The organism is Thalassolituus sp. ST750PaO-4, assembly GCF_020320405.1.
GTDB classification, from domain to species: domain Bacteria; phylum Pseudomonadota; class Gammaproteobacteria; order Pseudomonadales; family Oceanobacteraceae; genus Venatoribacter; species Venatoribacter alkanivorans.
On sequence record NZ_JABVCB010000005.1, the window covers coordinates 315,732 to 372,816 of the forward strand.

Genomic DNA, 57,085 nt, shown 5'->3' on the forward strand with positions numbered 1-57,085 from the left:
TGGTAAAGGCCGGATTTTTATGCGCCTTACGCTTGCTGCGTACGCTGTTGTCGGCAACGACATAGTGACGGACGATACCGCCATCTTCGGTCTGCAGCTGAAACGCAAAATCTTTGCCTTCCAGTTGCTTACGGAAATCAGGATTTTTACGCGCCGCTTTTTTCATCAGCAGGCCCAGGGCCCACAGCAGCAGTTGGAACTTGATCATGACACGTCCTCGGAATGGTAGAGAAAAAGAGTCTCTCAGGATTCCGCATGTTCGGTGATGTCGCCTGCATCCTGAAAGAGGCGCGATTGTGCCAGAGCCGGCATACATTGCAAAAGACCTTCTTTGCCTAAGCGGCGCATATGCTGGCGATTACGCTCAGGAATACGTTCCGGACGGCTGACACTGGCCAGCGCCTGCTCAATATCCGCCTCGCGGATAATATGCAGCATCGGGTAGGGGGAGCGGTTGGTAAAGTGGCTCATATCGTCTTCATTCTCACCTTCAAACAGGTAATGCGGATGAAAACTGGCCAGTTGCAGTACGCCTTCATAACCCATCTGAGCCAGCAGATTGTCGCAGATCAGCAGCCAGTTCCAATACAGGTCAAAGTCGTCAAAGCAGGAAGGTACAACGAATAACGCAGTGGGTAATTCCGCCGCATCGGCCTCGGCAACCTCACGCAGCAGTTCCATAAACTGCAGGGTGGCCTGCTCCGGGTCGGAGCTGTCACAGACATCGATACGCAGGGAATCAAAAACAGGAGCGGCAAAGGGGCAGAGCCCCTCGCCGATAACCAGCTGCTTAACCCATTCCCGGGTCAGCAGCTTTGCAGTGCTTATTGCACGGCCTCTTTCAGACCTTTACCAGGCTTGAATGCCGGTACTTTGGCTGCAGCGATGGTGATTGGAGCACCAGTCTGAGGGTTTTTACCCTGACGTTCAGCGCGCTGACGCACTTCGAAAGTACCGAAACCGATCAGGCTGACAGAGTCGCCTTCACTCAACGCTTTAGCAATCTGATCGGTGATCACGGTGATCACTTCTGCTGCTTTTTCTTTGCTCAGATCTGCTTTTTCAGCGATGGCCGCAGCCAGTTCTGGTTTACGCATGGATGATTATCCTTATTGGGCTGTAGTGGTCCCCGATTCCCCGGGGAGAACGTTATCCCCTGCCAATAGCAGGGGAGCGTGAAGTAACGAGAGGTCAGGGCAGAATAGCCGGCAGCTCTTTGTTGAGTGCTACTTTATTCATAACCCTGGCTCCGGTCAAAGCATAGCCGAGCAATTCGCCGTTTTCGTTGCGGAACTCGGCCTGAACGTCGGCTCCGTCACACTCTGTCTGCCACATGCCGGAAACGCCCGGTGCCGGTGGCGAAACCACCACAGGCACGACCGGGGTTTTCACCGTGACCGGCATCACGCCATAGCTCACATCCGTTGCTTCGCCGGCCAGGGTTTTGGCCAGCGCACGGGCGGATGCCATCAGCGGCAGCACATACAGCAGCACACGGCCTTCGACCTCGGCACAGTCGCCCAGCGCGTAGATATCCGCTTCGCTGGTCTGCAGCTGACGGTTAACCACGATACCGTGATTCACCTGCAGGCCGGCTTTAATGGCCAGATCCAGACGCGGACGCAGACCAATAGCAGACACCACAACGTCGGTTTTCAGGGTTTCACCGTTGCTCAGGGTCGCGCTCAGCTCATCGCCATCGTGCACGATACGGCTGACCAGCGGGCCAAGATGGAAGCGCACACCCATGCCTTCCAGACCTTGCTGAACGGCATTGGCGGCTTCCGTTGGCAACAGTGACGGCAGCAGCTGCTCACATGGCGCAACCACGTCGATATCAAAACCACCGTTGGCCATATCGTTGGCGTATTCACAGCCAATCAGGCCGGCACCCATGATCAATACGCGCTTTTTGCCATCGGCAGCGGCACGGAAACGGGCGTAATCTTCGAGATCGTTGATGGAGTAAATACGATCACCGGCATCACCTTCCACCCGCGGACGGATCACTTCCGCACCCCAGGCCAGCACCAGTTTGCTGTATTCAACCGGCTCTTCGCCGATAAACACCTTATGCGCCGCCGCATCGATATGGGTAACGCGGGTATTAGGGCGGATAACAATATTCAGCTGTTCGGCCATCGCCGCCGCACTGGCCATCGCCAGCTCATCGGCGGTTTTGTTCTTGCCGAAGCCTGTGGATAACATCGGCTTGGAGTAATTACGCCCGTCGTCGGCGGTAATCATCAGAATATTCTGCTGCGGCGCCAGCTTACGCAGTTCTTTGACCAGGTTATAACCGGCCAGCCCGGTTCCGATCACTACAATCGGGGCAGTATTCTCATTCATAGACTTTTATCCGGATGGAGACAGGTGAGAAAAGGACAGGAAGTGCGGAAGCACTTCCCGGATATTGAGCGGGGAGGTATCAGATTTCTACCATCTCGAAGTCTTCTTTACCGACACCGCAATCAGGACAAATAAAGTCTGCGGGTACGTCTTCCCAGCGGGTTCCCGGTGCCAGACCTTCTTCCGGAGCGCCCAGCTCTTCATCATAAATCCATCCGCAAACAACACATTGCCACTTTTTCATACTATTACCTTAAAAAATACCGATTTTCAGAAAGGCGCTAAAACTACTCAGCCGCCGGGGGAAAATCAACGGTCAATTCCGGGCATTTGCCAGCCGCGCTTGGCCAGCCAGGCCCGCCCGGACTTGCCTGACGCCCCGATTTAGCGCATCCTGCGCGCCTGAAATGATCCCCGGTTTACCGGATGTCTGCGTCTCCACCGAGCCCGTTCATGAAGGCATTGTCCTCCCTGCATACGCCGGCGATTCCGTCTCTGGCACCTGTGCTGCATCCATCTGCTCCGTCATGGTCCAGCCGTAACCGGCGCCGGGCGTTCTCTCTACCACCCGTCTGGCGCGACTGGTTGTTGAACGAACAATCGCTGACGGCACGCCTCAGCGCCCTGCGCCCGGGCACCTTCAATGTACAGGTACTGGCGCAGTATTACGGCGAACCGACTACGGTCGAGCGTCAGGCCCTGAAACTGTATGGCAATCAGCGGTTATGGATCAGGGAAGTGATTTTGCATCTCGGCGATGTGCCTCTGGTGTACGCCCGCACGGCGGTTCCCCTGAGCACCCTGACCGGCAGCGAACGGCGCCTGCAGGCACTGGGCTCGCGTTCACTGGGCAGTTATCTGTTCAGCCAGCCGTCGCTGCGCCGCACGCCACTGCAGGTCAGCCACTGCAAAGCCAATGCACTGGGGTTAGAATGGTCACGGCGTTCGGTATTTACCCTGCACGGTAAGCCACTCATGGTGTCGGAAGCGTTTTCCCGGCGCCTGACCGAATTTCTCTGAAGGGCAGACCGGCCCCCGGCAAGAAGAAGAACTGTTATGTCCGCATTAACCCAACTGCTTGATCGTCACTGGCCATCCCGCTGGGCACGCTGGCAGGACTGGATTTCCATTACCCGTCTCGACCGCCCGATCGGTTCTTACCTGCTGCTCGGACCAACGCTGTGGGCTTTATGGATTGCCGCAGCTGGCGTACCCGACCTGAATCTGTTGCTGATTTTCACCGCCGGTGTGTTTCTGATGCGCTCCGCTGGCTGCATCATCAATGACTTTGCCGACCGCAAAGTCGACGGCCATGTTAAACGCACCGCTGACCGGCCGCTGGCCACCGGCCGCATGACCAGCAAACAGGCGCTGACCGGCTTCGCTGTGCTGATTTTACTGGCCTTCCTGCTGGTGCTGCTGACCAATACCTTCACCATTATGCTGTCGTTTGCCGCCCTTGGGCTGGCGTCGCTCTACCCTTTTATGAAGCGTTACACCCACCTGCCGCAGGTGTTTCTTGGTGCCGCTTATTCCTGCGCCATTCCGATGGCCTTCGCCGCGCAGAGCAACGACATTCCGGCCGTTGCCTGGCTGCTGTATATCGCCAACCTGTGCTGGACCGTGGCTTACGACACTATGTATGCCATGGTCGACCGCGATGACGACCTGAAGATCGGCATCAAATCCACCGCGGTGCTGTTCGCCGAACTGGATCTGGCGATGATTGCTCTGCTGCAGGGCATGACACTGTTCTGCCTGCTGGCTGCAGGTAACCAGCTGGCGCTGAGCTGGCCGTTTTATGTTGGTCTGCTGTGCGGAGCGCTATTTTTTGCTTCGCAGTTATGGCAGATCCGCTCACGCGGCCGCGAAGTCTGTTTTGCGGCTTTCCGCCAGAGTTACTGGTTTGGCCTGATTATCTGGGCCGGCCTCGCAGGCCATTACCTGCTCGCCTGAAGCGCGTTCTCCGAGCACCTCCGCACAGAATGTGCAGAAAGTTCCGCCAATCAGTCGTTACTGAGTCAGTTGTCACATCCCTGTAACATTGCACCAGTGTAATACCAGCGCAATACGGGATTGTGACACTTGCGTGACGACAACTATGACTAAAGCAGGCAAGACGGTATTAATCGTCGATGATGAAGCGCCAATCCGCGAGATGATCGCGGTCGCCCTGGAAATGGCAGGCTACGAGTGTATGGAAGCCGCCAGCGTTCAGGAGGCCCATGCTCATATCGTCGATAATAAACCAGATATGATTTTGCTCGACTGGATGCTGCCCGGCACCAGCGGCGTGGAGTTTGCGCGCCGTCTGAAACGGGATGATCTGACCGCCGAGCTGCCAATTATTATGCTCACAGCCAAAGGCGAAGAAGACAACAAAGTACAGGGGCTGGAAGCCGGTGCGGATGATTACATCACCAAACCCTTCTCCCCGCGTGAACTGGTTGCACGCCTGAAAGCCGTGCTGCGCCGCGCCACACCACAGGGTATTGAAGAGCCTATCGACGTCGGTGGCCTGATGCTGGACCCGGTCTGCCACCGCGTGACCTCACACAGCAGCCCGATTGATATCGGCCCGACCGAATACCGTCTGCTGCAGTTCTTTATGACCCATCAGGAGCGTGCTTATTCTCGCGCTCAGCTGCTGGATCAGGTGTGGGGAGGCAATGTGTATGTCGAGGAGCGTACTGTTGATGTACATATCCGCCGCCTGCGCAAAGCATTGGGAGAAACCCACGAGCATCTGATTCAGACCGTTCGCGGCACCGGCTACCGCTTCTCGACCAAAGCGTCCTGAAACCGATGAGCCCGGTCTGGCGCAGGGAATTGCGCCGCCTGTGCTATCTGCTGCTGCTCGCACTAAGTATCGGCTTCAGCTTTCACCAACCTGGTACAGCGTTAGCACTGGCACTGGCTGGTTATACCGCCTGGCAATGGCTGCAACTGTCGCGCCTGCAGCACTGGTTGCAACAGGGCCAGAGCACACCGCTGCCACGCACCGTCGGCGTCTGGGGCGCGGTTTTCAGCGAAACCCAGAGGCTGCAACAACGCAGCAGCAAGCATCAGCAGAAACTGCAGGCCATCATCAACCGCATTCAGGATTCCACTGCCGCCCTGCAGGATGCCGTACTGATGGTCGACAGCCACGGCAATCTGGAATGGTGGAATCATGCCGCCAGCAAATTTCTCGGACTGCGGGCGCCGGTCGATGTCGGCCAGCCCATTACCAACCTGATCCGCAACCCGGCTTTTAACGACTACTTTAATCACGGCGAGTATGACGAGCCGCTGGAGATAAAGTCACCGGTTAACAGCCGCATTCATCTGCAATTCAACATTACCCAGTTTGGCCGTAAAGACCGGCTGCTGGTCGTACATGACATTACCCGTCTGAAGCAACTGGAGCAGATGCGCAAAGACTTTGTTGCCAACGTCAGCCACGAATTACGTACGCCACTGACCGTGGTATCCGGTTACGTCGAAACCATGGCCAGTGTCAGCGATCAGCTGCCGCCACGCTGGGGACGTATGCTGGCGCAGATGAGCGAGCAGAGCGCGCGTATGGAAGCGTTAATCAAAGATCTGCTGATGCTGTCACGGCTGGAAACCACCCAGCAGGAACAGCCACAGGCGGTGGCGATTGAACCGCTGCTGGCCAGCATTGCCGCTGATGCCCGGGCACTGAGTCACGAGCGCGGCCACGACATCCGTCTCAGCATCGACTGCCCGGCACAGTTACTGGGCTACGCCGACGAGCTGCGCAGCGCTTTCTCTAATCTGGTGTTCAACGCGGTAAAATACACGCCGGATGGCGGCAAAGTGGAGTTAAGCTGGTACTGCAACGATGACGGCGCTTTTTTTGCGGTGCGCGATAATGGCAGCGGCATTGAGGCGCATCATTTACCACGCCTGACCGAACGTTTTTATCGCGCGGACCCAAGCCGCAACAAAGCCACCGGCGGTACCGGACTGGGCCTGGCCATCGTCAAACATGTGCTGTTACGCCATGAAGGGGAGTTGCTGATCGAAAGCGAACCGGGCAAAGGCAGCTGTTTTACCTGCCATTTCAAACCGCAGAAGCTGGTTGGCTGTATGCCTGAACATAAAAAAGCGGGCACCGAAGTAAACCCGGTGGAAGCGCTGACTGCTCAGCGCACCTTAGCGATAAAACGTGACAGCGTTGCCAGCTTTTCCGGGTCGTCATCAACGTAGCGGATCAGCATCTGAATGGTCTGTGCATCAGGATGGGGTTCCTGTGCCTGCATCATGCGTACATAACCGTTAATACGGGCGACATCGCCGCTGTCCTGATCAACAATATCCAGCACGACCTGCTCCAGCAAAGCCGGTAACGGCCCCTCGCGACGGAAGACGCCGATCAGCTCCTGCAGGCTGATATCTTTAATTACCAGCTTGGCGCTGCCACCCGAGCCAAAACGCACGCTGGCCAGGCCGCGGGCCTTGGCGGCACTTTTGCGGGCCGGAGCGGCCTGCTCACCCATTAATACGGATGCGCCGCCCAGGTCAGCAGCAGCAACGGTTTTCGGTTCAGCCATGGCTTTAGGCGTTGCGCCCATCAGCACGGATGCGCCGCCCAGATCTCCGCCGGCCACCTTGGCTGCTCCGCCAACGCTGGCAGCGCCCAGCACATCAGCAGAACCATTGCCGGCAGCCGTTTTACTCTCGCCCTGATTGGGGCGGATTTTCAGATGTTTGTAGACCAGTTTGGCCAGCTTACCCACGAAATTTTCGCGCGTGAAAGGCTTGCCGATATATTCCGAGACGCCCGCCTCCACTGCTTTCAGCACGTGATCGCGTTCGCCACGGCTGGTGATCATCATAAAAGGGACTTTTTTGTAGCGCTCATCGGCCCGCATCCACTGCAAAACCTCAATGCCTGAAACTTCCGGCATTTCCCAGTCGCACAACACCAGATTGATGCTCTTGCCATTCATGATGCTGATGGCCTTACGGCCATCGACAGCTTCATGTAATTCGCAGCCCGGGTAAGTGTCACGGACTGCTTTTTTTACCAGATCGCGGATAAATGCTGCGTCATCAACGACCAGAATGTTCAGTGCTGCCATCGGCTAACCTTTGCCTGTGGGTATCCCCTTCAGCATAGCCGAATCCGCCGACATTGCCCGGCTGCCCCAACCGCTCAAGACGCAGGCGGGTTGCACCGATCACCGCCGCCGGCATAACAAACCAGTTCACCAGCGGAATCATCATCAGAAAGGCCACCACCGCGCCAAAACTCAGCACGGTGAGGTTGTCGCCAGCCATCGCTTTACGCATCTCGGCAAAACTGCGGCCATGGTTATCAAAGGAATAATCGATGTACTGCAGCGCCACCACCCAGCTGCCGAACCAGAACCACAGTAACGGGCTGGCCAGATTCAGGCCGGGAATAAAACTCAGCACCAGCAACAGCAGGTAACGCGGCAACAGATAACCAAGCTTGGTCAGCTCGCGGCCAAAGGTGCGGCGGATCATCTTCAGCACAGGCTCTTCCGGCAGCACGATACCCGCACGGCGTTCGACCTGTTCGCTCAGCAAACCATTAAGGGGACTGCCCAGCGTTACCAGCAGGGTACTGAAGAAATACGCCATCACCAGCAGCATGGTCAGCAGTGCCAGTGGCATCAGTAACCAGTACAACCATTCCAGCCAGCCCGGCAGCCAGGCCACCAGGGATTCAATCCAGCCATTCAGCTTGCTTCCGCCCCACCAGCTGGCGGCACTCATCACGACGATATTCAGCAGTAATGGCAAAGCAACAAAGCGGCGCAGGCCCGGCTCGCGTAACGAGAGGAAGCCCTGCCATAAGTAATGCCAGCCAAGAAATGGGTTGCCGTTCATAGATAGCTCCGTGCATCAATCCGGGCGCTTTTATACAATGCATCCCTTTGAATAACCACCCAACAACCCGTGCTGCTGACAGTTAAAAGCGGCCAATCTGAACCGGAGAACCGTGCCCGTGACGCCGCAACGTCTGGAGAGAATTCATCAAACCCTGAGCCTGCGCCAACCCGATTTAACCGTACTGACCGACGAAGTGCATAAAGACCGCAACCTGTCGGCCATCGTCCGTACCTGCGATGCCTTTGCTGTGCCCGAAGTCCACTGTGTCTGGCCCGGAGATCAGTACCGCCTGCGCCGCAACCAGACCGCCGGAGCGGGCACCTGGGTTGATGTACAAACCCACCCTTCTATTGATACCGCCATAGAACACCTGCAGGAGCAGGGCTTTACCGTCTGCGCCGCCCACTTCAGCGACCGCGCAGTCGACTTCCGCGATTATGATTTCACCCGCCCAACCGCACTGATGCTCGGTAATGAGAAAGAAGGTATCAGTGCCCAGGCCGCCGAGCTGGCCGACGAGCATCTGATCATCCCGATGCAGGGCATGGTGCAATCCTTTAACGTATCGGTTGCTGCAGCGATCATTCTCAGTGAGGCCCAACGCCAGCGTGAGGCCGCCGGGTTGTTTGACGAAAACCGCCTGGATGAAGAAACCTACCAGCGCTTACTGTTTGAATGGTGCCAGCCCACCATTACCAAACTCTGCCACAAATATAAGCTGCCTTACCCGGAGCTGGGAGAGGACGGAGAACTGGTGGACCCTCAGGGATTTTCTGCTCTGGTCAACGGCCGCAGCTGATATTCCCAGCTCAGGTCACGGTTATTGAACCGCATCTGTGCCAAAGGAATGCGCTGATAGCGGAAATCCTGCTGCCAGAACTGCAACAGGCCCTGTTCAAAGCGGCGCGGAATCTGTGCACCCAGTAAAACCACGCGCAACGCTTTCGGTGGCAGCCGCAACAGCCACTGGCGCTGCTGACCAACCTGAATGGATTTATCCACAGACGCCAGTGCGCAGATAAGGCGCTGCTCCGCCAGAGGCGCCTGAGCCGCCGGGTCACAGCACAGACTATCGGGCAGCCGTGACGCTCTTGATGTCTGATAACTGACGGGCTGAAACTGCGCATCCGGCCACTGTTGGGGATCAATCCCTAACCAGATACCGTGAAAACCACCCGTCTGCTGCCAGGCTAACGGACAATAGGGGTCGCTGAAAAAACGTTGCAGCAACCAGTCCTCAGGCTTGCCGATATCCTCTTCTGCCCGCGCTTTACGCTGTGCAACCAATGCTGCTTCTATATCTGCACGCTTGCTCTCCGCCTGACGCAGAAAATCATCGCGGCTGATCAGGCTGCGCAGGTTATCCGGCAGGCGTTCGTATTCGGCATGCATATGTGTCAGATAATCTTCCGCAGCAATGCGTAGCGGCGCTGCCTGAGCAGGAGGCGGCAATAACCAGGGCAGTCCACTGGCGGTTGCCGGTAATAATGGAATAAATCCACGCTTCAGCAGTGGAATGGCCTCTTCTCCTAAAGGCAGATAAACCAATTCCGGCGGCAGACTGAGGGTATTACTCATAAAAACGCATGACTCCTGAAGAACCGTCGACAGATAAACGCCCGCCCCTTTGTGCGATATATCTCACAAGACAGTGCGACATCTGGGTAAAAAGCACTGGATGCGATGGAAGAAACGCCACAGAAAAAATGTAAGACATTGATTTATAAGAATTTTATAAAAACACGCTATCTCTGATTAACCACAGTATAGAAAACCTGGGCTATCCCAGAAGGTCGATTCTGCTATCTTTAATTCCACAAGGACGAACGCACTGCCGGGATGGCAGTGATCAGGAAGATAGCGCTAAGGATTGCAGTCACGGATAGAGTAGTCGGCGAAGGATCGCTGGTCAGGGATGAGCAACCGCGAAGGATAGCGGCAAGGATGAACGAAGACTAGGACGCCAGGATGGTGCTAGGGTGCTGTGGCGGTCAGGACAGGATGTCCTGACCGCCCGATTTTTTTGGGGCACGCGAAATTTTTGCTGTACCCACTTCACTCCCTCAATCCCCGGCAACAGCCCAATCGCAGACTTCTTCTGCATTATTAGTCAGCGGCTGTGATAACGCTCTGCCAGTAAACCAACACCGACAAAAGCCCCCACTACCACACTCAGAAACATCCCCGATGACAGCGTGCGTAAATAGCTGTCGAGTACCGGCGTCAGCCACACCGACAAGGCACCATAGCCAAACGTACACAACGCAATAAAGACCCCGACACGCACCCAGATAGGATGTGGACGCACTAACCGGCGTACCAGATCGTTAATCGTATCGCCAAAAATAACCAACAGGGTTGCTACCAGCGCCAGCGCTATATCATCGGTATGTGGCCGGACATGGCTGGCGAGGGTCTGAATCAGGGTCATGCAGGTTCTCCGTCAGGTGAATAAATCTGTCCGCTGAAAGCAAAGCAGACAGGCATCACATTAGTCCGAAAGAACAGCCTGTTCCATTTCTGTTACGAATAAAAACTGAACGTTAACTAAACAGCGTGGTGTTCCATCACCGCTGTGCCATTCTGGAGATGTGCAGTAAAGGACATAATAAGGAACTGCGGACATGAATGAACTTCCTCACCGCCTGGGACAGCTGCTGTTGCAGCAGCAGAGTATTACAGAAGAGCAATTACAACAGGCGTTGAGCTATCAGGCGCAGAACCCCTGTCAGCTCGGGCAGGCATTGATTCAGCTGGGGTTTATCGATGAGCGTGCCCTGCGAGGCGTGTTGCGCCGCCAGCGCTGGCTTAAGCCTTGTGCAGCCTGCTTTGCCCTTATCGCTCCCTTCTCAATGACCTGGGCGGATGAAGACAAAGAAGCCGCTTTCAGCAGTGACTGGCTGGAAGCCAGCCACTGGGATCTGGTTGATGATGAGCGTGTAACAGAACATTCGTCATCGATTGACCTGATGAAGTTTGTTGCGCTGACCGCCTGGGATATTTATCAGGGCGAACCAGTGCCCGGCGAAGTGCGTTATAACGTCAGCCAGACCAACAATAAAGGCTACAGCCTGGAATTATCGATGCGTTTCTGAATACCACCACGCCCGAAAAGCATAAAAAAAGCCCGTCCAATGGACGGGCTTTTTAATTTGGTGCCGGCACCAAGAGTCGAACTCGGGACCTACTGATTACAAGTCAGTTGCTCTACCGACTGAGCTATACCGGCTAAGTGGGCGGGGATATTACTGACCTGCCTCTGCCCCGTCAACCGCTTTTTTGGCTAAGCCTATGAAAATTATCGCTTTATCGTGTTTTCAGTCAAAACAGCTATATTCCGGCCACAATCCGACGGATTAACACGCCTGATGGGCAGTTTGCTCTGTGCATTGGCAGACATAACCGCCTGCCCGGCCGATTAAATTTAGGGTGAACAGTGCTTAATAAAACTGTCACAATCAGCATCGGAAATTTGCCGTAGAATCGAGGACCCTTATGAGCGGTGGCTATATTCTCGTTGTCGATGACGAGCCTGCAATTTGCGATATGATCCGAACCTGCCTTGAACTCGCAGGCTTCCGTGTGAAGCTATCTGCCAATGGCCATCTGGCCCATCAGATGATCGTCAATGAACGTCCGGATCTGGTAATCGCCGACTGGATGATGCCAATGCTTTCTGGAATTGAGCTGACCCGCCGGCTGAAGCGTGATGAGCTTACCGCCGATATCCCGGTCATTATGCTGACTGCCCGGGCCGACGAAGACGACCGTATCAGCGGCCTCGACAGTGGCGCCGATGACTATATTCTCAAGCCGTTCTCCACCCGTGAGCTGATAGCCCGAATCCGCGCCGTACTACGCCGCACCAATGCGCTGATTGATGACATACCGGTGAAGGCCGGTAAGCTCAGCCTTGACCGTTCTTCCCAGAACGCCAGTATCAGTGGTCAGCCTGTTACTCTTGGCCCGCTGGAATTCCGTTTGCTGGAATTTTTCATGCTCCACCCCAATCGCGTATACTCCCGCGCCCAATTGCTGGACCGCGTCTGGGGCGGCAATGTCTACATTGATGACCGCACGGTGGATGTGCATATCCGGCGTCTGCGCAAAGCGTTGTCGATCGATGATCAGGAACAGATGATTCAGACCGTACGCGGTGCCGGTTACCGTTTTTCTCCGTCCGATGAAGTAAAGAGCTAAGGGGAAGTGTGTGCAACAGGTTGCCTGGCAACGTGAGTTTTTCCGCATTCTGGTCGTGGTTGGACTAGGTTTTGCGCTTGGCTGGTCATCGGGCCATGCCATCTGGGGGCTTATCCTCGGCCTGTTAACGGCGCAGGTTATGGCCTTCCGCGCGATGGCCAGCCTGTACCGCTGGAGTTACCGCCAGGGTCCCCCGCCACAGGACAGCGGCCTGATTGGTTACAGCGTGGATAAACTGATCCGCCGCGAAAAGAACCTGAAAAACAAACTGGCACAGCAGGCCGTGCAACTGCAGCGTTATAACCAGGGTATTGAGTCCCTGCATGATGGTGTTGTGATCATCGGTCAGGAAGGCTACATCACCAACTTCAACGGTTCGGCTTCCCGCCTGCTCGGTCTGCGCAAAGAAGACAGCGGCCAGCACATCACCAACTTAATCCGTAATCCACGTTTCACCCGTTATTTTAACGAAGGCGATTACAGCTCCTCGCTGCAGTTTGATGTCAGTCATCGTAAGCAATTCAGCCTGCAGATTCAGATCACCCAGTTTGGCCTCGACCAGAAAGTCATGCTGGTGAAAGACATCACCGAGCGTAAGCGGGTGGAAACCATGCGGCAGAATTTTATTGCCGACGTCTCGCACGAGCTGCGCACTCCCTTAACCGTCATTAATGGTTATCTGGAAATGCTCGGTGATATGGAGTTACCACCCAGCCTGCAAAAAGCTATCTCGCAAATGAATGGCCAGGGTCAGCGTATGAAGAGTCTGGTAAACGACCTGATTGAGCTGTCCAAGCTGGAAAGCGCCAATACAGAACAGCTGGGTGACTGGTTTAACCTGCAGCAGCTGGGCTACTCGGTGGTTGACCAACTGCAGGCTTACAGCGAAAACCGCATCGTCTTTAAATGCACGCAGCAGATTGAGATTCAGGGCTTCAGTGATGAAATGAGTTCGATACTGACCAACCTGCTGACCAATGCCATTAAATACGGCGGCGAAGGCAAAATTGAATTTGCCATCCGTTCAGGCTTCGACGGCGTAAAAGTAAGTATCAGCGACAGTGGCCCCGGCATCCCGGCACAGCATATCAGCCGGCTGACCGAACGCTTTTATCGTGTTGACGATTCTCGTGAATCCACCGTCGGTGGTTCCGGTCTGGGACTGGCCATCGTTAAACACGCGCTGGAGCATCACGATACCGTGCTGGATATCGAATCAACGCTGGGCAAAGGCAGCACGTTCAGTTTTATTATCTCTTCCGACCGCAGCCGGGTTGTGGAAAAAGACTGAGTATTTAACGCCTTAACGCAGACATAAAAAAAGCGCCTTAAAGGCGCTTTTTTGTTTCTGCTTTCGGCATCAATACATGCCGCTATCAGAATTTGTATTCCAGGCCCGCACCGTAGTACTGAGCGTTTACGCTTTCGTCATCAGACTCTTCGCTGGTTGCATAAACAAAGGTCTTGGCATTTTTAGCCAGCTTGTAATCAGCACCCAGACTGTAGCTCACGCCACCTTCTTTCTTAATATCAGATGCGCCGTACTGAGCCTTCAGCGTTACGTCAGACGTTGCTTTGAATGCCGCAGAGGCCATCCAGCCTTCTTCAGAGTTGCCATCGGTGTCCAGAGTTTCCCACAGCGCGCCCAGCTGCACCGCGCCCACTTTGTACTGACCAACGAAACGCTGAGCGTCAACTTTCTCTCCGTTTACTTCGTTGTCATAGGCATAGGCTACATAAATATCGCCACGGGTATACGCCAGAGACGCTGACAGGCCGTTGTTTGTGTCTTCATCTTCGGAGTTCAGATGATCGACGGTTGCAACCAGACCGGCAAAAGACGGGGAGGTATACTGCACACTGTTCTTTGAGCGGTTTTCGCTTTTGGAAATGATGTTTTTAATATCACCCTGCAGATCGTTAAACAGATCCACTTTGTTCTGTGCATTTTTAAACGGTGTATCAAACATACCGGCCTGCACACGGCCAAAACCACCTTCGATACCGATAAAGGTATTACGCTGACTGAAAGTCTGACCAGCGGCTTTTTCACCATCATCCTGGAAGGTTTCATACTCAGCCTGGTAGATCCCTTTCAGGCCATGCTCCAGAGCAATCTTACCTTTCACACCCAGACGTGACGCATTGGAGTTCAGCTGGGAAAAGTTACCGGCATCTTCCGGCTGCACAAATTCCTGGGTGACATTGAGCTTGCCGTAGAATTCCGGCTTTTCAATTTCAAGATTAATGGTTTCAGCCTGAACCAGAACCGGAGAGGCGATAGCGAGAGATAAGGCGATTTTTTTCATAATGAGTCCTGAATAATGTCGTGCAGTGTTATGGCCCATTACCGGTAAGTGCCGTATCAGGCAACAGGCTGGCCGATAGGTGACAATTCTGTTTCAGTTACATTACAGAATTATGACATCGACAACGTTTATTGCAGCCAGATGACAATTCCGTGAACGTTTTATGAATATACCTCCCGGCTATCTGTCTAAGTTAAGCCCAGATACGCCACTTTGCTTTATTCCGGTGCGTACAATCCTGACTTGTATCCACAAAAAAGCCCGCACTGAGGCGGGCTTTGGTATTCAGTCAGCGTACAAAAATCACTCTTTGTTGGCCTGTTCTTCTATTTCAGTCAGTGAGCTGTGGCGAACGTCGGTTCCTTTCACCAGATAAATCACCTGCTCCGAAATGTTACGGGCGTGATCACCAATACGTTCGATAGCACGCAGAATCCACAGGATATTGATCGCCTGACCGATAGAGCGCGGATCTTCCATCATATAAGTGATCAGTTCACGCAGGGCCGAAGCGTACTGCTGGTCGACCAGTTTATCGTTGCGCACAACGTCAATGGCGCCATCCACATCGTGACGGGCGAAAGCATCCAGTGCACCGGAAATCATTTTCACAACTTCAGCGCCCATATAACGCATCGCCTGCTGACACAGCTGGTTGCTGCTGTTATCGGCAACTTCCAGAGTGTGAATGGCAATCTTACTGGCTTCGTCACCAATACGCTCAAGATCGCGCACAACGCGGGATACTGCCAGTACCATGCGCAGGTCAGAAGCAGCCGGCTGGCGACGCACCAGAATCTGCGTGCACTCGTGGTCGATGTTCACTTCCATCTTATCCACTTCGTCTTCACGGCGGATAACATCATCGGCCACACGGGTATCACCGCTGCAGATTGCTTCGATGGCGTTGGCTACCTGACGCTCGACCAGACCACCCATACCCATCATATGGTTGCGGATCGCTTCCAGATCAGCGTTGAACTGTCCGGAAATATGCTGGTTAAAATTCATTTCCATTGTCGCGTCCCCTTACCCGAAACGGCCGGTGATATAGGCTTCTGTTAATGTGTGCTGAGGCGTCGTAAACACCTGATCGGTCGGGTTTACTTCAATCAGCTGACCAAGGTGGAAATACGCCGTACGCTGTGACACCCGCGCAGCCTGCTGCATAGAGTGGGTTACGATGGCGATCGTGTAATTCTCACGCAGTTCGTCGATCAGTTCTTCAATCTTAGCCGTTGCAATCGGATCCAGCGCTGAACAGGGTTCATCCATCAGAATCACTTCCGGATCGACCGCAATAGTGCGGGCGATACACAGACGCTGCTGCTGACCACCGGACAAACCTGTGCCGGGTGAGTGCAGACGATCTTTTACTTCATTCCATAAGCCGGCACGCTGCAGACTTTTTTCCACAATTTCGTCCAGATCAACACGCGAATGCGCCAGACCATGAATACGTGGGCCGTAAGCAACGTTGTCATAAATCGACTTAGGAAATGGGTTTGGCTTCTGGAACACCATACCAACCCGCGCACGTAAAGGCACGACATCCACTTTCGGATCGTAAATATTTTCACCGTCGAGCAGAATTTCACCACTGATACGGCAGATATCGATGGTGTCATTCATGCGGTTCAGACAACGCAGAAACGTCGATTTACCACAACCGGACGGGCCGATCAGGGCGATCACTTCGTTGGCACCGATATCCAGGCTGACATCAAAAATGGCCTGTTTTTCACCGTAAAAAACGCCAACATCACGGGCCTTTAATTTCGGATTTTCACAAAAAGCGGCGCCATTGGTTTTGTGGTTTTCGATGATGCTCATAATCTCTTTAATCCAATCAAATCGTTAATGTGTCAGACCACTTACCAGCGGCGTTCCAGACGACGGCGCAGCATCACCGCGGCGGTATTCATCGTCACCAGGAAGCCCAGCAGCACCATAATGGCACCGGACGTACGCTCCATAAAGGCACGCTCAGGACTGTCTGACCAAAGGAAAATCTGTACCGGCAATACGGTTGACGGGTCATTCACAAAACCCGGCACGTCGACCACAAAGGCCACCATACCAATCATCAGCAGCGGTGCCGTTTCACCCAATGCCTGAGCCATACCAATAATGGTACCGGTCAGCATGCCCGGTAATGCCAGCGGCAATACATGGTGAAAGACCACCTGCATTTTCGAAGCACCCAGACCAAAGGCCGCTTCGCGGATGGATGGTGGTACGGCTTTAATCGCTGCACGACCGGAAATAATAATGGTCGGCAAAGTCATCAGCGTCAGCACCAGGCCACCGACCAGTGGGGTGGAACGTGCCACACCGAAAATATTAATAAAAATAGCCAGACCGAGCAGACCAAAAGTAATGGATGGCACTGCCGCAAGGTTATTGATATTAATTTCAACAAACTCGGTAATTTTGTTACGCGGAGCAAATTCTTCCAGATAAATAGCCGCCGCCACACCAATCGGGAACGACAGCAGGAAGGTAACCAGCAAGGTCAGGAAGGTACCGGTAATAGCACCACGGATACCGGCCAGTTCAGGTTCGCGCGAATCACCATTCACAAAAAACAGTTTATTAAACTGCGTGCTCAGAATGCCCTGTTCAATCCACTGTTCCAGCCATTTAACCTGAGTTTCGCTCATGCGGTTATGATGTGATTCGGTACCGCGGTCATGCTTAAACCACTGATCGACATCGTCATCGGCAATCAGGCTGATGCTCAGTTTTTTACCCAACAGTGATGGATCAGCCATCACCGCTTCCTGCAACTGCCAGGCAGCACCGGCGCTGATCATGCTGTACAGCTGGCGGCGCTCACCGCGCCCCTGTGGCTGCACCATTTCTTTGAAGTGCTGTTTAATCAGACCTTCAAAATCGGCGTTGCGGATTTCCTGATCGTCGGCCTTTTTATTAATACCCAGATAATCTGCATCGATCATAATTTCGGTGTTAATCACCGTCTGACGAAATGCAGAAGCTCCTTTATTAATAATGTCGCCGAACAGGCCGACCAGACAGAGCAGACCAAACAACACCGATGCCATGCCATAAACACGGAAACGCTTTTCCGCAGCACGGCGGCGCACCATGCTTTTTTCAACTTTTTCGCGGGTACTCATAGAGGTATTAGTCATATTGTTCCCGATATTTCTGTACGACTTTCAGGGCGACAAAATTGAGCGCCAGCGTCACCAGGAACAGCACCAGTCCCAGCGCAAAGGCCGCCAATGTTTTCGGTGAATCGAATTCCTGGTCACCCACCAGCAGGGTTACGATCTGTACGGTTACGGTGGTCACCGAATCCAGCGGGTTGGCCGTCAGATTCGCAGCCAGACCGGCCGCCATAGCAACGATCATGGTCTCACCAATGGCACGCGATACTGCCAGCATAATGGCACCAACAATACCGGGCAGAGCTGCCGGAATAACCACTTCTTTAACGGTTTCGCTCTTGGTGGCGCCCAGACCGTAACTGCCATCGCGCAGCGATTGTGGCACGGCGTTGATCACGTCATCCGACAATGATGAAACGAACGGAATAATCATAATCCCCATCACCAGACCGGCGGCCAGCGCACTTTCCGACGATACCGTCAGCCCCATCGACTCACCCAGCTCACGGATCACCGGAGCCACCGTTAACGCGGCAAAGAAGCCGTACACAACGGTTGGAATACCAGCCAGAATTTCCAGCGCCGGTTTGGCGTACTGGCGGATAGTCGGCGTGGCGTATTCCGATAAATAAATCGCCGCCATCAGACCAACAGGCACCGCGATAAACATCGCGATTAAAGAAATAAGCAAGGTACCGGCAAACAGTGGTACCGCACCAAAACTGCCGGAGGAACCGGATTGGTCGGCACGCAGAGCCACCTGAGGAGACCAGGTGGTGCCAAACAGGAATTCAAACGGGCTGACTTTACCGAAGAACTGCCAGGCCTCGTACAGCACAGAGGCCAGAATACCGAGGGTGGTCAGTACCGCCACACCGGAGCTGGCAAACAGCAGACGGCGGACAATGCTTTCAACCTCGGTACGGGCACGCATATCAGCTTTAATGCGGCGCCAGGTTAACGCAATACCCAACAGCGCCAGCGACAACACCATGCCACTGTGTAGGATCAGTGTGCGTTCCTGCAGATCAATCAGATGACGCACCGCCGGCTCAAGCTCAGGTGCTGCACTGATACCTGATCCAATAGCCAGGTTATGCACTTTGCTGATGGCCAGCTGAATATCAGACGAGCTGCCCTGCTGAATGGCTTCCGGCAGCTGGGCGATCAGCAGATGATCAATGACCGGCGCTTCGGCCAGCCCCCAGATTAGCAGTAATAACAGTGGCGGCAGGCCCGTCCACAGGGCCATCAACGCACCGTAGTGAGTTGGCAGTGAATGCAGGCGCATGCCTTGGCTGGCAATTGCCCGGGCCCGGTTCCGTCCCAGCAGATAAGCTCCGCCGAGAAGAATCAGAACCGCAATGATCAAGCTACTGTAATTCATGGGTCATTGATCTTTAAGTGGTTGTGACATGCAAAAGCCGAGGCGATTGCCTCGGCTTTTACCGCGGGTCTTCAGACCGCGCTCGCTGCTTACTTAGCGGCCAGCGGTGTCAGATTTTTCACAGTTTTCAGTACGCGGACACGTTCTTCATCCGTCATCGGGATCATGCCCTTATCTGCCAGGTAACCGTCTTCACCCATCGCACGCTCAGAGGTGAATTCAGCCAGATATTCTTCAATACCAGGGATTACGCCAACGTGTGCCTTCTTAACATAGAAGAACAGAGAGCGGCTGACCGGGTAAGAACCATCGGAGATCGCGTCAAAGGTCGGCAGTTTACCGTCAACGGTTGAACCCTGCACTTTATCCTCGTTCTGCTCCAGGAAGCTGAAGCCGAAGATACCGAATGCATCCGGGTTAGCGACCAGTTTCTGTACGATCAGGTTATCGTTTTCACCGGCCTCAACATAAGCGCCGTCTTCACGCAGACCATGACATACCGCTTTGTATTTGTTCTTGTCGCTGTCTTTCATCGTTTTGATGAATGGGAAAGCCTTACAACCACCTTCCATTGCCAGTTCTACGAAGGCATCACGGGTACCGGATGTTGGTGGTGGTCCCAGAACTTCGATTTTCTTCGCTGGCAGAACAGGGTTTACGTCTTTCCAGGTTTTGTACGGGTTTTCGACCAGTGTGTCGGAACCATCTTTAGCCGGAACCATTTTTGCCAGCGCCAGGAAGATATCCTTACGGGTCAGTTCCATATGTGGAGCCGCTGCTGTGTTGGCAAATACGATACCGTCATAGCCAACCATCACTTCAACGATCTCAGTTACACCATTTTTGGCGCACAGTTCGATTTCAGAAGATTTGATCGCACGGGAAGAGTTGGTGATATCCGGTGTCGCATCACCCACGCCTGAACAGAACAGCTTCAGGCCGCCACCGGAACCGGTAGATTCAACTTTCGGAGTACGGAAGTTTGTTGCTTTGCCGAAACGCTCAGCCACAACGGTAGAGAACGGGTAAACAGTGGAGGAACCCACAATGCTGATGTAATCACGTTCAGCGTGAGCCGTAACACTTACGACAGAGGCCAGCAGTGCGGCGCCGGCTAACAGAGCTTTTTTCATCTTTGCTTCCTTTTGTATTCCGGTTGTTACCAATCCAGGAACAGCGTTGGCTATTGGATGAACGTGATTATTGGAGCGCAATGTTACAGAAATATGACAGGCAGGCAATTTATTACAACGCCATGACAGTTGTGTGACACAGGAATCGGGCTGCAAGCCGCATATTCTGTGGGTATAATGCGCCGCCCGGGTCATCTCGACCCGTGTTCCGCCGCCAATAATAAGAGCCCCTGATGACTCAAATTTTGCTGAATTCCCTGTTGCAGCTGAACCGGTTAACCCGGCTTATCGGCGAATCCGTACGCTGGCTGTCGCTACTGATGGTTATCTTTTCCTGTCTGGTGGTGGTTCTGCGCTACAGCTTCAGCATTCCGTCTATAGCCCTGCAGGAAGCGGTGATGTATCTGCATGCATCGCTGTTTATGCTCGGCGCCGCCTATACCTGGCAGCAGGGCGGCCATGTGCGGGTGGACGTGTTTTACCGCAACTGGAGCGCACAGCGTCAGGCCTGGGTCGACCGCCTTGGCATTGTGTTGCTGGTGCTGCCGGTCTGTCTGTTTATGCTCTGGGTCAGCTGGGATTACGTGGCCAACGCCTGGGCTATTGGCGAGAAGTCACCTGAAGCCGGTGGCCTGCCCTTTGTTTACCTGCTCAAGAGCCTGATTGTTGCCCTGCCGCTGCTGATTATTCTGCAGGCGCTGGCGGAGCTGGCCAACACCTTCGTGCCGCACACCGATGCACATGAAAGCGCGGAGGTGGAAAAACACTATGGCTGAGTTAATGCCGCTGCTGTTATTCGCGCTGGTCTGTATCGTGCTGATGTGTGGCTTCCCCGTTGCCTTTACCCTGGCCGGCACCTCGCTGCTGTTTGCCGGCATTGGTGTATTAACCGGTACGCTGGATGATGCCTTCCTGCACGCTCTGCCGAACCGCATGTTCGGCATTCTCAGCAACCAGATTCTGATCGCCGTGCCGCTGTTTGTGTTTATGGGCGTGATGCTGGAGAAATCACGTATCGCCGAACGTCTGCTGCGCAATATGGGCCTGTTGTTCGGCCCGGTACGCGGCGGCCTGGGATTCTCGGTGGTGATTGTTGGCATGCTGATGGCGGCCAGCACCGGCATTATCGGTGCCACCGTAGTGACCATGGGCCTGATCTCACTGCCGACCATGTTGCGGCAGGGCTACAGCCCGGCACTGGCAACCGGCAACATCTGCGCCACCGGCACCCTCGGGCAGATTATTCCGCCATCCACGGCACTGATCATTCTGGGCGATGTGCTGTCCAGCTCATACCAGCAGGCACAGCTGAAAATGGGGATTTTCAGCCCGGAAACCATTTCTGTGGCCGATCTGTTTGTTGGTGCGCTGATTCCCGGACTGATGCTGGTTGCCGCTTACCTGCTGTATATCGGTCTGGTGGCTCTGTTCCGCCCACAGGCCGCACCGGCCGTGAGTGACCGGCCGCCGCTGAATGGCGCTTTTGTGCTCGAATTACTCAAGGGCCTGCTGCCACCACTGGCACTGATTATCGCTGTGCTCGGCTCGATTCTGACCGGTATTGCCACGCCTACCGAAGCCGCCGGTATCGGTGCCGGTGGCGCCCTGCTGCTGGCCATTGCCTACCGCGAGTTTGATATTGCGCGCTTAAAAGAAGTGATGGATGCCACCCTGCAGGTCACCAGCATGGTGTTCCTGATTTTTATTGGCGCTGCGCTGTTCTCTCTGGTATTCCGCGGTTTTGGTGGCGAAGAGCTGGTGCATTCGGCCTTTACCAGCCTGCCCGGCGGCGTGTTCAGCGCCATGCTGATTGTGATGCTGGTGATCTTCCTGCTCGGCTTTATTCTCGACTTTATCGAGATCACCTTTGTCGTGGTGCCTATTGTTGCACCGGTACTGCTGATGATGGGGGTCGATCCTGTCTGGCTGGGCATTATGATTGCCATTAACCTGCAGACCTCATTCCTCACACCACCCTTTGGTTTCGCCCTGTTTTATCTGCGCGGTGTGGCACCGAAGGAAATTGCCACCCGCACCATTTATCGCGGTGTAATGCCTTTTATTGCTATCCAGCTGTTGATTCTGCTGTTGCTGGCAATCTTCCCGCAATTGGCCACTTGGTTGCCGGAACAGCTCTATGGCTGATCCGGCCTGCCGCTAAAGTCGTATTGGCAGCGGATGTGCTGGAGGCAGAAAACCAGTACACTCCGCACAAAATAATTCCAACCAGGTAGAACCCCATGGACCCGAAAGAGGACGCCGTCGATCATCCACGCGGAGATTCCCTCGAAGAAGCACGCGAAGATTGTGAGCCAACCCCGGAAGGCGAGCTGACCCTGCGCCTGATTCCAACCCGCAGTGAAACCAATGTGCACGGCGATATCAGCGGTGGCTGGGTAGTCGCGCAGATGGACCACGCCGCGGAAAGTGTTGCCAGCCGTCTGGCTCAGGGCCGCATTGCCAATGTGGCACTGGAATCGGTGGTATTTATGTCGCCCATCCGCGTGGGTGCGGCCGTATGCTTCTACACCCGTTTGCTGGATATCGGCACCTCATCCATCCGCATCGCTATCGAGGTGTGGACGCAAAACCCAAACGAAGTTGAGCGCCGTAAAGTCGTTGATGCTGTGTTTGTGTATGTTGCGATCGACGAAACCGGGCGTATCCGCCGCGTTCCGCGCTGAGAAAAGCTGAAAGAGCAGGAGCCGGACGGCTCCTGCGGGCTGTACTTACTGCTTAACCGGACGCGCCCAGCCCGTCACGTTGCGCTGTTTACCCCGCGCCACGGCCAGTTCGCCCTCAGCCACTTCTTTGGTGATCACCGAACCGGCGGCGACCGTTGCGCCTGCGCCAATTTTTGCCGGTGCCACCAGCGACGAGTTAGAGCCGATAAAGGCATTGTCGCCGATTTCAGTTTTAAACTTGTTTACGCCGTCATAATTGCAGGTGATGGTGCCCGCACCAACGTTCACATCTTTACCAATCTCAGCATCGCCGATGTAGGTCAGGTGGTTCACCTTGGAACCTTCGCCGATCACCGATTTTTTCACCTCACAGAAGTTACCGACCTTGGCGCCGTTATGCAGATCGGCGCCCGGACGCAAACGCGCGTATGGGCCAACATGGCAGTCAGCAGCCAGCTGTGCCTGATCGATCATGGAATAACATTCAATCTCGCTGCCGGCACCGATGCGGCTGTTTTTGATCACACAGTACGGGCCGATCTGTACGCCGTCTTCCAGTACCACATCACCTTCAAACACACAGCCAACATCAATTACCACATCCGCACCCACGGTCAGGGTACCGCGTACGTCGATGCGTGCCGGATCGGCCAGAGAGACACCATCACGCAACAGCTGATCCGCCTGCTGGCGCTGATAAACGCGTTCCAGACCGGCCAGTTGCAGGCGGTCGTTCACACCCTGCACTTCGTATTCGTCCTGCGGATGAATCGCCCGCACCGCCACGCCCTGTTCAACCGCCATGGCGATCACGTCGGTCAGATAATATTCACCCTGAGCATTATTGGCGGACAGCTTTGGCAACCACTCATTCAGCAAAGCCGCTGAGACTGCCAGAATGCCGGTGTTCACCTCACAGATTTTACGCTGCAGATCGCTGGCATCTTTGTGTTCAACAATGGAGAGAATATTGCCGGCATCGTCACGCACAATACGGCCATAACCGGTCGGGTCCGCCAGCTCAACGGTGAGCAGGGCCAGAGCATGGCCATCATGGGTTTCGTCGAGCAGTTTCTGCAGGGTTTCTGTGCGGATTAATGGCACATCGCCGTACAGCACCAGCACGGTCGCTGCCGGATCAACCTCAGGCATCGCCATCGCCACGGCATGGCCGGTACCTTTCTGCTCACTTTGCAGCGCCCAGGTCACCGGAAAATCAGTGATCTGTTCTTTTACCGCGTCAGCCCCGTGTCCGATCACCACATGCTGCTTCGCCTTTGGCAGCGCCGCAGCACTGTTGAGTACATGCGCCAGCATCGGCTTGCCAGCCAGACGATGCAGTACCTTTGGCAGGTCCGATTTCATACGCGAGCCTTTGCCCGCAGCCAGGGTAACGACGGCCAGTGTCATAACAGCAATATCCACAGAAAATAGTGGCGGCTATTCTAACGGGCCTGCGCTACCTGTCCAGCTGCAGTGCGGCGGACAGGCACCCGCTTTGCTGTGCATTTACACGCCCTGCAGCAACACCAGAGCAAAGTAATTTTGCGCATCAGTCCATATCTGACGGGTTTCAAACCCGGCACTGCGGGCCATGCTTTGCAGCCCATCGGGGCGGTATTTGCAGGAATTTTCGGTGTGAATACTTTCGCCTTTACGCAGTGCTATCTGCTGACCGGCAACATTAATCATCTGATCAACCTCGCTGATCAGGTGCATTTCGATGCGCGACTGCTCTGCGTTGTAACGCGCTTCATGGCGGAAACGCTGTTCATCAAATCCGGCGCTTAAGGTCTGGTTCAGGTGACGCAGAATGTTTTTATTAAAGGCGGCGGTTACGCCCTGCTGATCGTTATAGGCAGCCTCAAGTACACCGGCATCTTTTTCCAGATCCACACCGAGCAGAAAATAGCTGCCACGCCCCAGTGTCTGGCGTACGCGCTGTAAAAACTGCCGGGCTTCCGGCGGCGTGAAATTCCCCAGGCTGGAGCCGGGGAAAAATCCCAGTTTGCGTTCCGCCTGCTCAATCTGGCGCGGCAGGCTGAGCGGCTGGCTGTAATCCACACAGGCGGCATAAATGCTCAGCCAGTCGTAGTCGTCCAGCAGACGCTGCGCGGCGGCCAATAAAAACCCGCGGCTGATATCCATCGGCACGTAACCGTCCGGGCGCAGCGCTTCGAGCAGCAAACGGATTTTAAGACTGGCCCCGGCACCGTATTCCAGCAGTACACTGCCGGCCCCGACGATACGTGCGATCTCATCACTATGCTGACGCAGCAGGCCAATTTCGGTACGGGTCAGATAGTATTCCGGCAATGCAGTAATCGCCTCGAACAGCTGTGAACCGCGTTCGTCGTAAAACAGTTTGGCCGGCAGGGTTTTCTGCCGTTGCGTCAGCCCTTTCAGTACTTCTTCGCGCAGATCCAGCGGTGCAGGCAAGTGATCAAAAACCTGCAGAGCCTGTCGTTTCATACCTTATCTCCCGTTAATTGCGGTGAGTGTTCCGGATTGATCAGGGTTAGTGAGTGTCGCGGGCCAGACGCAGGCCGGTGAACTGCCAGCGTTCGTGGGGGTAGAAAAAATTGCGGTAAGTAATACGGCTGTGACCTTCGGGTGTGGCGCAGGAGCTGCCGCGCAATACCATCTGATTGCACATAAATTTGCCGTTGTATTCGCCCACTGCGCCTGCAGCAGGACGATACCCCGGATAAGCCTGATAAGAGCTGGCAGTCCACTGCCAGCGGCAACCAAACAGCTGCTGCAACTGTTGCGCATACAACCGTGCAGCGCTCTCCCATTCCGCTTCGGTCGGCAGGCGCGCACCGGCCCAGCGGGCGTAGGCATCGGCTTCGTAAAAACTGATATGGCAAAGTGGCGCATGCGGGTCGAGCGGCTGGCGTCCGGCCAGACCGTAGGCATTCCATTCGTTATTGTGCCGGCGCCAGTACAGCGGCTGCCGCTCCTGTGGCAGCAGACTGCTGATCCAGCTCCAGCCATCGGCCAGCCACCATTGCGGCTGCTGATAACCGCCCTGTTCAATAAACTGCAGGTATTCCGCATTGGTGACTAAGCGGCTGGCGATTTCTCCGCCCTGCAGCCACTGGCGGTGACGCGGGGTTTCGTTATCAAAGGCAAAGGCCGGGCCGCTGTGACCGACCTCGGTAACGCCTTCTGTCAGTGGCAGCCAATTCAGCGCTGTCTGTTCTGCAGAATGCTGTATGGCCTGCTGATACACAGGTTCCAGCGGATTCTTTGCCCAGCAATACAGCAGGTCGGTGAGCATCAGCTCCTGATGCTGCTGTTCATGATTCAGCCCAAGTTCAATCAGTGGCTGCAGGCGAGCATCATTCAGCAAGGGCTGCATGGCCTGATCAATATGAGCGCGATAGGCCAGCACCTCATCCAGCGTGGGGCGGGATAACAGACCGCGCTGCGCACGCGGATAAGGCTGGCCAATGCCGTTGTAATAGCTGTTAAACAGATGGCCGAACAGCGGGTGAAATTCCTGATAATCAGGACGGTGGGGTTTAAGCAGAAAGGTTTCGAAGAACCAGCTGGTGTGGGCCAGATGCCACTTCAGCGGACTGGTGAATTCAGCGGCCTGCAACTCGTGGTCGGCGGTATTCAGCGGCTGGCACAGAGCGAGTGTCTGTGTCCGGACCTGCTGGTAAAGCTCCATTTACTTTCCTCCATGACGCGCACTGGTCAGACCTTAACCTGACCGAAAGCGCCCGCCATGGCAAGTCCGCATCATGGATTGGCCTGATCAGGACACAGGCCGGTCTGGATCAATCCGGACTTAAACAGGTGGCAAAACGCTGGGCCAGATCCTGAATAAAGTCAGGGTAGCCACTCTTTGTCACAGAAATATGACTGGCCACCGGGTCCAGCTCGCCCTGTTTAACATCCAGACCACGCACCACTGACTGCACCAGCGCCGGTGAGAATTCCGGTTCACTGAACACGCACACCACTTCGCCGGAGGTCAGCTGGTCGCGCATGCGTTGCAGGGTTTTCATACCGGGCTTCTGCTCCGGTGACAGGGTAAAGGCACCAACCTGATTGAGCTGCATGGCCTGCACCCAGTGATCATAGGCACGGTGAAAAACAAAGAAACCACGACTGCGCAACGGCGCCAGTAACTGCTCGGCGCGCTGTAAAGCAGCATCAACATCCGCTGCGAAGTTACCGGCAGGCAGCTCCAGCGCACCGGCCAGCTGCTGCTGGGCGCGCACCATCATGGCCGGCGAAAACCACCAGTGACCATCGTTCGGCTGGCCTTCTTCACGCAGTTTTGCAACATCAATCCAGATTTTGTCCGGCCAGCGACGGGCAAAACCGCTGAGATAAGGCTCAGCATCGGCGCCGGCCCAGATAATGACATCGGCACTCTGGATAACATCAATATCGGATGGGCGCAGGGAGAAGTCGTGTGGCGTCATCCCCGGTGGCAGCAATACGCTGAGTTGTTCAGCTTCCACCAGAGAGGCGGCCATCAGCGCCAGCGGATGAACACTGGCCAACACTTTGTATGGCGGTTCATGGCTGATAGGGGCAGCCTGACCGCTCAGACTGAGACTCAGCAACAGTGAAATCAGCAGCAGCGGCAAATTCTTCATTGTATCGGGGCGTTCCTGTCGTAGAATTGCAACATTATAACCTAATCTCCGAGGCGCGACGATGGCTCAAAACGTCTATAAAGCCCATGACCACCACGCCTGCATCGACAGTGCCGTTTCCCGCGCCCGCACTCTGTGCGAAGAACAGGGCGCACGCCTGACCCCGGTACGCCAGCGTGTGCTGGAACTGGTCTGGGCCAACCATAAACCGGTTGGCGCTTACGATCTGCTGCCGAAACTGGCGGAAGAAGGTTTTAACTCCGCACCGCCGACCGTTTACCGCGCCCTCGATTTTCTGCTCGATCTGGGTCTGGTGCACCGCATCAGCTCCCTGAATGCCTTTATTGGCTGCACCCATCCGGGCGAAGCGCATCCCAGCTGCTTTTTTGTCTGCCGCGAATGTGGTGAAGCGCAGGAGCTGGATGCCGAGCAGGTGAATAAAATCGCCCGCCAGGCCGAACAGATGCTGGGGGTGAAAGTCGAGCAGCAAATGACCGAACTGATGGGCCTGTGCCCAAGATGCCAGGATGCCGTATGAGCAGCGCCAGTGCCGCAACGATTCTCAGCGCCAGCCAGCTGCAGCTGGTACGCCAGCATAAAACCGTGCTCAACGATATCAGCCTTAACCTTAAAGCCGGCCAGATCATTACCCTGATCGGCCCTAACGGCTGCGGTAAGTCGACGCTGATTAAAGTGCTGCTGGGGCTGGAAACAGCCGATTCCGGCAAGGTCACGCGCCGCCCCGGACTGCGTATCGGCTATATGCCGCAGCGCCTGAGTCTGGATCAGCGCATGCCGTTAACCGTCACCGGCTTTCTGCAGCTGGCGCGCGGCGCCGGTAACGAGCGTATCAGCTACTGGCTCGACCGCCTGAGCATAGGTGCGCTGGCGCAACAGTCGGTGCATGATTTGTCCGGCGGCGAATGGCAGCGGGTCTTACTGGCCCGCGCGCTGCTGATCAAACCCGATCTGCTGGTGCTCGACGAACCTGTACAGGGTGTCGATGTACAGGGCCAGCTGGAGCTGTACAGCCTGATACCGCAACTGCGGGACGAGCTCGGCTGCGCGGTACTGATGGTGTCCCACGACCTGCATCTGGTCATGGCCGCCACCGACGAAGTGATCTGCCTGAATGGCCATGTCTGCTGCTCCGGACATCCGGATACGGTTTCTATTGATCCGGCGTATATCCGCTTATTCGGCGCCCGCCCACAGGGACAACAACAGGCCCCAATCGCTCACTACACCCATCATCACGATCATCAGCACTGTGCCGACGGCCATGTTGAGCACCACGCACCCGGCAAGGAGATTCTGTGAATCTGTTCGATTACTGGTGGCTGATGCCATTAATGGCGGGAGTTCTGCTGGCCCTGGTGGCCGGCCCGCTGGGCAGCTTTGTAGTGTGGCGACGCATGGCCTTTTTTGGTGACACCCTGGCCCACGGCGCTCTGCTGGGCATTACCTTTGGTGTACTCACCGATATCAATCTGACGCTGGCTCTGGTGCTCGGCTCGGTACTGCTGGCGCTGCTGTTACTGCCGCTGCAGAACCGCTCGCGCTTATCGTCCGACACCCTGCTGGGCATTGTCTCGCACAGCACGCTGGCGATTGGTCTGGTGACACTGAGCCTTGCCCAGGGCATCCGCGTCGATCTGATGGGTTATCTGTTTGGTGATCTGCTGGCGGTAGAACGTATCGATGTGCTCTGGATTCTGCTGGCGGCCATTCTCATTGCTGTGCTGCTGTTCTGGCAGTGGCGCGCCTTGCTTGCCATTACCGTCAGTCAGGAACTGGCTGCGATCGATGGCCATCCGGTGCAGCGTCTGAACCTGATGCTGATTCTGCTGCTGGCGTTACTGGTTGCGCTGGCAATGAAGGTGGTGGGGATTTTACTGGTCAGCGCCCTGCTGATTATTCCGCCAGCGGCGGCGCGCAGTCTGGCGCGCACACCGGAGCAGATGGTCTTTCTGGCCAGCGCAACCGGCGTTATCTCAGTGCTGTTAGGATTGTGGGCATCGTTCCGTTTCGATACGCCGGCCGGCCCCAGCGTGGTGGTTGCGGCTACCGCCCTGTTTGCATTCAGTCTGGTGCTGCAAAGTCTGCGTGACGCCAGACGCCCTGCCTGACCGCAGCACCAAACATAAACCAAACATAAATAACGGACAAAAAAAGACCCGGTCGCCATTGGGGGCAAACGACCGGGTCAACTTCGGATCATTGGGGAAGTACCGAAGAAAAAGAACTACCTGAAAAAGCATCCAGAGAGAAGTCATGCGTCTGGTCATCAATTCCCGAAGGAATGATTAAACTATAGCCACGGATTCGTAATTTGCTGGCTGCAGAGACGAATTTCAGTTGTATTTTCTTATGACGAATAGCTGCGCAATAAATATCAGCAATGACAGTAGGACCGGATGATCTGTAGCTCTGCGGCCGCCGTAAACGGCCTCAGAAAAAGGCAGGAGGCCGGCATGGCGCCGGCCAGAGTCAGGCTTCTGGTGTTTCTTCTGTTTCCGCAGCCACATCTTCGGGCGGCAGCAACCAGCTGTTCAGACGCTTTTGCAGTTCGTCGGTGCCTTCACCATTCAGCGATGAGTAAGTCTGCACACTGACCAGCTTACCCAGCGACGATACCGCCTTGCGCACCTGCAGTAAGGCGCTCTGCGCCGGGCCGCGTTTCAGCTTGTCGGCCTTGGTCAGCAGAATATGCAGCGGCATTTCAGAGCGCTTCGCCCACTGAATCATAGCGTTGTCGAATTCTTTCAGCGGATGGCGGATATCCATCAGCAGCACCAGACCAATCAATGCATCGCGGTTCTGCAGATAATTATCCAGCTCGCGCTGCCATTCGTTTTTCACCGCCAGCGGCACTTTGGCAAAGCCGTAACCGGGCAGATCGACCAGTGCCAGCGGCAATTCGCCAATCTGGAAATAGTTAATTAACTGCGTACGGCCTGGAGTTTTACTCGTACGCGCCAGTTTTTTGTGACCTGTTAACCTGTTCAGTGCACTGGATTTTCCCGCGTTGGAACGGCCGGCAAAGGCTACTTCCCGCAAAATATCCATCGGACACTGGCTCAGCTTCGCGGCGCTCTTAACGAAGTGAGTGTTGGTATAGGTCAAGGATTCCTGTTCTATCATGGGGTAAACGTAATGACCGTCCGGAAATTAATGTTATATAATGCTTGGCCTTTGGATGACGCACCCATTCTATCACAGGGCGATGAGTCCGGGGCTAAGCTGTTTTAACCATCTAAAACATGCAATCAGAGAGAGACTCCTATGATTAAAAAATTAGCTGTGATGGCTGCTGTAACCGCAGCGATGAGTGCAAATGTTCAGGCCTTCGACGTAGCGGCTAAATACCAGCAAACCTGCAACGCATGCCACTCAATGGGAGTTGCCGGTGCACCGAAATCCTTTGATAAGGCCGCCTGGGAGCCTCGTATGGCTAAAGGTATGGATGCTCTGATAACCAGCGTCACCAACGGCTTGAATGCCATGCCGCCACGCGGCCTGTGCATGGACTGTACTGCTGACCAGTACAAACAACTGATCAACTACATGGCAGCGCCCAAGTAAGCGCGCCCCTGAGTAGTAGACGAATTCACATACAACCTGGACCTGATGATGAAAAACCTGTTGATTAGCCTGATCGTTTCTGCCGGACTGATGTCCGTTGCTCACGCCGGTGATGCTGAAGCCGGTAAAGCAAAATCTGCTACCTGTGCGGCCTGCCACGGTGCCGACGGTAACAGTCTTGCACCAACTTTCCCGAAAATTGCAGGCCAGGGTGAGCGTTATCTGATCAAACAGATCAAAGATATCCGCGATGGTAATCGTCAGGTTCCGTCAATGGCTCCTTTCGTTACCGGCCTGAGCGATACCGATATTGCTGATCTGGCTGCTTACTTCAGTGCTCAGGTGCCAACTACTGGTGGCGCAAAAGAAGAACTGGTTGAACTGGGCCAGCGTATCTACCGCGCCGGTATCGAAAGCAAAGGCGTTCCGGCTTGTCTGGCATGCCACGGTCCTGACGGTAAAGGTATCGAAGCCGCTGGTTTCCCACGCCTTGCTGGTCAGCATGATGCCTACACCCAGACTCAGCTGACTGCCTTCAGCATGAACCAGCGCACCAATGATGGTGATACCCGTATGATGCGCGATATCGCTTATCGCCTGCATACCACTGAAATCGAAGCCGTGTCTTCGTACATTCAGGGTCTGCGTTAATCCGCAGATAAAAAAGAAGGTGGCCTCGGCCACCTTTTTTTATGCCTGCAGCGCACGGCCCCTTGACCCGTCTTTGCATTTTGACGGTGGGCGATACCGAACCTTTATGCAAAAATGCGTCTAACAAAATCTGATTAATAAGAATGGAGTAACCCATGTTGTCACAGGTAACCAAATGGATGGCAGCCGCTGTATTGCTGATCAGCGCCAGCGCTCAGGCTGCAGAATACGAAGCCGGTAAAGAATATAAAGTGCTGGCCGAGCCGGTACCTGTGCTGGCCGATGGCAAAGTGCATGTCGAAGAAGCTTTCTGGTATGGCTGCCCGCACTGTTTCCACCTCGAAGACATCATCACTCCATGGAAGAAAAACCTGCCGGCCGACGTTGCCTTTGAAGGCGTTCCTGCCATGTTTGGCCGCGCCTGGGTGTCCCACGCACAGTTCTATTATGTAGCCGATGTTCTGGGCGTACTGGATCAGGTACACGGCGATATTTTCAAAGCCATCCATGTTGAGCGTCAGCGTCTGCTGGACCGTGATGATCAACGCGATTTTCTGGTCGCCAAAGCCGGCGTAAAAGCGGCTGATTTCGATAAAGCGTATGAGTCTTTCACCGTGAAAAGCCGTATGAAGCAGGGTGATCAGCGTATCCGCGCGTTCCAGATCTCCGGCGTACCGGCACTGATCGTACAGGGCAAATACATAATCGACGCCACCTCAGCCGGCGGCCAGGACAAAATGCTCAACGTTGCTGACTACCTGATCGCCAAAGAGCGCGCAGCACTGTCCGGCAAGTAACATGACCCATTTCTGCACTCTGCAGGAATTCACAGCGGCACCCCGTGCCGCTGACACCCTTCGTTTACTCTCCTTCAATATGCAGGTCGGCATTCAGACCGGCGGCTATCACCACTACCTGCTGCGCAGCTGGCAGCATTTATTACCCTGCCGTGAACGCGACTGGGCCTTAAGCCAGATTGCCCAGTTAATCAGCCCCTTCGATATTGTTGCCCTGCAGGAAGCCGATGGTGGCAGCTGGCGCAGCAGCCAGGAAAATCAGGTCGAACGTCTGGCACGGGAAGCCTGCTTCCCGCACTGGTATCAGCAGATAAACCGCAATCTGGGCAAGCTGGCGCAACACAGCAATGGTTTACTGACACGACTGCCGGCGGCACGGGTGGAGCAACATGCACTGCCCGGTCTGCTACCCGGACGCGGCGTAATGCTGTTGCGTTTCGGTGAAGGCGAGCAGGAACTGGTGGTTGCCATCACGCATCTGGCACTGGGCAAACGCACACAGTTCAGCCAGCTCGATTTTCTCTGCGATCTGGTGGCCGATGCTCGGCGGCTGGTGATCATGGGCGACCTTAATCAGGAGAGTGAAATCCTGCTGCATCAGAGTCCGCTGAAACGGCTGGCACTGCACCGTCTGGAACAACACCTGCCGACCTACCCCAGCTGGCAGCCCAGCCGCGGGCTCGATCACATACTGTTAAGCGACAATATTGAGCTGAAGCGCATCGCCGTTATTGATCATCCGCAGTCAGACCATTTGCCCGTTGCCGCCGAGATTGTCCTGCCCGGATAAGCTGACGCCGGTCATGATTTTTCCGCCATCCGGCGCGGCAACTTCGGTTGCCTTACCTATACTTAGCCTGACTATTTTCAAAGCCCACCAATAGAAGTAACCCGAGGACGCAACATGGCAGAGGGAACAGGGTCGGATTCCGCCCGGCGCTGGCGCGACAAATATCTCGACCTGTTAGACAGCCACGAGAAACTCAAAAACTCTTCAGAACAACAGCACGACCAGATGCGCCGTGGCCTGGTCATGGTTTCCCTGCTGGCCGAAGGCCAGGCTGCCGGTGTCGACAAATCACTGAACGATCTGCGCGAAGCCCTGAAACCCGGCGCCAATGGCATGAACCGGGTAATGGATGAGCTGGAGCGGGCCGTCAAACGTTTTGAAGAACAGAACACCGCCCAGGCCGAAGTGCTGCTGGGACAACTGGCAGACACCGCCGAAAAGCTGAGCCTGTGCCCACTGCCCAAACCACTGCTGAAACGCATCAGAGAAATCCGCAAGGGTGCTGCAAACGAGCTGCTGAGCTGGTCCGGCTACATCAACCAGCTGCAGAGCTGGATTCAGATTCTGGGGGAAATTGCCACCCTCGAAGGCTTTGAAGAACAGCGCAGCAGCAAGTGGTGGCAGCGCTGGTTTAAGCCCAGCGACAGCAGCAGCGATGAAGGTGACGATAACAATATCGTTTCTGACAGCGATGCAGAACATGACGACCATCCGGAATCTGAACCGGGTTTTTCTCATATCGCTCAGGAAGTCTCTGAAACCCTGCTCAACCTGCTGTCACAACTGGTAATTCCTGACCGCCTGAACCATACGGCCCTGAATCTGCAAAACCGTCTGCAGGAAGGTCTGAACTGGTATGAGCTGGTGCCTCTGCTGGAAGACACCACCGAATTCCTGCTTGAGTGTCTGGGTAACAGCCAGACCGAGCTGGAGCAGTTTCTGCAAAGCCTTGATCAGCGCCTGAAAGCCATTCAGATACTGGTCAGTGAAGCCAGCCAGGGACAACTGGAGCGCAAGCGCGCCCGCCTTGATCTCGACAGCATGGTGCGCGACCAGATTGCCGATATCCGCTCGGTGGTCACCGGCTCCGGCGATCTGGGCGAGCTGGGCGTCAGTGTGCGTGATCACCTGACCATGATCGTGCAGGCGATGGAGAAATATCAGAAGGAAGAAGAAGAGCGCGAAGAACGCCTCGCCGCCCGGCTGGAAATGCTGCAGGCGCGGCTGAGCGAAATGGAAAAAGAAGTCACCGAAAGCCGGGTTGCCATCGAAGAACAGAAGCGCCGCGCCACCCACGACAACCTCACCGGCCTGCCCAACCGTGATGCCTATCAGGCGCGTCTGGCGGAAGAGCTGCTGCGCCGCAACCGCTATGGGGGTTCGCTGGCTTTGGTGGTGGGTGATGTCGATCACTTCAAACGCATCAACGATAATTATGGCCACCTGGCCGGTGATAAAGTGCTGCAACTGATCGCCCGCTCATTGCGCAAAAACCTGCGCGATGTCGATTTTATCGCCCGCTACGGCGGTGAAGAATTTGTCATCCTGATGCCGGAAACCAATACCGCCGATGCGATGATTGCCGCCGAGAAGCTGCGTGCCAAAATCGAAAACAGCCCGTTCAACTTCAAGAAAGAACGGGTTCCTATCACCATGTCCTTTGGTGTCAGTGAGTTTCATGCACTGGAATCACCGGACGCCGTTTTCGATCGCGCCGACAAAGCCCTGTATCAGGCCAAAAACGAAGGCCGTAACCGTATCTGTCAGGGCTGATAGCCCTGACAGATAGCGCCACAATGGCAGAAATCTGGCTATTACTATTGATCTTTTCTTTCGCTCTGATAAATTCCCGCGTCAAATCTTTCGATTCGAAACATAACGATGCCCAAACGCAATACGGTACAACGCCGCCACGGCATTCTCAGCCAGCTGAGCAAGCACGGTCAGGTACAGGTTGAAGAACTGGCGCGGCGTTTTGATACCTCAGAAGTCACCATCCGCAAAGACCTTGCGACCCTCGAGCAAAGCGGCCTGCTGCTGCGCCGCTACGGTGGCGCAATTCCGCTGCCAAGCGAGCTGATGAGTGAGCCTGCGGGCACGGATGATGGTCAGAGTCCTGCTCAGCAGAAAGTTTCGAAACGAAAGCAGGCAATTGCCCGCGCCGCCGCAAACTGTATCCGCGACCATAACCGCATCATTATCGATTTCGGCAGCACCACCGCCGCACTGATTCCGGAGTTGCAGAGCAAGCGCGGCCTGGTGGTGATGACCAACTCGCTGAACGTTGCCAACGCCGTGCGCGAGCTGGAAAACGAACCGACGCTGCTGCTCAGCGGCGGCACCTGGGATGCCCATTCCGAGTCCTTTCAGGGCCAGATTGCCGAGCAGGTACTGCGCTCTTACGACTTCGACCAGCTGTTTATCGGCTGCGACGGTATCGACCTCGAACGCGGCACCACCACCTTTAACGAGCTGCTGGGCTTAAGCCGGGTGATGGCCGAAGCGGCGCGCGAAGTGATTGTACTGGCAGAGGCCGACAAGGTCGGGCGGCGCATTCCCAACCTCGAATTACCCTGGTCAGCGGTCAATATTCTGATTACCGATGACCGGCTCAGCACTGAGCAACAGACATTAATCGAACAACAGGGCGTGCGCGTAATCATCGCAGCGCCAGACAACGGAGAATAAAAAATGTGTGGCATTGTCGGCGCGGTAGCGCAACGTGATGTGGCGGAAATTCTGCTCGAAGGCTTAAAGCGTCTGGAATACCGCGGTTACGATTCCGCCGGTCTGGCGATCATTAATGATCAGGCCGAACTGAAACGACTGCGTCGTCTGGGTAAGGTTCAGGCACTGGCCGATGCGGTTAAAGCCGACCCGCTGCCCGGCGGCACCGGCATCGCTCACACCCGCTGGGCGACCCATGGCGAACCGTCCGAAGCCAACGCCCACCCGCATATTTCCGGCGACATCGCCGTGGTGCATAACGGCATCATCGAAAACCACGAAACCCTGCGCCGCGAACTGCAGGCCCAGGGCTATGTGTTTACCTCGCAGACCGATACCGAAGTGATCGCCCATCTGGTCGAGCGCGAACTGAAAAGCGCCGACTCGCTGCTGGCCGCCGTTATGGCCGCCCGCAGCCAGCTGCACGGTGCTTACGGCATGGTGGTGATCGAACGCCAGCAGCCGCAGCATATGATCGTCGCCCGCTCCGGCAGCCCACTGGTGATTGGTTTCGGTATTGGTGAGCACTTTGTGGCGTCTGACCAGCTGGCGCTGCTGCCGGTAACGCGCAAATTCGCGTTCCTCGAAGAAGGTGACGTAGCCGAGATCCGCCGCGACGGCGTCAGCGTTTACGACCGCGACAACAACGCCGTTGAACGCGAAGCCCACGAAAGCACCGTCGAACACGATGCCGGCGACAAAGGCGAATTCCGCCACTACATGCTGAAAGAAATCTACGAACAGCCGCAGGCCATTGCCAACACCCTCGAAGGCCGCCTGTTTAACGGCCAGCTGAACCTCGAAGCGCTGGGTGACCTGAGCGGTATCGAGCAGGTACAGATCATCGCCTGCGGCACCAGTTATCACGCTGGTATGACCGCCCGCTACTGGATCGAAGATATTGCCGGTGTGGCCTGTAATATCGAGATCGCCTCGGAATTCCGTTACCGCAAATCCGTGGTGCGCCCCAACAGCCTGCTGGTCACCATTTCCCAGAGTGGCGAAACCGCCGACACCCTGGCCGCCCTGCGTCTGGGTAAAGAACTGGGCTTCAGCAAAACACTGACCGTCTGTAACGTGCCCGGCTCTTCACTGGTGCGCGAATCCGATATGGCGCTGATGACCCGTGCCGGTGCCGAAATCGGCGTGGCCTCCACCAAAGCCTTCACCACCCAGCTGGTTGCGCTGCTGCTGCTGACCGCGGCACTGGGTCGTGGCCGTGATATGGACAAAGCCAGCGAACAGCGTATCGCCGACGCCCTCACCAGCCTGCCGGGCTTAATCGATAAAGCGCTGCAGATGAATGCCGACATTCAGAAGCTGGCCGAACATTTTGCCGAGAAGCACCACGCCCTGTTCCTTGGCCGTGGCGACCAGTACCCGATTGCGATGGAAGGTGCGCTAAAGCTGAAAGAAATTTCTTATATCCACGCCGAAGCCTACGCCGCCGGGGAACTGAAACACGGCCCGCTGGCACTGATCGACGCCGAAATGCCGATTGTCGTGGTCGCGCCGCACAACGATCTGGTAGAAAAACTGAAGTCGAATATCGAAGAAGTGCGCGCCCGTGGCGGTGAGCTGTACGTGTTTGCCGACGAAGCCGCGGAAATCAGCCCCCAAGCCAATATGCAGGTAATGGCCGTACCGCACTGCGACGACATCGTTGCACCGGTGCTCTACACATTGCCGCTGCAGCTGCTGAGCTACCACGTTGCCGTGATCAAAGGCACCGACGTTGACCAGCCGCGTAATCTGGCGAAATCGGTTACCGTAGAATAAAGGAGACGATTATGGCCAATGAAAGGACGCTCTTCACATTTCAGGGAGAAAATGGCCGCGATGAATTCCGCCGTGAGCAGATTGCCGACAAGGTGATTTCACTGCTCACGTCGGATATTGATATATCCCCAATGGTCATCGACGGTCATTGGGGTACAGGTAAAACCGAGTTCTGCCACAAGCTGATGGGTAAATTTGAGGCTGAGCACGAGCATTACCGTTTGCTCTACATTGATGCCTTTCAGGCAGATCATGCAGACAATCCCCTGCTGACTATTCTTGCCGAGGTTTTAAGTCTGCTGCCGGATGGCGAACAGAAACAAAGCCTGCGCGAAAAAATTATTCCAGTGGTTCGTTATGGTATTAAAACCACTTTAAAAGCTGGCGTAAGTCACCTGCTCAGAGAAAATACCGACGATATTGCCGCTGGTCTGGAAGTATATCTGCAGAAGGCCGCCGATAAAGCGATTGATGCCTCCGTTATGGCGATGCTGAAAGACCATGAGGAAGCACAGGGAAATCTGAAAGCACTTCAGTCGGTATTGGCTGAGGTCGCTGAAGATAATCCTATTGTGATCTTTATTGATGAGCTGGACCGCTGTCGGCCAGACTATTCTGTGCAGATGCTGGAAGTGATCAAACATACCTTCCATGTAAATAACGTTAAATTCGTGTTGATAACGAATACAGCACAACTCCGGGCAGCCATTAACCATAGCTATGGCCCTTTGGTTGACGCACAGCGTTATCTGGATAAATTCCTGAAGTTCAGATTCTATCTACCTGATTTTATTCCAGGTATTGGAAGGACAAAAACTCTGGCATCAATTAAATACTTCAATGATCTAGTAGGAAAAAGTTCAGCATTAAAAAACACCGAACTTAATCATCAAAATCATACTACATATGCATTTTCAGCCACCATTATCAGCCAGAATCAGTTGTCATTACGAGAAGTTGAAACGTTTGTTCGCCACCTTGAGATTTTCCAAACGCTCAGTGAGGGAATTTCTAATGGCATAACACTGGGCTACCAGTTATTTAACGTATTTGGTGTATTCATATTTTGTTTCAGCCCAGAAATATTGGCTGAAATTAAAGGCAGAAGTGTAAATGCCACACTAATAGCAAATGCATTAGGGCTGAAGAACATGGATGCATTTCAATCCAAGTCCAGCCGCCCCAGCAGCAATGAAATTATAGCGGCTTTACTTGCGCAGAGCTGCACATCAAATAATGAAAACTATGCATTCAGCGAAGAAATTAAAGCACGCTGGCAAGAAAATATTGCGCAACATTTTTTTGATTTTGATGATGTCGGTGGTAAAGAATTTTCCTTCGTTGAAGAAGTTTTTGACGTATTGAATTTAACGAGAGGCCGCTTATGAGCGATAAGGGTTTCCCCCCAACCCCGGCCGGTGAGTTTCTGCTGTTCGCCTCCGATGACGGCCGGATACGAATCGAGTGTCGCTTTGAAGGTGACACTCTATGGCTGTCACAGGCAATGATGTCCGAGCTTTATCAGGTGACACCTCAAGCGATTACCCAGCACATTCGTTCTGTATATGAGGAAGGCGAGCTTGATCAAAACACAACCTGTAAGGATTACTTACAAGTTCAGCAGGAAGGAAAACGCCAGGTAAAACGCAGCATCACTCACTACAGCCTGCCAATGATCTTGGCCATCGGCTATCGCGTCCGCTCTACCCGTGGTACACAGTTCCGTAAGTGGGCAACCCGGACTCTTGAGGAATATATCGTCAAGGGATTCGTGATGGATGATGAGCGGCTGAAAAACCCTCCTGTTGGCAATTCCGTTGTTCCTGATTATTTTGATGAACTGCTGGACAGAATCCGCGACATCCGTGCCAGCGAGCGGCGAATGTATTTGCGGGTTCGTGAAATTTTTGCTCTGGCAGCTGATTACGAACCATCGCTGAAAGAAACCACCCAGTTCTTTCAGATCATCCAGAACAAACTGCATTACGCCTGCTCCGGCCACACCGCCGCCGAGTTGATCTATGAGCGTGCCGACGCCGACCAACCCAATATGGGGCTGACCAGCAGCAAAGGCGCTGAAGTGCGCAAAGGCGATGTCACGACAGCCAAGAATTACCTGAGCGAAGCAGAAATTAAAGAACTCAACCGGATCATCGTCATGTGGCTCGACTTTGCCGAAGATCAGGCTGAACGCCGTCAGCAGGTTTTTCTGCGAGACTGGCAAGCCAAACTGGATCAGTTTCTGCAGTTTAATGAGCGTGATGTTCTGGAAGGCCCGGGCCAGATAAGCAAGAAACAGGCGGATGAAAAAGCCTCTGCAGAATACGAACGCTTTGCTGAAAAACGCCGCCAACTGAAAGAAGCCAAAGGAGAGCAGGACATATCCTCGCTTTTAAACTGGCAGCCACCTGAAAAATAAATCACCGATAACACCAAATCTTATGCTCAGAAAATTACTCACCGCCACTCTGCTTTGCTGCATTCTGCCAGCGGTACAGGCTGCTCCTGATTTCGCTGAACTACGAGTGCAGGCGCAACTGTCCGGCGATACTTACCTGGCCGACAGCGAACGTGAAGCACAGCTTCTGCAGCAAGGCCAGACGCTGATTCATCAGGCTACGCTGGCGGATTCTCAGGTCAGTTATTTTCTCAGTCAGGGCAATGGCGTGCAGACCATTGCCATCCGTGGCACCGCCAATCTGGCGAATGTGATGGTCGATCTGGATATTGAATTTCAGCCGGACGAGCGTCTGGGCATCACCCTGCACAACGGTTTCCGCAGTGCCGCCGAGGCGGTGTTTAACGATGTCAGGCCACGACTGGTTGCCGGCATGCCGGTGCAGATTACCGGTCATAGTCTGGGCGGCGCCATTGCGGTCGTGCTGGCGATGTATTTAAAACACGATACGGCAATGCAGATAACGCAGGTGATTACTTTCGGCCAGCCCAAGGTCACCAACGTTACCGGCGCGGATATCTACGCCAGTATTCCGCTGATACGGGTCGTCACCCAGAAAGACTTGGTGCCATTGGTGCCTCCACTCAGCCCGCTGCAGATTAAGGATCTGGATGTTTACTGGCATATGGGCGAAGAGATTATTCTGCTCGGCGGCCAGCAATATTCGCAGACCCGAGGTTTAAAAAGCATGCTGCGTGCGACCAAGCTCAGCACGGCGCTGCCGGATGAAAGCAACCTGCAGGCGCATCAGATCACCACCTATCAGACACTGATCGATGAGCTACTGCAGGCGGCGCAGGAAGTGCCTTACCAGATGGAAATCAATCTGTTCGGGCTGTCGATTAATTAACCGAGAGCCTTAAAAGCTCCAGCGTATGGCGCTTTCCAGCCGGTTCTGATCATAACTCGCGGCGGCAAAATCAGACTGCCGGTCATCACGCTGCAGGCTGACCGACCACTGCCAGCGCTGACTGAGTTGCCAGCGGCTGCTGATCTCCAGACGCTGGCGCTGCTCCGTCACATCGTCGTACTGACGCTGTTCCAGCCGCGCCCTCAGATGATTCACCACACTGAGCCCAAACCAGCGGCTGCGATGTCTGAGCGACAGCCGTCCGATACCCGCCTGATAACTGTAAACCTGAGCATCCGCCTGTTCATCCACCCCCTGTATCAGGGCGCTGAGCGATAAGCCGCTGCTGCGGAAAAACCAGTAAAGCTGCAGACGGGCAGCGCTGCGTTCACTGTCGCGGGCGCTGTTTTGCTCGTAGGTTTTGCGCATAAAATCGAACTGGGTGCGCACATACAGGGATTCTGACGGGATAAAGCCCAGTGCCGGGCTGATACGTTCGAGCTGCATATAACTCTGGCCATCCACATCTGCGGTGGCCGCAATCAGCGCCACATCGGTCGCCAGCACATCACCCTGATAACCAAAGCGCAGCAGGCCGGTCTGCAGGCGGTTGTCGTATTCGCTGTAAACCTGCCAGCGCTGTTCTTTCAGCCAGTAGCTGGTCTCAAACTGCACACCACGACGCCCCGCCGTACGCCAGCCAAGCGAAGCTTCCAGTGCATGATAACTGTCACCCAGGCCAGCATTGATATCGGTAACGTCGGGGGCAACATTGGAGTCGTAGCCGGCACCGGCGGCCAGCTCGAGCTGCAGTCCGGCCTTTGCCTGAGCGGCAAACACCAGTAATAAGGTAAGCAGCAGCCCCCGCTGCCGGAATACTCCGCGCAGGGGGGCTGCTGTTGTGGCTGTTATAGGATTGAGCAAAATATCAGTCATCAATTTCCATCGACTGCACGATCAGAACCTGACCGTCGAATGAGCCTTCAATTTCTACCATACTGCCGCTCACCAGAGAGGACAGCATGGACGGATCCTGCGCGCTGACATCCAGCGTCAGCCCCAGCAACACAACAGTACCGGCACTCAGGTCGATGGCAGACACAGGGGCTTTCAGTTCCACCTTATTGCTGGCGTCAACACGTTCCAGCAACTGTGCACGGTACTGACCGGCCGTGGTTTCTTCGAGCAGCAGCTCAACATGGTCACCGGGCTGCAGCATGCTCAGATTAAAGTACACTTCATCGTCACGTTCATCACGCACGCGGGTACGCAGGTCAGCATTGATAGTAATGCCCATCACCGTCAGGGTGTTTTCAGTTGTCGCCTGAACCACACCTTCGAGTTCAATTTCCGGTGCTTCTTCAAACTCGATTTCTTCAGCCAGCAGCACGCCGTCGGTACCGACAACGCCTTCAACCTCAACCATCACACCCGCCTGTAAAGCCGACTGGTCGCCGTCATCAAATTCGGTCTCGCTGTCAAAACGTACCGTCATACCGTTCAAAACAAACTGGTTGTTGTCGGCATCAACTGCTGTAACCGCACCGGACATTTCCAGCTCGGTGTCTTCTTCGAAATCGCTGTCTTCGGCTTCAATTTCGCTGGCAACCAGCACGTCGCCATCCAGGGTACCTTCAACTTCAACCTGCATGCCATCGCTCAGCGTGGCGCCATCCAGATCCAGCGTCGCAACACTGGCATAGCTGATCAGCTGAGAACCGATCAGGAAGGTCTGTGCTGAACTGTCGAAGCCGGCCACAACACCGGTCAGTTCTTCCGGGCTCTGGTCTGCATCGTCCGCGGCGATAAAGCTGGCGATGATGCGTCCTTCACCGGCGCTGTAACCGCTCACTTCAACGCGCTGGCCTACGGTCAGGGTAGCCAGATCAAGGCCTTCGAAAATGGTCATGGCATCAGTAACAACGGTCTGACCCAGCACCGTCAGCGTACCCGAGGCGCTATCAATTGCCGTCACCGTACCCTCCACACTGACGTCATAAATAATTTCGGCAGCAACACCTTCTGCGCCATTATGGTTACCAACGATGGTGACCACCTGACCAACACGCAGATCCGCCTGAATACCGGCACGGTCATCCACCGTAAACTGAGTCCGGTCGCTGTTAAAGTGCACGCCGTTAACAATCACGCTGCCAAAGCCGTCGATAACACCGCGTGTTACCTGTTTGCCATTCTCTTTGGCAGATGAAGAGGAACCACCACAAGCGGTTACCAGCAGCGTACCAGCCAGACAAACGGCAACGGACAGAAGATGTTTTTTCATAGCAATACTCTCTCGTTTATTTCAGTGAACTCACTGGTAAAAACGCCGGGAGCTGAAAAATATTCCATCAAATATTGTTAATTTTCGTTAAAGAGCGACGACATAAGGCCAAAGCCGAAAACCGGATCGCGTCCGGCCTCGCCCAGATCCAGAGCCTGACGGGCTAAACGTTCGCGCTCTGTCTGGCAGTCCTCAGCCGGGCGCGAAGCCAGTACTGCCGTGGCCAGCGCCGTGGCAAAAGAAGTACCGGACATCACCCCGTTGCCGTCAGCTGTTACGACCCGGAGGTTTACCCCCGGCAATGCAAACTCAACATGTTCGCCCTGTACTGCCCGGTTAAAAATCCGCTGCTGCTCATCGACCGCGGTAATGGCAATCACCTCCGCATAGGCTGCCGGATAACGCGGAAAGGCGGCCGCACCGTCATTGCCCACCGATGACAACAACTGCACACCACGCGCTTGTACCTGAGTCAGCACCCGTTGCAGCAAGGGGTTAGGTGGGCCGGAGAGCGACATATTGATCAGCTCCACCTCATTCTGTAACAGCCAGTCCAGACCGGCGATAAGCTGACCGGCACTGGCCTGTACCGGCCCGTCCGCCGAGCGGGCAAACACCACCGCATTGACCAGCCGTACCGAGGTCAGCAAACCCGGAACCGCACAGCTGGAGTTGGCTGCCAGCAGACCGGCGATGGCTGTGCCGTGGCGGCTGTCGGGCAATGCATCCGCGGCATGAAACTCACGCTGCGCAATATTCACACCGGCAAAGCAGGGGTGCGCCATATCGATGCCGGAATCCATCATGCCGATGATGCGCTGTGCCGCTCTGGCCTGCGGCCAGCCCAGCGCATCCGCGGCGTGCAGACCGGAATCTGGTGCAGGTTTCTGCGCTGCGTTCGGAACGGCATCACCGTCGAGCCGGTAGTAATGATCCGGCGCAACCGTATCCTGCAACGCTTTCTGCTGCTCTGGCAGCTCCGGCATTTCGTCAAACGTGATCAGATGCAGCCCCAGCGCTGGCAGAGGCTCAGCAGCAACAGCCTTAACCCCCTGTGCCTGCAGGGCCTGCCATTCTTCCGCACTTAATAACGCAATAAAGCGCTCGGGTTCGGCTTCATCAAAGGCCCCTTCCAGCTGCCCTTCCAGCTCGTCCAACTGCCGGGCAGCTAAAATATGCTGCAGCTTATCTTCCAGTTCCTCTTCACGGTCATCCAGAGAATCGTCCAGCTTGTCTTCCAGCTCATCCTCAAGCTCGTCTTCCAGATCATCATCGAGCTCGTCTTCCATACGTTCCTCAAGAGCATCTTCAAGCCGGTCTTCGAGCTCTTCCTGAGCATCAAGCATCTCTTCCAGCTGTTCCTCCAGACGCTCTTCCAGAAGTTCTTCCTGCTCCTCCAGATCGTCGTCCGCATCACTGTCCGCCAGCAGCGGCAGAGGCATGACTAATAAAATGTACAGCAGCCAAAACACTTTCACTCTAAACTCCCGCTGTCTGTGCTTATTCCGGTATCGCCAGCCTGTGTAAAACGCTGAGTTACCCGGTTACTTCTCTCTTTAACGATTAACTGGCCGGAATATTTCCTGCGCATGGAATAAAACTTCATGTCCTGCGTTTACCTGATATGAATATTCAGCATCAACACTTTCAGCAGCAATTACTGGCAGCGCTTCCGGCAATCCGACGCTATTGCCTGGCACTTACCGGTCAGCAACACAGTGCCGATGATCTGCTTCAGGCAACGGTGGAGCGGGCACTGGCACGATGGCAACAATATCAGGCAGACACCCACTTTGATCGTTGGTTATACCGTCTCTGCCGCAACCTTTGGATTGATACCATGCGCCGGGAAAAACCAAGCGACAGTCTGGATGAAGAACACGACGCCGTTCTTGCCGGTAACAATATCGCCGAACAGTACGAAACCCATACCACGCTGGCCAAGGTTCAGGCACACATGCAGCAGTTAAGCGAAGTGCTGCGCACCACGTTGTACCTGGTCGCAGTTGAAGGCCACAGCTATCAGGAAGCGGCCGACATAATGGAAGTACCGGTCGGTACCATCATGAGCCGCCTTGCCCGCGCCCGCCAACAACTCAGCCTGGCATTGTAGGAGAACAGCATGCATACCATCAGCGACGAACAGTTATCGGCCTTTATTGATAAGGCTTTACCCGACAGCGAAATGCATCATATCAATAACCTGCTGGCGGAGTCTGCGGAACTGCGGGAGCGCCTGCACAAACTGCAACAGGCCGATGAGATGGCGCGGCAGTTTTTTGCCAGTCAGGATGAAATCCCCCTGCCCGCCGGCCTGCTGGAACAGATTCAGGCGCACCGGCCCGAGGCGGAAATCGTCACCCTGCAACCCCGCGCCCGCTGGCCATGGGCCATTGCCGCCAGTGTCGTGCTGAGCGTTGGTCTGGTCTGGCAGATCCTGTCACCAGCGGCCTACACCGCAACCGACCGCGCGTTACTCAGCATGAGTTCCGGCAGCGTAAAAATTATGAACGCAGAGGAACGCCTTGAAATTACCCGCTCAGAGCTGAACAGCGCAGGCCAGTTCTGCCGGTACTTTATTGTGCATACACCGGTCAGCTCAGAGGAAAGCAGCGCCTGCTGGCAGGGTGAGCAGTGGCTTTATCAGCCGCCGGGAAGCAGCAGTCAGTACCAGCCTGCCGGCGCCAGCGAACAGCCAGCGCAAAGCCTGAGCGCCGACGAGGAAGAACGCTGGCTGCGTAATCTGTCGCAGCAGACACAGGCCGACTGAGCAGAGAACTTAAGCCGGGGAGTTTTCCTGCTCCCCGACAGTGCCCAGCCGCTGATGCAGCCACGCCAGCGCCAGCAGAGCCAGTCCCAGCCCCATAAAGGACGCCACCCGCCACAGCCCGGTCAGGCCAGCCATATCGATCAGGAACAGCTTGGCCACGACCACCAGCAACAGCACCATACCGCCACGATAAATATCGCGGCTGGATAACCAGCGCCCCAGCGTCAGCGCACCCGCGGCCAGCAGCATCCACACCACGGAATAGGTGTAGAGTTCGCCATCCGGGGTGTAGTTACTCAGGCTCATACCGGCATCGCCCTGCCAGATCTGGCGGATTTCCAGCGAGATAAACCAGAGCGCATTCAGCCCGGCGGCCAGTGCGGCAAAACGGCCATACTGCGCCGGCAGCTGACGCCACAGCGCCAGCATAATCAGCGTCGGCAGACCGTAGCTGAGCAACAGCAGGTTAAACAGTGGCGTCGAACCGATCTTGCCACTGCTCCACAGCGGGTTTTCGGCCAGTAGCAACACAAACAGATAGGTGGCAGCAGCCGCTGCCAGATGCAGCAGACCCACCACCTGATAGAAGCGCGGCAGCTGTTCACTTAAGCGTGCGCGCCACAGGTAAACCACCGCCGCGCAGCCCCAGATCAGCACGTCGAGGCTGGCTTCGAGAAAGCTGAATTCGTGATGGAAAATATCGCCGTCGTACAGCCAGTAACGCACTTCAGCGGCTAACGTCAGCACCAGCAGCTGCGCGGCACCACCCTGCAGCCAGGGCTGCATTTTCACTTCATGGCGCAGAATCCAGGCCGCCGCCGCCGCACAAAGCGTGGCGCCGCCGTAGGTCCAGAGTGACCAGTGAGTGCCGGCATCGTAGCTCAGCAGCCAGGGGTTAAAGGTCAGACGCACAACCACCAGCAACAGCACGGCGCGGATAATCCACGCCATCAGCGGCAGTTGATAACGTTGCTGCAGCCAGGCCAGCGACACCAGCTGCAGGGCAAACGCCAGCGTCAGGGTCGCTTCGGCCAGCCAGATCACCGCCGCCAGCGACAGGCCCAGATGCGCCGCGCTGATCAGAATCACGCTGATCAGCGGCCGGGCATCGCCATACTGCAGCTGATTTCTGTTAGCCAGCCACAGATACAGCATACCCAGCACCAGCGCCACCAGCCCCCAGGCCCAGTCGAGGCGGAAATCGGTAAACAGGTAATAACCCAGCGCCAGCATCAGCAGCGGCACCGCACTACCCAACCCGGTCCAGAAGGCGGGGTAAGGTACGCGCATACGCAGCAGCCAGAGCGCACTGCCACTGTACAGCAGAGTAAGCCACAGGAAACGCACGCCCAGCTGCGCCTGTCCGGCGGCATCCGGGCCAAACAGCACCAGCTCATCACCCATGTACGTCAGCATGGGAATAACCGTTGCCAGCACAATCAACAGTAATGGCAGCGCCGCCAGCGGATTCAGTTCCGGGCGACGGCTGGCCGCCAGCAGCATCAGTACCGGCAATGCCAGTAAGGTGAAGTAACCCGATGCGATCACACCTTCGCCGGCGAGGGTAAAACCCTGCGCCAGCAGCACCAGCAACACACCCGGCAAAGCAGGCCAGTGCGGATCGGCACGCCAGCTCTGCACACGCTGCCACCAGCTGTCTGCGCTGGCCGACTCATCGTCGTTGTCCTGATGACGGTTCTGCAGCAGCCAGTCAAAGTCCGGAACCGCAAGGAACATATAGGCCAGCGCCAGCAGGTAGAGAGAACGCACGCCCATGGCAGGCTCGGTTGCCAGACTGATCATCCACCATAAAAGAGAGCCGGTAATCACACCGATCCACAGCCAGCGTTGCTGCACATAGGCCAACAACCAGAGCGAGAACAGCGTCAGAATGCTGATATACACCAGCGCCAGTTCAATCTGCCCCGAACCACTACTGAGCAGAATCGGCACCAGATAACCACCGAGCATGCCCAGCGCCGCCAGCACCGGGCCATGCCGCAGTGCCAGTGCCAGCGTGGCAAAAGACACCAGCGCCATGCCGGTAAACACCAGTCCGGGCGATGTGCCCGGCAATAATTTGAAGGCTGCAAATAACGCAGAATAGAGAATGATGCTGGCGCCACCGGCCAGAGCAGCAAAGACGTTGTTCTGCCCTTTGTTACGCCGCAGCCACTCGGCTGCAACATGCAGGCCGATACCCGCCAGCAACGACAGCACTACGCGGGTTTCCGGCCCCAGCAGCCCCTGCTCAATGGAGTAACGCACCATAAACACGCCGGCCAGACCTACGCAGATACCACCGAGCCAGACCATCCAGTTGTTGCGGATATTCTGCAGCAGGCGCTCAAGCAGATCCGGTTCGCGGCTTGCTGCCCCTGGAGAGTGAGCAGCAGAAGCTGCCGGCGCCTGATAAGAAGGCGCAGTCGGTGAATACACCGGCAGTTCAGCGGCAGGCTCAGATGCTGGTGCGGATACGGGTTCAGATACTGATTCAGAAGCATGGACAGGCGGCATCGCGCTGGCGGCAACCTCAGTCTGTCCGGTTGCCGTAGCAGCCGCTGTTTGTTGCGCAGAACCGACCGCTGTCGGTGGCGGCGAAGTAACCGGACGCTCAGCTTCTGCTGGTTTTTCCCGGCTGGCCGTCAGGCGGCGCAGGGCGGCTTCCAGCTGCCCGATACGCTGCTCCAGCGTACTGACTTTAAAGAACGCCACCACACCGAGAACCAGCGCTCCCAGCAAGGCGACGGCAAGCAGAAGCGTCAGAGTGACAAATTCATCCATAAACACCATTCACTTTCATTGACTGATAACTCAGCAGGAGACTATACGCAATCCGCCCTGCCGCTGTCCTGATCTTTGCTCAGGAGCCGAAGCGCCAGAGTATAACGCCAGCAGCACGGGAAAAGGTGACCTGAGCCTCAGGCTGATCAGGCAGAGAGTTGTTGTGGCAAATAGCGGGCATAAAAAAAGCGGGCCGGTGTATAACCCCCTGCCCGCTTTTCTTTATCGGCTTGTGCTGCTCACACTCAGAAGTAGTAACCAAACTGCACATTAAAGAAGGTCTGCCAGCCGTTTTCGCCATCGCCTTCTGCAAAGGCTTTGGTGTAATCACCGGCGCCGATGAAAGGTACGTTCTTGGCGCTGGTGACATCGAAGTTGGTGTACAGATTACCGGTTACTACCAGTACGCCCAGCGTGTTGATCTGTGAATCGCGGAAGGCTTCTTTGTTTTTATCCAGCAGGTTGTAGTCGTTGTACAGCTGCACCTGATTGACGATGCCACCTTTCCACGGCAGGTCGTAGCTCAGGTTCAGTACATAGACATTCGCCTGTGCGGCGGCCATGTAACGCGCACCAAAACCACCCATCTGGATGGTGTCATCGCTGACGCCATCAGCATTTTCGGCATTGTAGGAATAACGGACCGCTTCCGACTGCACACCAAAGGCACCGTAGGTCGCGGTGTAATGCAGCGCCAGAGCCTGGGCATTACCCATCTTGCCGGTGGTTTCGTTATACAGACCGCCATACTGCAGCGACACACCGGCTTCCGCCTGTTCGCTCAGGGCATAGGCCGCACGCAGGTTGAACTGGTGGGTCTCCTGATTCTGCTGCACACCGGCATCGCCATCGGAGACCACATCAAAAGAGAAACGCTGAGCATCGGTCGGAGCCGCATCGCCGCTGGCGAAGTACGCCAGCTGCAGATCCCACTTACCCTGCTTGCTCAGTACCTTGATGCCGCTGTCGTAATCATCGTTAAAACCCAGATACAGAGTGGCATCACCCCAGTAGCTATGAGATTCGTACGGCAGGATACCGAACGGCACCTTGGTGATACCGACCTGTACTTCGGTGTTGTCAGACGCATCGGTAGCAAAATACATATGGTGCACCATGGCGCCATTGCCGCTGTCGTACCAGCGGTACTGGCTCGACAGACGTACGCCCTGATGTTCGGCTTCGATACCCAGGTTGATCTGGTTATAGGTGAAATCGCCACCACGTTCGGTCTGCGCTTCGTTCCAGTCTTTGTAGGTGTAATTCAGACGGAAGCCACCGGTCAGGCGTACACTTTCCAGCGCGGTTACCCGCTGTTCCAGGCTGTTGGTTTCGTGGGTATCAGCAAAGGCCTGAGGGCCAATCAACAGTGTCGCCAGCAAGGCGCGGGAAAAGGTAGCGTTAGACATGGAATTCTCTGCGATGATTAAAACCTGACCAAGCGGTCACAAAAAGCGCAGCATCATTCCAGAATTGTCTTCTTTGTTGTATGGAATATATGTAACAGAATGTTTCTTCCTGAACCGATGATAGATTTATAACTGACCTCTGACGGAAAACTCTTAAATAACAAAGAGTTAACTTATCAGTCAGAAATCTGTTAAAGGGATGCCGGAGAAAAAGTCAGGCGCGTAAAAGCGGCGTATCCGTATATCACCTGCTAGAAATTACTCGGCCAGATAAAAATTAAGCAACTCCCGCAACTGCCCCTGCTTACGCAGCTCACTGAAGCCCTGATCCAGTACCGCTTTCAGTTCCGGACCACGGCGGTACAGGCGCGAAATCAGCATTACAAAATCATCGGCTACGATGCCGGGCACCGGTGCAAACAAAATATCATCACCAAGATCAACATCGCCCTGACGGTACAGCCCGTGCAGAACTTCCAGCCGCGTCAGAAACAGCTCGCAACGTCCGCGCCGTACCTGCGCCAGCGCCTGAGCATAATGGTTGGCTTCACGCATAACCCAGCGCGTATCGATTCCGAAACGATTGTAGTCATAGCCCCGCAGGCCACAGATATTGTAGTTTTTCAGATCCATGCTGTTCTGGACCAGCGGTGGAGAGGGAAAGCGGTCGAGCGAGTAGGCATAGCCAGGCTGCACCTGATAATAAGGTTCGGTCGTGAGAAAGCGTACTTTCCGCTCCTTGCTGGCCGAGGCACTGAGAGCAATCTGATAACGGCCTTTTTCTACCTCCAGCAGGCAGCGTTTCCACGGCAGCATGCGGATTTCATAATCAAAACCGGCCGCAGGTAAAATCAGCGCCAGTACATCGGCATCGTAACCACGAACTTCATTGTCCTGCTCAAAGGTATAGGGCGGCCAGCCTGCGGCGTCGCCACATATGCGCAGAATATCGTTAGCCCGTACCGGCAACACCAGCAGCCCGGAGAGAACCAGCCATAACATCCTGCTTTGCCAGATATGCTGCATATTGCGCCCCGCCCCTGCCACGTACGCCATCTGATGAGTGTAGATGGAATCCGTCAATGCATATCAGCACTGAACACATAAGAACATCACTAAAAATCACCGGATGGCTTCTGGCAAAGAGTACGGAGAAAAAACGCCCGGCATTACTGACGCAATGCCGGGCGTTTTTTTGGATCTGCTGCGGTCAGAAATCAGCCAGCATATTGCGCAGACTGGACAGGGTTTCCTGGCCGCGCTGTTTCTGCTCTTCGGCGGAGGTTTCGGTTTTACCTTCCCAGACGATATCGTCCGGTGGCAGCTCATCGAGGAAGCGCGAATGGGTGGTGTCCATAGCTTCGCCAAACTGACGCCGTTTACCGGCATAGGTAAGAGTGAGGGTGCGCTTGGCGCGGGTAATGCCCACGTACATCAGGCGCCGTTCTTCCTCGATGGTATCGGCCTCGATGCTGTTGCGGTGCGGCATCAGCTCTTCTTCCATGCCCATGATATAGACGTGCGGAAACTCCAGACCTTTGGAGGCATGCAGGGTCATCAGCTGCACCTGATCGGCTTCGTCTTCTTTTTCCTGCTGCTCCATCATGTCGCGCAGAATCAGCTTGGATACCGCATCTTCGATGGTGCATTCATCGCCCAGCTCTTCCGCTTTGGCGATCATCTTGCTGATTGAATCGACCAGGAACCAGACGTTCTTCATGCGCCGTTCGGCCTGATTCGGCGTGCCGGAGTTCTGCAGCAGGTAACCTTCGTAGTCGATATCGCTGATCATCTCTTTTACCGCCGCCACCGGATCATCGGTATAGGCGTTGCGGGTAATACCTTCGAGCCAGTGACCAAAGCGGCGCAAACGATCCAGCGCCTTTGGCATCAGCTGTTGTTCCAGCCCCATTTCGGTGGTCGCCGCCATCATTGAGATACCGCGCATGGCGGCGTATTCGCCCAGCTTTTCGATGGTGGTCGGGCCGATTTCGCGGCGCGGCGTGTTAATCACGCGCAGGAAAGCCGCATCATCGGTCGGGTTAATCAGCAGCCGCAGGTAACCCATGATGTCTTTGATCTCGTTGCGGCCAAAGAACGACTGGCCACCGCTGAGTTTGTACGGCACCTGATAGGCCTGCAGTTTCATCTCGATCACACGCGACTGGTGGTTACCACGATAGAGCACGGCAAAATCGCGGTAGCCACAGCCATAACGCAGGCGGCGCTCGACGATTTCGGTGGCAATGCGCTCGGCTTCCACTTCGTCGTTGCGGCATTTAAGAATCTTGATCGGGTCACCGTAGCCCATATCGGACCACAGCTTTTTCTCGAATTCGTGCGGGTTGTTGTCGATCACCCGGTTAGCGGCGTTCAGGATCAGGCCGGTGGAGCGGTAATTCTGCTCCAGTTTGACGATCTTCAGCGTCGGGAAGTCTTTTTTCAGCAGCGACAGGTTTTCCGGACGGGCACCACGCCAGGCATAGATCGACTGGTCATCGTCACCTACCACCGTCAGACCGGTGCGGTGACCCACCAGCAGCTTCACCAGCTCGTACTGGCTGGTGTTGGTGTCCTGATACTCATCCACCAGCAGATAGCGGATCTTCTTCTGCCAACGGGTCAGCACTTCCGGGTGATCACGGAACAGCACCGTCGGCACCATGATCAGGTCGTCAAAATCCACCGCGTTATAGGCTTTCAGCATGCGCTGATAAACGCTGTAGGTCTGGGCGATCAGCAATTCCTGCGGAGTCGATGCCACTTTGATGGCATGGTCGGGGGCGATCAGGTCATTTTTGAGATTGGAGATGGCGTTCTGCACCAGCTCGATCATATCGCCGTCGTCACCGTGTTCACGGTGCATCACGTCGCGGATAATGCCTTTGCAGTCATCCTGATCAAGAATTGAGAAACCATTTTTATAACCGGCGGTGGTCAGCTCATGGCGGATGATATTCAGGCCGAGGTTGTGGAAGGTCGATACCGTCAGGCCCTTGGCACCGCCTTTACCCACCAGCGACATCACCCGCTCTTTCATCTCGCGCGCGGCTTTATTGGTAAAGGTTACCGCGGCGATATGGTACGACTTGATACCGCACACACCGATCAGGTAAGCAATCTTACGGGTAATCACCGACGTCTTGCCGGAGCCAGCACCGGCCAGTACCAGCAGCGGGCCATCCACATATTTGGCGGCTTCTTTCTGACGGGGATTGAGCTGACTTAGATCGACCACGGGCTTACCTCTCTGACGGGCGGGCATTCTAACAGCTCAGCGCATGGTTGGAATCCGCCGCAACGTGACTCGGACAGCGAACAGGCACAACTGTCACTGCTTTTATCACCATCGCTGCGGACTCTGGTACGCAAGTCTTTGTCCCTGAAGGATATTTTTCTGCCACAAAAGGAGACACACAACCCGAAATGTCCTATATATAAACACTGATTATTAAAAGAAATGGTTATGGATCGCGTCGTATATTGCCATTCCGGCAACAATACGGAGGTCACACAACCGGGCGTCGCCTTACGGGCAGACACATACCAGACCTAATTCAGTTCGGGTTTTATGGAATTTTCACCACATCAGTCCAGGCTCAATCTGTTGATTCTGAGCACCTGCGAACAGCGCCTCGGAGACCTGCAACACTGGCTGGGTCAACATCAGAGGCAGGACGCTATGCGAACGGAATTCCTGTTCCTGAATCCGCTCTCAACGTCTGCCCTGCCCCCCTCAGGCGACGGTTGGCAAGCCGCAGTACTGTTGATAGACACCTTTACAACTGCCCAGCAACAATGGCTTACCCAACTTCCGCCACACCTGCCCTGCCTGATTATTTCCACCACCAAACACCGCGATCAACTGCCTCCGTCCGGACACTGGCTGGCGCTGGATGATTTTAATCGTCAGCGTTTTTTCCAGAGTCTGGGACCTCTGCAACAGCAGGTACTCAGCAACATTCCGGCACCCTTACAGCGCAATGAATTTTTTACCCGCCTGCGCCAGCAACTGACCCAGGCAGACCATGGCTATTATCTGCAGGTGCTGCAATGCCGCTGGTTACGGCATCAGCATGACCGTGACAGCTGGCAGCAACGGGAAAGTATTCAGCAGGAATTTGAACGCACCATCAGCCGGCGCGCCCCCGCCGGAGCCATTATCGGCCGCATACTGGATGATCAGCTGGTTGTGGTCAGTGACAATTACTACGAACTCCATGCCGACTGGCTGCCGCTGCAGCCGGACGATGACGACCGCCCCTGGGTGGTGTACCACAGCTCACCATTGTGTATCAGCGGTTTCTCTGCCCTGAGTGCAGTATTGCAGGAAGGTGTACAACAGATTGCGCGGGAACGACTGGTACAGGAAGCCCAGTTCGAATGGCGCCAGCAGGACACCGGCCTGAGCCTGCTGAGCGGTATTCATCTGGCCTTGCAGCGTGATGAGTTTTACCTTGAATACCAGCCCCAGTTTGACAGCCGTACCGGGGCGCTGGTCGGGGCCGAAGCGTTAATGCGCTGGCGCCATCCGGCGCTGGGGGTTATCCCGCCCACAGTGTTTATCCGCGAGGCCGAAAATGCCGGACTGATTCAGGCGCTGGGCCAATGGGCATTGCGCGAAACCATCAGTGCCTGGTGCCGGCTGCAGGAGCTGCTCGACCACCCGCTGCGCATGGCGGTGAACGTCTCTTTTCCGGAGGTTGCCGATCCCTTTTATACCCGGCAGGTACTCGACTTACTCGACCAGTTTGGCATGCCACCACAGTTTCTGGAGCTGGAACTGACCGAAACCGCCATGATGCGCGACGCCAGCGTATCCTTATTGAATCTGCGCCAGCTGAAAGCCGCGGGCGTGCACATTGTGCTGGATGATTTCGGCACCGGCTTCTCATCGCTGTCCCATTTAAGTGACCTGCCACTAACCGGTATCAAGCTTGACCGTGCCTTTGTCTCACCGTTGCCCGACCACGGACCACAAAGCCATATTGTTACCACCATGCTGGATCTGGCGAACCGCCTGAAGCTGGAAACAACGGCTGAAGGTGTTGAAGACAGTGCCTGTCTGGAAGAGATACGCCGGCTCGGCTGCGACCGCATTCAGGGCTATATTTACGCCCGCCCACTGGCGCTGGGCGAACTGATTTCACAAGCGAAAAGCGGCTTTCCGGAACATTCAGGATTTACTCAGGGACGCTTGTTCTGAGGCGCCGGTGACGGTTCTGCGGGGCGCTCTTTCGGGCCGAAAAAGGCTTCGCCGTCAAAAGGGCTTTCCGTATTGACGTGGTAATACACCATAACTGCCACAGTCAGGGCGATGATGATCAGGAAGACAATCAGTTGCTTTACCATGCTTTATATCCACAGGGTTTCTCCAAGTGTGGCAGATACTGACATCTGTGCAAATAATGCACAAATCTGCAGCCGCCAGCCTTACCCCTGCCGGTAACGATCCAGCGTGCGGTAGCCCAGTGCTTCGAGCAGATGCACACGACCGATAGCCGGCTGGGCATCCAGGTCAGCAATGGTGCGGGCAATATTCAGCAGACGGTGATAACCCCGGGCCGACAGCTGCAGCCGCTCAATCGCCGCCAGCAGCCAGTGCTGATCCTCTTCATTCAGCACGCAAACCTGCTCGCGCTGCGTGGGGCTCAGCTCGGCATTAGCGCACCCCTGACGCTGTTGCTGCAGCGCCTGCGCCGCCATCACCCGCTGCTGTACTGCCGCGCTGCTTTCACCGGCCGGAGCCTGCTGCAGCAACGCGGTGGCAATGGGAGGTACTTCAACGTGCAGATCAATACGGTCGAGCAGCGGCCCCGAGGTCTGTCCCTGATAGCGGCGGATCTGCTCCTGGGTGCAGTGGCAGCGTCCGGCCGGATCACCAAAATAACCACAGGGACAGGGATTCATCGCCGCAATCAGCTGAAAACGCGCCGGATAGGTAATTGAGCGGTTGGCACGGCTGATAACAATACGTCCGCTTTCCAGCGGTTCACGCAGCACATCCAGCACTTTGCGGCTGAATTCCGGTAACTCATCCAGAAACAGCACACCGCCATGGGCCAGTGAGATTTCACCGGGCTTGGGGGTTGTTCCACCACCGACCAGAGCCACTCCGGATGCGGTATGGTGCGGCGCGCGGAAAGGCCGCACGCGCCACTGATCCTGCCATTGCGACGGCTGGCTGCTGATGGAATAAACCGACGCCGACACCAGCGCTTCTTCTTCACTCATGGGCGGCAAAATGCCGGGCAGACGGCTGGCCAGCATGGTTTTGCCGGTTCCCGGCGGGCCGATAAACAGCAGGTTATGCTGACCTGCTGCGGCAATTTCCAGCGCCCGCCGCGCCTGTGGCTGGCCGCGCACATCGGTTAAGTCGGCCTGTTGCGGACGCCCCGCGGGGACAGCATTGCCCGCTGTTACAGCTGCCAGACTCTGTTGCCCATGCAGATACGCGGTCACCTCCAGCAGGCTGGCGGCGCTGCGGAATTCACCCTGAGAACACAGTGCCGCTTCGC

56 protein-coding genes and 1 tRNA gene (2 of these 57 only partly in view) are annotated in these 57,085 nt (G+C 55.5%); 27 read left to right on the plus strand and 30 right to left on the minus strand.

Translation table 11 applies throughout. From position 1 onward, the window contains the following. The 5 genes from HUF18_RS03870 to HUF18_RS03890 form a co-directional block, all read right to left on the minus strand. A protein-coding gene (locus HUF18_RS03870; RefSeq protein WP_145467543.1) for an SCP2 sterol-binding domain-containing protein crosses the window boundary here: on the minus strand, positions 1-208 show its 5' portion. 164 nt of this gene lie to the left of the window's left edge; the window shows 208 of its 372 coding nt (coding positions 1-208); it begins with the start codon at positions 206-208; the stop codon falls past the left edge of the window. A 35-nt stretch (positions 209-243) separates the two neighbouring features. After that, the gene (locus tag HUF18_RS03875; protein WP_342453559.1) at positions 244-828 is read right to left on the minus strand and encodes a DUF1415 domain-containing protein; all 585 of its coding nucleotides are present in this window, start codon (positions 826-828) and stop codon (positions 244-246) included. Beyond that, the gene (locus HUF18_RS03880) at positions 825-1,097 is read right to left on the minus strand and encodes an HU family DNA-binding protein (protein WP_145467539.1); all 273 of its coding nucleotides are present in this window, start codon (positions 1,095-1,097) and stop codon (positions 825-827) included. Before HUF18_RS03880 ends, HUF18_RS03875 begins: the two co-directional genes overlap by 4 nt. Before the next feature lie 94 nt (positions 1,098-1,191). Next, positions 1,192-2,349: an FAD-dependent oxidoreductase gene (locus HUF18_RS03885; RefSeq protein ID WP_225691208.1), complete on the minus strand. Its 1,158-nt coding sequence runs from the start codon at positions 2,347-2,349 to the stop codon at positions 1,192-1,194. Between the two features lie 79 nt (positions 2,350-2,428). Then, positions 2,429-2,593 carry a rubredoxin gene (locus tag HUF18_RS03890; RefSeq protein WP_145467535.1) on the minus strand — a complete coding sequence of 55 codons (165 nt, stop codon included), beginning with the start codon at positions 2,591-2,593 and terminating at the stop codon, positions 2,429-2,431. Positions 2,594-2,802: 209 nt separating this feature from the next. Here HUF18_RS03890 and HUF18_RS03895 point away from each other — a divergent pair, with 209 nt between their 5' ends. The 4 genes from HUF18_RS03895 (at position 2,803) to phoR (HUF18_RS03910) (ending at position 6,564) form a co-directional block, all read left to right on the plus strand. Then, positions 2,803-3,369, plus strand: a complete 567-nt coding sequence (locus tag HUF18_RS03895; RefSeq protein WP_186435828.1) for a chorismate--pyruvate lyase family protein — start codon at positions 2,803-2,805, stop codon at positions 3,367-3,369. Positions 3,370-3,405: 36 nt separating this feature from the next. Continuing rightward, the gene (gene ubiA, locus HUF18_RS03900; protein WP_225691209.1) at positions 3,406-4,305 is read left to right on the plus strand and encodes a 4-hydroxybenzoate octaprenyltransferase; all 900 of its coding nucleotides are present in this window, start codon (positions 3,406-3,408) and stop codon (positions 4,303-4,305) included. A gap of 145 nt (positions 4,306-4,450) precedes the next feature. Then, positions 4,451-5,149 carry a phosphate regulon transcriptional regulator PhoB gene (phoB, locus tag HUF18_RS03905; protein WP_145467530.1) on the plus strand — a complete coding sequence of 233 codons (699 nt, stop codon included), beginning with the start codon at positions 4,451-4,453 and terminating at the stop codon, positions 5,147-5,149. 5 nt (positions 5,150-5,154) lie between these two features. Next, positions 5,155-6,564 carry a phosphate regulon sensor histidine kinase PhoR gene (phoR, locus tag HUF18_RS03910; protein WP_145467528.1) on the plus strand — a complete coding sequence of 470 codons (1,410 nt, stop codon included), beginning with the start codon at positions 5,155-5,157 and terminating at the stop codon, positions 6,562-6,564. On the opposite strand, the gene HUF18_RS03915 is transcribed toward phoR (HUF18_RS03910), so the two are convergent. Next, complete coding sequence (locus HUF18_RS03915) at positions 6,501-7,439, minus strand: response regulator (RefSeq protein WP_145467526.1); 939 nt, start codon at positions 7,437-7,439, stop codon at positions 6,501-6,503. The two genes, phoR (HUF18_RS03910) and HUF18_RS03915, sit on opposite strands and share 64 nt — an antisense overlap. Further along, positions 7,411-8,214, minus strand: a complete 804-nt coding sequence (gene cysZ, locus HUF18_RS03920) for a sulfate transporter CysZ (protein WP_225691210.1) — start codon at positions 8,212-8,214, stop codon at positions 7,411-7,413. The genes HUF18_RS03915 and cysZ overlap by 29 nt, the downstream gene beginning before the upstream one ends. A gap of 118 nt (positions 8,215-8,332) precedes the next feature. Here cysZ and trmH point away from each other — a divergent pair, with 118 nt between their 5' ends. Continuing rightward, a complete protein-coding gene (gene trmH, locus HUF18_RS03925) occupies positions 8,333-9,016 on the plus strand; it encodes a tRNA (guanosine(18)-2'-O)-methyltransferase TrmH (RefSeq protein WP_225691211.1) in 684 nt (227 codons plus the stop codon). Here the strand turns inward: trmH and HUF18_RS03930 are convergent. Together HUF18_RS03930 and HUF18_RS03935 are read right to left on the minus strand one after the other, a co-directional pair. Beyond that, complete coding sequence (locus tag HUF18_RS03930; protein ID WP_225691212.1) at positions 8,980-9,795, minus strand: hypothetical protein; 816 nt, start codon at positions 9,793-9,795, stop codon at positions 8,980-8,982. The genes trmH and HUF18_RS03930 overlap by 37 nt on opposite strands. A 532-nt stretch (positions 9,796-10,327) precedes the next feature. Continuing rightward, on the minus strand, positions 10,328-10,648 hold the full coding sequence (locus HUF18_RS03935) for a DUF3392 family protein (protein ID WP_225691213.1): 321 nt from the start codon (positions 10,646-10,648) through the stop codon (positions 10,328-10,330). 193 nt (positions 10,649-10,841) lie between these two features. Between HUF18_RS03935 and HUF18_RS03940 the strand changes: the two genes are divergently transcribed. Continuing rightward, on the plus strand, positions 10,842-11,312 hold the full coding sequence (locus HUF18_RS03940; RefSeq protein WP_225691214.1) for a hypothetical protein: 471 nt from the start codon (positions 10,842-10,844) through the stop codon (positions 11,310-11,312). Positions 11,313-11,370: 58 nt separating this feature from the next. Here the strand turns inward: HUF18_RS03940 and HUF18_RS03945 are convergent. Beyond that, positions 11,371-11,446, minus strand: a tRNA-Thr gene (locus tag HUF18_RS03945). A gap of 266 nt (positions 11,447-11,712) precedes the next feature. On the opposite strand from HUF18_RS03945, the gene phoB (HUF18_RS03950) reads away from it, so the two are divergent. Together phoB (HUF18_RS03950) and phoR (HUF18_RS03955) are read left to right on the plus strand one after the other, a co-directional pair. After that, positions 11,713-12,417 (plus strand): phosphate regulon transcriptional regulator PhoB, encoded by a 705-nt coding sequence (gene phoB / locus HUF18_RS03950; RefSeq protein WP_225691215.1) that lies wholly within the window; start codon positions 11,713-11,715, stop codon positions 12,415-12,417. 10 nt (positions 12,418-12,427) lie between these two features. Then, entirely contained in the window at positions 12,428-13,708 is a 1,281-nt protein-coding gene (phoR, locus tag HUF18_RS03955; RefSeq protein WP_225691216.1) for a phosphate regulon sensor histidine kinase PhoR, read from the plus strand. Positions 13,709-13,793: 85 nt separating this feature from the next. Here the strand turns inward: phoR (HUF18_RS03955) and HUF18_RS03960 are convergent, their stop codons facing one another. The 6 genes from HUF18_RS03960 to HUF18_RS03985 form a co-directional block, all read right to left on the minus strand. Next, positions 13,794-14,726, minus strand: a complete 933-nt coding sequence (locus tag HUF18_RS03960) for a porin (RefSeq protein WP_225691217.1) — start codon at positions 14,724-14,726, stop codon at positions 13,794-13,796. Between the two features lie 303 nt (positions 14,727-15,029). After that, positions 15,030-15,743 carry a phosphate signaling complex protein PhoU gene (phoU, locus tag HUF18_RS03965; RefSeq protein ID WP_145467509.1) on the minus strand — a complete coding sequence of 238 codons (714 nt, stop codon included), beginning with the start codon at positions 15,741-15,743 and terminating at the stop codon, positions 15,030-15,032. A 12-nt stretch (positions 15,744-15,755) separates the two neighbouring features. After that, complete coding sequence (gene pstB / locus HUF18_RS03970; RefSeq protein ID WP_145467507.1) at positions 15,756-16,559, minus strand: phosphate ABC transporter ATP-binding protein PstB; 804 nt, start codon at positions 16,557-16,559, stop codon at positions 15,756-15,758. A 41-nt stretch (positions 16,560-16,600) separates the two neighbouring features. Continuing rightward, on the minus strand, positions 16,601-17,881 hold the full coding sequence (gene pstA, locus HUF18_RS03975; protein WP_145467505.1) for a phosphate ABC transporter permease PstA: 1,281 nt from the start codon (positions 17,879-17,881) through the stop codon (positions 16,601-16,603). Beyond that, a complete protein-coding gene (gene pstC / locus HUF18_RS03980; RefSeq protein ID WP_145467503.1) occupies positions 17,874-19,247 on the minus strand; it encodes a phosphate ABC transporter permease subunit PstC in 1,374 nt (457 codons plus the stop codon). The genes pstA and pstC overlap by 8 nt, the downstream gene beginning before the upstream one ends. An 89-nt stretch (positions 19,248-19,336) precedes the next feature. Beyond that, positions 19,337-20,380, minus strand: a complete 1,044-nt coding sequence (locus HUF18_RS03985; RefSeq protein ID WP_225691218.1) for a PstS family phosphate ABC transporter substrate-binding protein — start codon at positions 20,378-20,380, stop codon at positions 19,337-19,339. A 233-nt stretch (positions 20,381-20,613) separates the two neighbouring features. On the opposite strand from HUF18_RS03985, the gene HUF18_RS03990 reads away from it, so the two are divergent. The 3 genes from HUF18_RS03990 to HUF18_RS04000 all read left to right on the plus strand — a co-directional run bounded on the left by HUF18_RS03990 (position 20,614) and on the right by HUF18_RS04000 (position 23,064). Further along, positions 20,614-21,156 carry a TRAP transporter small permease subunit gene (locus HUF18_RS03990; RefSeq protein WP_145467499.1) on the plus strand — a complete coding sequence of 181 codons (543 nt, stop codon included), beginning with the start codon at positions 20,614-20,616 and terminating at the stop codon, positions 21,154-21,156. Continuing rightward, positions 21,149-22,525, plus strand: coding sequence for a TRAP transporter large permease (locus HUF18_RS03995; RefSeq protein ID WP_225691219.1), 1,377 nt, complete (start codon positions 21,149-21,151; stop codon positions 22,523-22,525). Before HUF18_RS03990 ends, HUF18_RS03995 begins: the two co-directional genes overlap by 8 nt. A gap of 95 nt (positions 22,526-22,620) precedes the next feature. Further along, positions 22,621-23,064 (plus strand): acyl-CoA thioesterase, encoded by a 444-nt coding sequence (locus tag HUF18_RS04000; protein WP_145467496.1) that lies wholly within the window; start codon positions 22,621-22,623, stop codon positions 23,062-23,064. A gap of 45 nt (positions 23,065-23,109) precedes the next feature. On the opposite strand, the gene glmU is transcribed toward HUF18_RS04000, so the two are convergent. From glmU to HUF18_RS04020, 4 genes are all read right to left on the minus strand, one after another. Continuing rightward, positions 23,110-24,474, minus strand: a complete 1,365-nt coding sequence (glmU, locus tag HUF18_RS04005) for a bifunctional UDP-N-acetylglucosamine diphosphorylase/glucosamine-1-phosphate N-acetyltransferase GlmU (protein WP_225691220.1) — start codon at positions 24,472-24,474, stop codon at positions 23,110-23,112. Between the two features lie 99 nt (positions 24,475-24,573). Then, a complete protein-coding gene (gene egtD, locus HUF18_RS04010; protein ID WP_225691221.1) occupies positions 24,574-25,536 on the minus strand; it encodes an L-histidine N(alpha)-methyltransferase in 963 nt (320 codons plus the stop codon). 46 nt (positions 25,537-25,582) lie between these two features. Then, positions 25,583-26,743 carry an ergothioneine biosynthesis protein EgtB gene (gene egtB / locus HUF18_RS04015; RefSeq protein ID WP_225691222.1) on the minus strand — a complete coding sequence of 387 codons (1,161 nt, stop codon included), beginning with the start codon at positions 26,741-26,743 and terminating at the stop codon, positions 25,583-25,585. 109 nt (positions 26,744-26,852) lie between these two features. Further along, positions 26,853-27,683, minus strand: a complete 831-nt coding sequence (locus HUF18_RS04020) for a metal ABC transporter solute-binding protein, Zn/Mn family (protein WP_145467487.1) — start codon at positions 27,681-27,683, stop codon at positions 26,853-26,855. Positions 27,684-27,744: 61 nt separating this feature from the next. Here HUF18_RS04020 and HUF18_RS04025 point away from each other — a divergent pair, with 61 nt between their 5' ends. The 3 genes from HUF18_RS04025 to znuB are packed head-to-tail and all read left to right on the plus strand — an operon-like array spanning position 27,745 to position 29,812. After that, positions 27,745-28,221 carry a Fur family transcriptional regulator gene (locus HUF18_RS04025; RefSeq protein WP_145467485.1) on the plus strand — a complete coding sequence of 159 codons (477 nt, stop codon included), beginning with the start codon at positions 27,745-27,747 and terminating at the stop codon, positions 28,219-28,221. Then, positions 28,218-29,003, plus strand: a complete 786-nt coding sequence (gene znuC / locus HUF18_RS04030) for a zinc ABC transporter ATP-binding protein ZnuC (protein ID WP_225691223.1) — start codon at positions 28,218-28,220, stop codon at positions 29,001-29,003. Before HUF18_RS04025 ends, znuC begins: the two co-directional genes overlap by 4 nt. A gap of 2 nt (positions 29,004-29,005) precedes the next feature. After that, entirely contained in the window at positions 29,006-29,812 is an 807-nt protein-coding gene (znuB, locus tag HUF18_RS04035) for a zinc ABC transporter permease subunit ZnuB (protein ID WP_371736702.1), read from the plus strand. A 361-nt stretch (positions 29,813-30,173) separates the two neighbouring features. On the opposite strand, the gene yihA is transcribed toward znuB, so the two are convergent. Further along, the gene (gene yihA / locus HUF18_RS04040; protein ID WP_145467481.1) at positions 30,174-30,827 is read right to left on the minus strand and encodes a ribosome biogenesis GTP-binding protein YihA/YsxC; all 654 of its coding nucleotides are present in this window, start codon (positions 30,825-30,827) and stop codon (positions 30,174-30,176) included. Between the two features lie 141 nt (positions 30,828-30,968). On the opposite strand from yihA, the gene HUF18_RS04045 reads away from it, so the two are divergent. The 10 genes from HUF18_RS04045 (at position 30,969) to HUF18_RS04090 (ending at position 41,320) form a co-directional block, all read left to right on the plus strand. Further along, positions 30,969-31,268 carry a c-type cytochrome gene (locus HUF18_RS04045; protein WP_255605696.1) on the plus strand — a complete coding sequence of 100 codons (300 nt, stop codon included), beginning with the start codon at positions 30,969-30,971 and terminating at the stop codon, positions 31,266-31,268. 48 nt (positions 31,269-31,316) lie between these two features. Next, positions 31,317-31,919: a c-type cytochrome gene (locus HUF18_RS04050; protein WP_145467479.1), complete on the plus strand. Its 603-nt coding sequence runs from the start codon at positions 31,317-31,319 to the stop codon at positions 31,917-31,919. Between the two features lie 155 nt (positions 31,920-32,074). After that, positions 32,075-32,716 (plus strand): thiol:disulfide interchange protein DsbA/DsbL, encoded by a 642-nt coding sequence (locus tag HUF18_RS04055; protein ID WP_225691224.1) that lies wholly within the window; start codon positions 32,075-32,077, stop codon positions 32,714-32,716. A gap of 1 nt (position 32,717) precedes the next feature. After that, a complete protein-coding gene (locus tag HUF18_RS04060) occupies positions 32,718-33,506 on the plus strand; it encodes an endonuclease/exonuclease/phosphatase family protein (protein WP_225691225.1) in 789 nt (262 codons plus the stop codon). A gap of 114 nt (positions 33,507-33,620) precedes the next feature. Beyond that, a complete protein-coding gene (locus HUF18_RS04065) occupies positions 33,621-35,279 on the plus strand; it encodes a GGDEF domain-containing protein (protein WP_145467475.1) in 1,659 nt (552 codons plus the stop codon). 108 nt (positions 35,280-35,387) lie between these two features. Beyond that, complete coding sequence (locus HUF18_RS04070) at positions 35,388-36,194, plus strand: DeoR/GlpR family DNA-binding transcription regulator (RefSeq protein ID WP_225691226.1); 807 nt, start codon at positions 35,388-35,390, stop codon at positions 36,192-36,194. A 3-nt stretch (positions 36,195-36,197) separates the two neighbouring features. Continuing rightward, on the plus strand, positions 36,198-38,012 hold the full coding sequence (gene glmS, locus HUF18_RS04075) for a glutamine--fructose-6-phosphate transaminase (isomerizing) (RefSeq protein ID WP_225691227.1): 1,815 nt from the start codon (positions 36,198-36,200) through the stop codon (positions 38,010-38,012). Between the two features lie 11 nt (positions 38,013-38,023). Further along, entirely contained in the window at positions 38,024-39,400 is a 1,377-nt protein-coding gene (locus HUF18_RS04080) for a KAP family P-loop NTPase fold protein (RefSeq protein ID WP_225691228.1), read from the plus strand. Next, complete coding sequence (locus HUF18_RS04085) at positions 39,397-40,431, plus strand: virulence RhuM family protein (protein ID WP_225691229.1); 1,035 nt, start codon at positions 39,397-39,399, stop codon at positions 40,429-40,431. The genes HUF18_RS04080 and HUF18_RS04085 overlap by 4 nt, the downstream gene beginning before the upstream one ends. Before the next feature lie 22 nt (positions 40,432-40,453). Further along, the gene (locus HUF18_RS04090) at positions 40,454-41,320 is read left to right on the plus strand and encodes a lipase family protein (protein WP_225691230.1); all 867 of its coding nucleotides are present in this window, start codon (positions 40,454-40,456) and stop codon (positions 41,318-41,320) included. Between the two features lie 9 nt (positions 41,321-41,329). Here the strand turns inward: HUF18_RS04090 and HUF18_RS04095 are convergent, their stop codons facing one another. The 3 genes from HUF18_RS04095 to HUF18_RS19760 form a co-directional block, all read right to left on the minus strand. Continuing rightward, positions 41,330-42,256 carry a hypothetical protein gene (locus HUF18_RS04095; RefSeq protein ID WP_225691231.1) on the minus strand — a complete coding sequence of 309 codons (927 nt, stop codon included), beginning with the start codon at positions 42,254-42,256 and terminating at the stop codon, positions 41,330-41,332. Then, entirely contained in the window at positions 42,249-43,604 is a 1,356-nt protein-coding gene (locus HUF18_RS04100) for a DUF5666 domain-containing protein (protein WP_225691232.1), read from the minus strand. The genes HUF18_RS04095 and HUF18_RS04100 overlap by 8 nt, the downstream gene beginning before the upstream one ends. 77 nt (positions 43,605-43,681) lie before the next feature. Then, positions 43,682-45,082, minus strand: coding sequence for a S8 family serine peptidase (locus HUF18_RS19760; protein ID WP_225691233.1), 1,401 nt, complete (start codon positions 45,080-45,082; stop codon positions 43,682-43,684). A 146-nt stretch (positions 45,083-45,228) separates the two neighbouring features. On the opposite strand from HUF18_RS19760, the gene HUF18_RS04110 reads away from it, so the two are divergent. Both HUF18_RS04110 and HUF18_RS04115 read left to right on the plus strand, forming a co-directional pair. Next, a complete protein-coding gene (locus tag HUF18_RS04110; protein ID WP_145467462.1) occupies positions 45,229-45,717 on the plus strand; it encodes an RNA polymerase sigma factor in 489 nt (162 codons plus the stop codon). Positions 45,718-45,726: 9 nt separating this feature from the next. After that, the gene (locus tag HUF18_RS04115) at positions 45,727-46,374 is read left to right on the plus strand and encodes an anti-sigma factor family protein (protein ID WP_225691234.1); all 648 of its coding nucleotides are present in this window, start codon (positions 45,727-45,729) and stop codon (positions 46,372-46,374) included. 9 nt (positions 46,375-46,383) lie between these two features. Here the strand turns inward: HUF18_RS04115 and HUF18_RS04120 are convergent, their stop codons facing one another. From HUF18_RS04120 to rep, 4 genes are all read right to left on the minus strand, one after another. Continuing rightward, on the minus strand, positions 46,384-49,158 hold the full coding sequence (locus HUF18_RS04120; RefSeq protein WP_225691235.1) for a DUF2339 domain-containing protein: 2,775 nt from the start codon (positions 49,156-49,158) through the stop codon (positions 46,384-46,386). 245 nt (positions 49,159-49,403) lie between these two features. Then, complete coding sequence (locus tag HUF18_RS04125) at positions 49,404-50,567, minus strand: hypothetical protein (RefSeq protein WP_225691236.1); 1,164 nt, start codon at positions 50,565-50,567, stop codon at positions 49,404-49,406. A gap of 258 nt (positions 50,568-50,825) precedes the next feature. Then, positions 50,826-51,593, minus strand: a complete 768-nt coding sequence (locus tag HUF18_RS04130) for a substrate-binding periplasmic protein (RefSeq protein WP_186435825.1) — start codon at positions 51,591-51,593, stop codon at positions 50,826-50,828. A gap of 184 nt (positions 51,594-51,777) precedes the next feature. Continuing rightward, on the minus strand, positions 51,778-53,805 hold the full coding sequence (gene rep, locus HUF18_RS04135; RefSeq protein WP_145467453.1) for a DNA helicase Rep: 2,028 nt from the start codon (positions 53,803-53,805) through the stop codon (positions 51,778-51,780). Between the two features lie 444 nt (positions 53,806-54,249). Here rep and HUF18_RS04140 point away from each other — a divergent pair, with 444 nt between their 5' ends. Continuing rightward, the gene (locus HUF18_RS04140; protein ID WP_225691237.1) at positions 54,250-55,773 is read left to right on the plus strand and encodes an EAL domain-containing protein; all 1,524 of its coding nucleotides are present in this window, start codon (positions 54,250-54,252) and stop codon (positions 55,771-55,773) included. Here the strand turns inward: HUF18_RS04140 and HUF18_RS04145 are convergent. Together HUF18_RS04145 and HUF18_RS04150 are read right to left on the minus strand one after the other, a co-directional pair. Next, positions 55,755-55,919, minus strand: coding sequence for a hypothetical protein (locus HUF18_RS04145; protein WP_186435822.1), 165 nt, complete (start codon positions 55,917-55,919; stop codon positions 55,755-55,757). The two genes, HUF18_RS04140 and HUF18_RS04145, sit on opposite strands and share 19 nt — an antisense overlap. A gap of 81 nt (positions 55,920-56,000) precedes the next feature. Continuing rightward, positions 56,001-57,085, minus strand: partial view of a YifB family Mg chelatase-like AAA ATPase gene (locus tag HUF18_RS04150; RefSeq protein ID WP_225691238.1) — the 3' portion only. The gene runs 430 nt beyond the window's last position; only the last 1,085 of its 1,515 coding nucleotides appear in the window; its start codon lies off the right edge, out of view — the gene reads right to left on this strand; it ends in the stop codon at positions 56,001-56,003.

Bases quoted from the DNA above. Each gene is read 5' to 3' on its own strand.
- HUF18_RS04085 (WP_225691229.1), top strand. From the start codon at position 39,397: ATGAGCGATAAGGGTTTCCCCCCAACCCCGGCCGGTGAGTTTCTGCTG.
- HUF18_RS04000 (WP_145467496.1), top strand. From the start codon at position 22,621: ATGGACCCGAAAGAGGACGCCGTCGATCATCCACGCGGAGATTCCCTC.
- HUF18_RS04050 (WP_145467479.1), top strand. From the start codon at position 31,317: ATGAAAAACCTGTTGATTAGCCTGATCGTTTCTGCCGGACTGATGTCC.
- HUF18_RS03930 (WP_225691212.1), bottom strand. From the start codon at position 9,795: ATGAGTAATACCCTCAGTCTGCCGCCGGAATTGGTTTATCTGCCTTTA.
- phoR (WP_145467528.1), top strand. From the start codon at position 5,155: ATGAGCCCGGTCTGGCGCAGGGAATTGCGCCGCCTGTGCTATCTGCTG.
- HUF18_RS04070 (WP_225691226.1), top strand. From the start codon at position 35,388: ATGCCCAAACGCAATACGGTACAACGCCGCCACGGCATTCTCAGCCAG.
- glmS (WP_225691227.1), top strand. From the start codon at position 36,198: ATGTGTGGCATTGTCGGCGCGGTAGCGCAACGTGATGTGGCGGAAATT.
- cysZ (WP_225691210.1), bottom strand. From the start codon at position 8,214: ATGAACGGCAACCCATTTCTTGGCTGGCATTACTTATGGCAGGGCTTC.
- ubiA (WP_225691209.1), top strand. From the start codon at position 3,406: ATGTCCGCATTAACCCAACTGCTTGATCGTCACTGGCCATCCCGCTGG.
- HUF18_RS04120 (WP_225691235.1), bottom strand. From the start codon at position 49,158: ATGGATGAATTTGTCACTCTGACGCTTCTGCTTGCCGTCGCCTTGCTG.
- pstC (WP_145467503.1), bottom strand. From the start codon at position 19,247: ATGAATTACAGTAGCTTGATCATTGCGGTTCTGATTCTTCTCGGCGGA.
- phoB (WP_145467530.1), top strand. From the start codon at position 4,451: ATGACTAAAGCAGGCAAGACGGTATTAATCGTCGATGATGAAGCGCCA.
- HUF18_RS04130 (WP_186435825.1), bottom strand. From the start codon at position 51,593: ATGCAGCATATCTGGCAAAGCAGGATGTTATGGCTGGTTCTCTCCGGG.
- HUF18_RS04095 (WP_225691231.1), bottom strand. From the start codon at position 42,256: ATGACTGATATTTTGCTCAATCCTATAACAGCCACAACAGCAGCCCCC.
- HUF18_RS03935 (WP_225691213.1), bottom strand. From the start codon at position 10,648: ATGACCCTGATTCAGACCCTCGCCAGCCATGTCCGGCCACATACCGAT.
- yihA (WP_145467481.1), bottom strand. From the start codon at position 30,827: ATGATAGAACAGGAATCCTTGACCTATACCAACACTCACTTCGTTAAG.
- HUF18_RS04100 (WP_225691232.1), bottom strand. From the start codon at position 43,604: ATGAAAAAACATCTTCTGTCCGTTGCCGTTTGTCTGGCTGGTACGCTG.
- phoU (WP_145467509.1), bottom strand. From the start codon at position 15,743: ATGGAAATGAATTTTAACCAGCATATTTCCGGACAGTTCAACGCTGAT.
- HUF18_RS04055 (WP_225691224.1), top strand. From the start codon at position 32,075: ATGTTGTCACAGGTAACCAAATGGATGGCAGCCGCTGTATTGCTGATC.
- egtD (WP_225691221.1), bottom strand. From the start codon at position 25,536: ATGAAACGACAGGCTCTGCAGGTTTTTGATCACTTGCCTGCACCGCTG.
- pstB (WP_145467507.1), bottom strand. From the start codon at position 16,559: ATGAGCATCATCGAAAACCACAAAACCAATGGCGCCGCTTTTTGTGAA.
- HUF18_RS03995 (WP_225691219.1), top strand. From the start codon at position 21,149: ATGGCTGAGTTAATGCCGCTGCTGTTATTCGCGCTGGTCTGTATCGTG.
- HUF18_RS04020 (WP_145467487.1), bottom strand. From the start codon at position 27,683: ATGAAGAATTTGCCGCTGCTGCTGATTTCACTGTTGCTGAGTCTCAGT.
- HUF18_RS03985 (WP_225691218.1), bottom strand. From the start codon at position 20,380: ATGAAAAAAGCTCTGTTAGCCGGCGCCGCACTGCTGGCCTCTGTCGTA.
- HUF18_RS03895 (WP_186435828.1), top strand. From the start codon at position 2,803: ATGAAGGCATTGTCCTCCCTGCATACGCCGGCGATTCCGTCTCTGGCA.
- HUF18_RS04110 (WP_145467462.1), top strand. From the start codon at position 45,229: ATGAATATTCAGCATCAACACTTTCAGCAGCAATTACTGGCAGCGCTT.
- HUF18_RS04045 (WP_255605696.1), top strand. From the start codon at position 30,969: ATGATTAAAAAATTAGCTGTGATGGCTGCTGTAACCGCAGCGATGAGT.
- HUF18_RS03940 (WP_225691214.1), top strand. From the start codon at position 10,842: ATGAATGAACTTCCTCACCGCCTGGGACAGCTGCTGTTGCAGCAGCAG.
- HUF18_RS04060 (WP_225691225.1), top strand. From the start codon at position 32,718: ATGACCCATTTCTGCACTCTGCAGGAATTCACAGCGGCACCCCGTGCC.
- pstA (WP_145467505.1), bottom strand. From the start codon at position 17,881: ATGACTAATACCTCTATGAGTACCCGCGAAAAAGTTGAAAAAAGCATG.
- HUF18_RS04090 (WP_225691230.1), top strand. From the start codon at position 40,454: ATGCTCAGAAAATTACTCACCGCCACTCTGCTTTGCTGCATTCTGCCA.
- HUF18_RS04025 (WP_145467485.1), top strand. From the start codon at position 27,745: ATGGCTCAAAACGTCTATAAAGCCCATGACCACCACGCCTGCATCGAC.
- phoB (WP_225691215.1), top strand. From the start codon at position 11,713: ATGAGCGGTGGCTATATTCTCGTTGTCGATGACGAGCCTGCAATTTGC.
- HUF18_RS04140 (WP_225691237.1), top strand. From the start codon at position 54,250: ATGCGAACGGAATTCCTGTTCCTGAATCCGCTCTCAACGTCTGCCCTG.
- HUF18_RS04115 (WP_225691234.1), top strand. From the start codon at position 45,727: ATGCATACCATCAGCGACGAACAGTTATCGGCCTTTATTGATAAGGCT.
- HUF18_RS03885 (WP_225691208.1), bottom strand. From the start codon at position 2,349: ATGAATGAGAATACTGCCCCGATTGTAGTGATCGGAACCGGGCTGGCC.
- HUF18_RS03880 (WP_145467539.1), bottom strand. From the start codon at position 1,097: ATGCGTAAACCAGAACTGGCTGCGGCCATCGCTGAAAAAGCAGATCTG.
- znuC (WP_225691223.1), top strand. From the start codon at position 28,218: ATGAGCAGCGCCAGTGCCGCAACGATTCTCAGCGCCAGCCAGCTGCAG.
- HUF18_RS04145 (WP_186435822.1), bottom strand. From the start codon at position 55,919: ATGGTAAAGCAACTGATTGTCTTCCTGATCATCATCGCCCTGACTGTG.
- HUF18_RS03915 (WP_145467526.1), bottom strand. From the start codon at position 7,439: ATGGCAGCACTGAACATTCTGGTCGTTGATGACGCAGCATTTATCCGC.
- HUF18_RS04065 (WP_145467475.1), top strand. From the start codon at position 33,621: ATGGCAGAGGGAACAGGGTCGGATTCCGCCCGGCGCTGGCGCGACAAA.
- HUF18_RS03890 (WP_145467535.1), bottom strand. From the start codon at position 2,593: ATGAAAAAGTGGCAATGTGTTGTTTGCGGATGGATTTATGATGAAGAG.
- HUF18_RS03960 (WP_225691217.1), bottom strand. From the start codon at position 14,726: ATGAAAAAAATCGCCTTATCTCTCGCTATCGCCTCTCCGGTTCTGGTT.
- HUF18_RS04080 (WP_225691228.1), top strand. From the start codon at position 38,024: ATGGCCAATGAAAGGACGCTCTTCACATTTCAGGGAGAAAATGGCCGC.
- egtB (WP_225691222.1), bottom strand. From the start codon at position 26,743: ATGGAGCTTTACCAGCAGGTCCGGACACAGACACTCGCTCTGTGCCAG.
- HUF18_RS04125 (WP_225691236.1), bottom strand. From the start codon at position 50,567: ATGTCTAACGCTACCTTTTCCCGCGCCTTGCTGGCGACACTGTTGATT.
- HUF18_RS03990 (WP_145467499.1), top strand. From the start codon at position 20,614: ATGACTCAAATTTTGCTGAATTCCCTGTTGCAGCTGAACCGGTTAACC.
- glmU (WP_225691220.1), bottom strand. From the start codon at position 24,474: ATGACACTGGCCGTCGTTACCCTGGCTGCGGGCAAAGGCTCGCGTATG.